The organism is Thermosyntropha sp., assembly GCF_017656155.1.
Lineage (GTDB): Bacteria > Bacillota > Syntrophomonadia > Syntrophomonadales > Syntrophomonadaceae > Thermosyntropha.
Genome location: NZ_JACDOH010000001.1, coordinates 288,357 through 346,027, shown reverse-complemented (window position 1 = coordinate 346,027; position 57,671 = coordinate 288,357). Strand labels below are relative to the sequence as shown.

The following is a 57,671-nucleotide window of genomic DNA, read 5'->3' as shown; positions in this document are numbered from 1 at the left end:
AAAGATTTTTGCCCTGATAATCCTCGCTGATCTTTTTCCCTAATTCCTTCACCTTCTCCTTTACAGTTTCCCTGTCATATAATATTTCCACATCGTTAAGATTCATTATATCCCTCCTTATATGAAGGATTATATCAACAACTTTTCTTCGGTGCAAATAAATAATATCAGAGATCTGTCCCGGCTTTTCTTTCTTTATTTTTTATGTCTCATGGTCTGCCATAGCAGGAGGGAATGGAATAGTCCATCGAAACATATCAAGGCATGGCGGGAGCTTCGGTTGGTGCTCATTCCGATCCAGGAGCTATTGGAATAGGTATTATGGAAGGATAAACAAAAAAAAGGACAAATCCCACCCTGTCACCCCAACGACCATTCAAAGCTAATACTTTAATAACTCTCTTAATGATGAGTCCCCTCTACTACCTTTATCCCCTTGCTCTCAATAGTCCTCTTAATTTGGGCCCTGTTAGGACAGCGGGGGTAATCTTCTTCCAACATCATACAGGAGGAAAGATGAACAACATCTACATCATATTTAAGTAACGTATCTACAAGTCGGGAGACCCGACGCCCCGGACAGCCTCCACAGGTGAAAAAGCCAATCATTTCCACGTTATCGCCATATGACGCAAACTGCTGCTGGCGCGCATTAAAGGCTTTAAAGCAAGCTATACCTGGACATACCTCGGAAACAATTTCACAGCGCACTACTGCAATGCGGATTTTATTTTTATCCTGTTCATTTTTCTCTGCAAACTTGATATATTTTTCCTGTCCCTGCCTGACATCCTGTGCTGTTACCTCTTTCCTTCCGCTGGCTCTAACCTGCTCTTCCACTGCCCTCTGCGCCATTTTACGAACAAAACCAGGAATTTTCTCCATCTCCTTCAAAGCTTCCTCAGACCACTTTAATCCATTTCCCACTTTATGCCCTCCCTTCTTAATCTACCCAACAGCAAACGGTTCCCCGGCCTGCTTTTTGCTTTTCCTTTTAATTTGTACAGTATATTGCAGAAACGTTCCCTTCAACATACTCTGCCCCCATTTTTACGATAAAAACTGCCTGTCAGTTCATTTTTAAGCCGCATAACCGATTTATATATTTTCTATTATAATTATATATTTTCTATTATAATGGATATTTTGCTCTATTTTATTGAAGGACATCCGAAACGGGCTGCCCCCTGTAATTGGTGATTATCTATTCCCCAACTGTATTTTAAGCAGGATACTTGAAGCAAAAGGCGGTGTTATAAAATGGATGCTTACCGCGTTATAACAGAATATTCTGTAAAACTTGAATCTTTTAGTGCATAATCTCTGGATTAGGGGAAGCTAACCGGGAAAGACAGAGGAAACGTCCCTACGTCTTCACATTTCCACGTCCTCTTTAAGTTTTCTGACATTCAATACCCATAGACCTTTTTCGGCGGTTCCGATGTAAAGCCTGTCTCCGGTTTGATTGAAACAAAGGTCTAAAATCCTGGTATCAGTCATCTTTTCTCCCACTTCCACCCAATGGACTCCGCCATTCATACTGTAGTACAGTCCTCCTCTACCTGAAGGGAAATCCCATATACCTAAAGCCCATTCACTGACATGAGCGGGATTATACTCCAGCCGGGTAATTCCTCCCGGCAGGTAAAAACGCTGGTAACCTGTAATCTTTCCTTCATGAGTTGCGGTTACTACTCCATTACTGTAAGCAATGTAGGCAATATCCGGATATAGGGGATGTATTAATACCCCATAATTAGCCGGTGTGTCAAGTTTTTTCCAGGTTTTTCCCCTGTCGGTTGACAAATAGGTTAATCTGTCAACTATATAAATGATGTCAGGATTATCAGGATTAACGGCTATACCCCTAACCGTAAGATCCGTAACTTTTTCCCATGATTTCCCCTCATCATAACTGCGCCATAATCCTCCGCCATTTTTAGATGATTGCCCAACGTAAACAGCATTTTGCCGGGGAACAAAGATAATTTTAGCAATCGGCTCTGATAAACACATAATGTCAGCCTTTCGCCATTCCGCTTCATCTCCGGACTTTATATATACGCTTCCCCTTGCAGTTCCTGCGACAATCGTTTTATGGCTATCTTTTTCTATTAAACAAAAAGCAGAAACTTCCTCATCCAGGCTTTGGACCAACCACTTATCCTCTTTCCTGTAATAAATTTTCCCGCCGGACAGCACATATTCCTCGCCATCAGAGGCTAATTCTATTTTATCTATACTCTGGTCTGTCAGGCCGATATTTCGCCACTTCCAATCTTCCTGGCCAGTCTCATCTGAGGGCACATCATGGTCAGCAGGCTGACATCCTCCTGCAACAAACAACAAAAATACTAATCCCATAATAAATAATCCTTTTTTTATCATAATGCTATTTTCCCCCCTCTGAAGTAATCATCTCTTCAATCGTTACAAACCTGTAACCCCTGCTCTGCAAAGCCTCAATTATCCCCGGAAGGGCCTCAATAGTATTTTCCCGGTTAGTATGCATAACTACAATAGCTCCCGGGCTTACCCAACGGTTTACAACCTGGCTGATATCTGCGGCAGTATTATGTATATCTGCATCTGTAGAATTAACTGACCATAACACTGTTTGCAAACCTATGTCCTGAGCAATCTTCACTATTTTATTATCATAATAGCCACCTGGAGGTCTAAAATAATGGGCAGCTTTTCCCCCACAGCGTTCAATAGCCAGCTGGGTCGAGATTAACTGGGCTCTAACCTCATCGTCAGTTAAGGAATGGCAGTTCAAGTGATCCCATGTGTGATTAGCTGCTACATGCCCCCTTGATGTTATTTCTTTGACCAAATCTGCGTTTTGGTAAATACTGCTGCCTATTATAAAAAAGGTCGCCTTTACATTATACCTGTCCAAAATCTCCAGAAGCTTATACACACTTTCTCCCAGATAATCATCAAAGGTTAAGGCTACCGTTTTCTCTTTCCCCGATCCTTTATATATAACTGGTAACATATTACCTGAACTTACAGCAAAATCCCGAAATCCAAACTCTATATTTTCAGTGTTAACCACCTTCTCAAGCTGCTTAAGATCAGAGTAGGCCTGTCCGTCAATAAACACACACTCGATCTTTTTATCATTAATATAAGCAGCACCCTTTTCGGCATCATACTTAAATCTATTTCCCAAAGATAAGGCAAAAATGCGGGCAGGAATATACTTCGTGCCCTGATATTCCACAGCCCTGTCAGTCATCTTCATGCCGTTAATATAAAAATTTAACCTTTTTAATTTGTTAAAACTGATTGATGGCACTTTATGTCCCGTTGTAAAGATTTCAATATTTCCGCCGTGTACCTGAACCTCTGCCAATCTCAGGAGATTTTCCAACCTGTTTAACTCTACATATGCTTTACCGAACAGGTTTACGATTTCGACAAATGCTTCTTCATCCCCCTTTACCAGCTGTATAAGCTGCATTTCAGGAAGCCAGTTAACAACCCAACCGAGGCTTTCACTTATATTCCTGATAGGTACATAAATAACACCATCCCATTCATAACCTATGTCCATAAATATACCATTCACAAATACATAATACCTGTTTTCCAATCGTTCTTTAGCAAATTCATTGGCAGCAGCAATCTCATTCTGACTTCGGTTTTCATACCAGTTAAAACCATTATCCAGAGTAATTTCACCAGTACGAAAATAAAATCTTTCTGCAGCTATTCCGGCGATTAAAATTAAAGCTATAACAAGTATAATTACCGGTACTTTTTTCATATATACCACTCCACCATAACTGATCTAATACTAATAAATTCAGGTTTAACCCTCCTGCCTTCACCCGGCTGTGGCACCCGTGTCTGATAAACAAACTGCCTCCAACACTCCCAACAGAAAGGAGGCACAAGCTAATGCTCCAATAAATTAATCCGGGTGAAAAGTTTATATCTGAAGAATGACTAAATTGGATGCATAAAATTATTCTAAATTAGAATTTTTCAAAAAATAGTTTGATATAATAATTATTATCATAAAAATAAAAAGGGAATACTCTATGAAGAATACCTTATTGGACATAGTAAATATAAGTAAAGTATACCGCATGGGAGAAATAACCGTAGAAGCTTTGCAAAATATCAGCCTTAAAATCTATGAAAAGGAAATTATAGTCATTTTAGGACCTAGTGGCTCAGGTAAAAGCACCTTGCTGAATATAATCGGCGGCATGGACAAACCTACTTCAGGACAGGTCTACTTCTACGACCAAGATTTAACTAAATTGAACGACCAGGGACTTACCCGTTACAGACGCAAGGAAATAGGCTTTGTTTTTCAATTTTACAATCTTATTGCTGACCTCACCGCGTTGGAAAATGTGGAATTGGCAGCCGATTTAGTTGAAAATCCTCTTTCAAGCATTGAAGCCCTTAAAAAAGTTGGTCTTGACCAGAGAAAAACACATTTTCCGTCACAGATGAGCGGAGGAGAACAGCAGCGGGTTGCCATTGCCAGAGCTATAGTTAAAAAACCTCGCCTTTTATTATGTGACGAACCTACCGGTGCACTTGACCTGGAAACAGGGAAAAAAGTCCTTTCTCTTTTAAGAAAAATAAATGAAGAGCTGCAGACTACAATAGTAATAGTTACCCACAACTCAGCTATAAGTTTTATGGCACATAGGATAGTCCGCATGGGAAGTGGAAAAATAATAGAAATAAAAGAAAACCAAAATCCTGTCCTTCCTGAAAGGATTGAATGGTAATGAAAATTCTCTTTATAAAACTTATACGCACCATCTGGAAAACCAAAGGACAATTTTTAGCTATGGTATCTATCGTAACCATAGGAATATCAATATATATAGCTATTACAACCGGATTCTACAACTTAAGACATTCCCGCGATATTTTTTATCAGGAAAACAACTTTGCTGATTATTATTTTCAGGTGATTAAAGCTCCTGAAAAAATAACCAATAAAATTGAAGCCCTTCCCGAAGTCCAAAAAGTCAGTGGAAGAATTCAACAAGATGTCCCCGTCATAAAAAATGACAAAAAAAGGGGGACAGCACGCCTGACCAGCTACAACCTGCCTATCGATAAGGCAGTAAACCGCATACAGCTCCTTAATGGGCGTTTTTTCGATGAAAATCCCTTAAGCGGCGACATTGAAGTCATGATTGACCCCCAGCATCTTTCAGCAAACAACCTCTCAATGTTCGATAAAATAACCATAATAGCTGATGAAAAACAAGTTCCTCTGACCATAGTAGGAACTGCTACCGGCCCTGAATTCACATATTTAATTAAAGATGCTGCTACTTTAGTCCCTGACCCACAAAAATTTGGGGTTATAATGATTCCTACTATACAGGCTCAAAAAATACTTAAAATGGATGGACAAATAAATCAAATAATCGTTAAATTTAAGCCTGGCATTGACCAGGAAAAAGCAGCTCAAAAAATAGAAAAAATCCTGGAACCTTACGGCAATCTGGCCAGTTTCCCACGCGAACAGCAGCTCAGCCATGCTGCTTTACAGGGCGAACTTGATGGCCTTTTAACAACTTCACGCTTTCTGCCTGTATTATTTCTCTTAGTAGCTGCTGCTGCACAATTTGTTTTAATAAGACGTATGGTGCAAAATCAGCAGACGGAAATAGGGATTCTAAAAGCTTTAGGATACAGCGGCCGCAGTTTGATCATACATTTCACAGGCTATGCCCTTTTAGTAAGCGTTGTAGGCATAATTGCAGGAATAATATTAGGGCTCATTTTTGCATCTGCAATTTCCGACCTTTACGCTCAATTTTTCAATCTTCCCGCTGCCATAGGAGGAATTAACGTAAAAACTATAATTTACAGCATAATACTGAGCCTTTCTACAGGTATAATCGCCGGTATCTCCGCCACCCTTTCCATCGTAAAAATCAACCCGGCTGAGTCTATGCGTCTTAAACCTCCTGTTGTCCGCAGCCACTCACTTTTGGAAAAATGGCCGTGGTTATGGCAAAAAATAGATACTTCCTGGAGAATGGGCCTGCGCACGGTAAACCGTAACCGCATACGTTCCACTATAACATTCGCAGGCGTTGTCATATCCGTAGCTCTTTTAGTGATTTCCATGTTTATGAATGACTCAATTGATTATATGCTCGATCAGCACTTTAATCAGGAAGTAAATTATGATTTTATGGTGCGCTTTTCCAACCCGGTAAAAAACAGTGAACTCGGTATTTTATATGATATAAAGGGTGTAAATAAGGTGGAACCACTTTTGGAAATACCGGTTAAAATCAGATATAAAGACAAACGAGAAAATGCCCTTATAATAGGCCTTATCCCCACAAGCGGGATGCAGTTCCCAGTCCAAAAAAACGGCCATAAGCTTTCTATCCCTGAAGAAGGCATTTTATTAAATGAACAAACTGCCAAAAAACTTAATGTCACTGTAGGAGATGTCATAACAGTAGAGCCTTTAATAAATAAAACCAAATCAAAAACCAGAGAATTAAAAATAATGGGAATCAATCATCAACTAATGGGCGGAAATTCTTTTGTTTCACTTAAACAGGCAAACCAGCTGCTTAATGAAGCTAACACAGCCAATGGAGCAATGCTTAAGGCCGATAGAGGAAAATTTTCTTTAATTGAAAAGGAACTTTCAAATATAACTGGAATAAGTTCTATAAGCAGTCGTCAAAGTGAACGCGATAACTTTATGAGCATGCTGGACAGTTTAATATATTTTATCGGAATAATGCTGACATTTGCCATTATCCTTGGTTTTGCTATAATCTATAATTCATCTATCCTCAGCTTTAATGAACGCAGAAGAGAATTTGCCTCCCTTCAAGCAATGGGCTTTTTCAAGCGCGATATTTCAAACCTTTTACTTAAAGAAACTGTTTTAGAGGCTGCTCCTGGCATAATTCTAGGCCTGCCTGCCGGCTATATAATGGCTCATTCGTACGTTAAATCAGTAAGTACAGATTTATACTCTATGCCGGTGGTGATTTCCCCCCTAACTTACTTCCTGGCCGCCCTTGGAGGTATAATCTTCGTTTTAATCGGACATTATTGGGGCATACGCAGACTTAAAGACTTAAATCCCCATGAAGTTCTAAAAAATATCGATTAAAGGAGTTGATTTCATATTGATAAAAAATAAACACTATTTAATTGGCGGATTAATTTTAAGCATAATCATTATTATAATGTTTGTTACCCATCAAAAAACACCGGAAGTTGAAACAACAGTCGCAAAAAAAGGCAATATAACAATTGAAATAAAAGACTCCGGGACAGTGGAGGCTTTGCTGGAAAGCAATGTCTATTCTCCGCAAAACGGAACAATTCATGATTTGCTGGTGAAAATTGGACAAAAAGTCGATAAAAATCAAATATTAATCCAAATCAAAAATCCCGAATTAGATATGAAACTCTCAGAAGCTAAAATCAACCTGGCACAAACCCAGGCAAATTTAACTTTCGCTGAAAATGCGGTTAAACAAACCGAGTTGGAACTGGACACTGCTAAAGCCAACCTTGAGCGTACTTCCATGCTTTTCCGGGAAAGTGCCGTAAGCAAAGTAAAATTAGAAGAAGCCGAATCCCAGGTAAAAAACCTGGAAATAGCACTGCAAAAAAATATTTCTTACAGAGATTCCCTGGCAAGACAAATAAATGAGATAGAAAAAATTATTGCACAGCTTGAGGAACAAAGGGAAAAATTAACTATAAGAAGCCCTATAAAAGGCACTATTGTTCAACTGCCGGTAAAAAAAAGGCAGCCGGTAACTGCCGGAACCCTCCTGACAGTAGTAGCAGATATGAATTCTCTGCAAATAAAAGCAGATATCTTAAGCGAAAATCTATCAGAAATAAAAGTTGGACAAAAAGCAGTTATTACATCTCCCGTGTTAGGAAATAAACATCTCGAAGGCAAAGTAGCCAAAATCTATCCCCGAGCCGAAGAAAAAAAATCTGCCCTGGGAATATTGCAGTACCGGGTTCCAGTTATAATCAGCATAAGTAAAAATTCTTTATTAAAACCCGGATATGAAGTAGATATTGCTATTACAATCAAAGAACATAAAAACGTACTTATCGTTCCCCGGGAAGCCGTTCGCACTACCGCAAACAGTCCCATAGTAATGAAAATAGTCAATGGTAAAATAAAATACCAACCAATCCAAACTGGACTAAGCGATGATGAAAATATCGAAATAAAAAGGGGTCTAAAAGAAGGAGACCTTATTATAAAAAACGGCAGTTTAGAGCTTAAAGAAAATACTCGTGTCAATCCCGTCAGATAAAATAATAATTAATAATTAAAGGGATAAGCAGGTTAATCCCACTTATCCCTTTAAGTTAAGACTGCTTCTTTTTAACCGTAGTATCCGGAGGAATTATTTTGATATTCCGGTCAAAGTCTTTAAACTTAACTTCTATATTAAGACGGGTATCTTTCGTCTGCTTGTTTTCAGCCTGAAGCACAGCTTTCTTGATTAAACTCTTCTTATAGTCTATCCATATTTTATAGGTGAAATTATGCCATAAGGTTTCTAAAAGCTTACTTTCTACTGTCGGGTTACACATCACCACCAGACATTCCCGCCCGTCTATAACTTCAAAACCTTCTTTAGTGATATTTTTTATATTGCTGAACCTGAAATTGGAAAGTGGATGCAGTTCACTTATCATTAAGTCTTCAAAATTAGTTGTATCACTTTCAATCACTATCCACTTTTCAGCAAATGAATCGTAGTTATAGACAGTTCGGTTTATATAATAAATATCAACCGGTGTGTTAACCATCTCCCCCCTTATATGCGTATTATTACCATTCTTCTCTCCTTCTACCCTGCTTATCACCTCCTTCCTGCCATCTACTGTAAACCCTGAATCTAAACTGTATCTATAGCTTTGAACCTCGGCCATTTTATCTAAAGCTTTAGAAAGTTCGACCTGCGGTTCAAGCTTGGATTTTACATAATAATCATGAGCATAAGGTAAAACAAAAATTAAACCTCCCGCAAAGATAAGCAGAACAACATAAGTAATCAACCTTTTTCGCCTAATATTTATTCCCCCTAAGTTTTGATAAAAATTTGAAAACAAATTAACTGGTATATAAATATTAAATTGAAAGCTGATATATTCTTATTTACACACAAAAGATCGTATCGAAATAATAATTGAATTTATGTAAGGTCATAAGTTATACTTATCCCATAGTGTAATTTTGACTGCTGAATTTTATAAAACCAAAGGGGGTTTACAGGTGTTCAAAACTTATGAAGAAGTAATTGATTTTTGCCAAAAAGAAAACATTCAGATGATTGACTTTAAAATGATTGACCTTATCGGAAGATGGAGACACTTAAGCATCCCGGTCGGCCGATTTACTCCAGATACTTTAAAATACGGCATCGGCTTTGACGGCTCCAACTACGGCTTTGCTCCCGTAGAAAAAAGCGACATGGTATTCATCCCGGATATTTTCACCGCAGTATTTGATCCTTTTACTGAAGTCCCCACCTTGAGCATGATCGGTGATGTATATGTTATTGCAGAGCCCGAAAACTACCGTTTTGACCAGGATCCCCGCACCATAGCGCTTAAAGCTGAAGAATACATGAAATCAACCGGAATTGCCGATGAAATGCGCATAGGGCCTGAATTTGAATTTTATGTATTCGACCATGTAAGCTATGAATCTTTACCCAACAAAACCGGATTCAGCATAGATGTCGAACAGGCTATATGGAACAGCGGAGAAAACGACTATCAAAACTTAGGTTATAAAATTCCATTAAAAGGCGGATATCATATAGCAGCTCCACAAGATGTGCTCTATGATTTGCGTTCACGCATGAGTATGCTTTTGGAGCAAAACGGAATCCCGGTAAAATATCATCACCACGAAGTAGGTGGCCCGGGCCAGATTGAAATCGAAGTGGAATTCGGTCCCATGAGGGAAATGGCTGATAAAACTATGCTCGCCAAATATCTAATCAAAAATATGGCCTTCAAAGAAGGAAAAACCGTTACTTTTATGCCCAAACCGCTCTATGGAGAAGCCGGAAACGGTCTGCATGTCCATATGCATCTCTTTAAAGAAGGGAAACCCGTATTCTACGATGAAAGCGGGTATGCAGGCCTTAGCAAAGAAGCTATGTATTTTATTGGTGGCCTTCTAAAACATGCACCAGCTGTGCTTGCCTTTACCAATCCCAGCACCAACTCCTACAAGCGCCTGGTCCCAGGATACGAAGCGCCAGTAAGCATATGCTTCGCTACCGCTAACCGCAGTGCAGTAATAAGAGTCCCCGCTTACGCCAAAGCACCAGAACAAAAAAGATTTGAATTCCGTTCATCTGATGCTACCTGCAATCCATATCTGGCTTTTTCCGCCATACTTATGGCAGGCCTAGACGGAATACAGAACAAAATCGACCCGGTAGCTGAAGGTTTTGGCCCATATGATGTAAATCTTTACAACCTGCCGCCGGAAGAACAGGCTAAAATCAAATCTCTGCCTAAATCTTTAGATGAAGCTTTAGATGCCTTGGAAAAAGACCATGAATTTCTGCTCAAAGGAGGAGTATTCCCGAAACGCCTCATTGAAATATGGGGACAAACCAAACGCAAAGAAGCCCGTAAAGTCAACGATATACCTCATCCTATGGAATTTGAGCTTTATTATGACCTGTAAAACCAAAAAGAAAGCCGGCATGATACCAACTCATGCCGGCTTTTATATTAAACTGTCATTTTCCTTAATCTTTCATAACGCCTTTTCACCAGTTCTTCTGAAGTTAAGCTTAAAAGCTCTTCTAAAGCTTCCCTTATACATTTTCTCATAATATCCGCTACTTCTTTTAAATCCTGATTAGCCCCTCCGGGAGGCTCAGGAATAATATCATCTATTATACCAAAAGCTTTTAAATCATCAGCGGTAAGTTTTAAAGCAGCCGCCATTTTTTCTACTTCCTTTAAATCCTTCCACAGAATAGAAGCGCTGGCTTCCGGTGAAGCTACTGAAAATACTGAATTGGAAAGCATAAAAAGCTTATCAGCAACTGCCAGGGCCAAAGCCCCTCCACTCCCGCCTTCACCAATAACTATGCTTATAATCGGAACCTTAAGGCCAGATAAAAGCCGTAAATTTTCTGCAATAGCCCAAGCCTGCCCTCTTTCCTCAGCTCCCACCCCCGGATAAGCACCAGGAGTATCAATAAATGTTATTACTGGCCTTCCAAATTTCTCCGCCTGCAGAAGCAGTCTCTTGGCTTTGCGAAAGCCTTCCGGATGAGGCATACCGAAATTTCTCTCTATATTTTCCCGGGTATTTTTGCCTTTTTGATGGCCTATAACTGTAATCGGCACCCCTTCAAAAAAGGCAATCCCCCCCAAGATAGCCTTATCATCTCCAAAAAAGCGGTCGCCATGCAGTTCAACAAAATCAGTAAAAATCTCTTCAATATACTGTCTGCATCCCGGACGATCTGTTTGCCTGCTTAAGACCACTTTTTCCCAGGGACTTAAGTTACTGTATCTTTCTTTTTTCAAATTTTCAATCTTTTCTTCTAAAAGCTTAATCTCTTTTTCCAGATTAAAACCGGTAGTAGAAGAAATCTCTTTCAGCTCATTCAGCTTGGCTAAAATGTTTTCATGCTGTTCTTCAAATTCAAATACCTTTTTACTCATTTCTTCCTCCTTGATGGAGCTTTAACAATAAGGCTAAAATCGATCTTAATTCAAATCGGGGTTTCACCATATCAATCATACCGTGTTCCAACAAAAACTCAGACTGTTGAAAATCAGGCGGTAAATCCTGCCTTATCGTCTGCTTTATTACCCGCGGGCCGGTAAAGCCTATCAAGGCTTTAGGCTCAGCAATTATAATATCAGCTAAAGCGGCAAAGCTGGCCGCAACCCCCCCCGTAGTCGGATGGGTCATGACTGATATATATAGAAGTCCGGCCTTATTAAGTTTTTCGATCGCCGCACTGGTTCTAGCCATCTGCACAAGGGAAAACATGCCTTCCTGAATACGAGCTCCCCCTGAAGCAGTGCAAATAATAAGGGGGAGTCTCTCCTCCACCGCTTTTTCTGCTGCCCTTACGATTTTTTCCCCCACCACACGGCCCATGCTTCCCATAACAAAGCGGGAATCCATTACCCCCAATACAGTTTCATATCCCGCTATTTTGGCTTTACCCGTAATTATCGCTTCCTTAAGACCTGATTTTTCGCAAGCCTCTTTTAATTTCAAATCATAATCAGGAAAACATAAAATATTCGATGAAACCAAATCAGCATCAAATTCTATAAAAGTTTCGGCATCTGTAAGCAGAGCTATCCGCTCCTTTGCCGTTAAAGGATAATGGTATCCGCATTCCGGGCAGACCTTAAAATTATCATAAAGTACTTCCGGATCAACATAGCTAGAACAAGAAGGGCAAAGGGCCTCTTTATCTTTTTCAACTTTCTTCCCACTGGCAACAGTTTGTGCTGATGGGTTTAACTCAAAATATCTTTTTTTAGACCAGCTGCTTTTAAACATATAGCGTGTCGCCTTATCTATTTAGACAAGGCAAACAAAAACTCACCTCCTGCCACCAGCTTTTCATCCACCCTTATTTCCCCTTTCGCCCTGCCAATACTACCTTTAATGGTAATAAGCTCTGTTTTTATTATCAGAATATCTCCCGGAATTACCTGTTTCTTAAAGCGAAACTTATCAACTCCAGCCAAGAAAGCCAAACTGTCCTTATACCTTTCATCACTCAAAATCGCACATGCTCCCACCTGAGCTGCAGCCTCTATCATTAAAACCCCGGGCATCACCGGTTTGCCCGGAAAATGTCCAGCAAAATAAGGTTCATTTATAGTAACATTTTTAACTCCCACCGCACTTTTTCCCGGAATCAGTTCTACAATTTTATCCACCAGCAAAAATGGGTAGCGATGGGGAAGTATCTTCATTATCTCTTCAATATTCATAAAACATCACCTATCCTAATTTGCGCACGACCAAAACTGCATTATGTCCGCCAAAACCTAAAGAATCAGACATTACTACTTTTAATTCTTTTTCTCTAGGTTTCAAAGGTACATAATCCAGATCACATTCCGGTGCCGGATTTTCCAAGTTCAAAGTAGGTGGAACAAGATTATTTTCTAAAGCTAAAACCGAAGCGATGAGTTCAATTGCTCCGGCTGCTCCCAGCATGTGACCGGTTGCTGCTTTAATGGAGCTTATCGCTAATTTATAAGCATATTCTCCAAAAACCTTTTTTATCACTTTAGTTTCCACCATATCATTAAGCCTGGTTCCGGTTCCATGCGCATTAATATAATCTACTTCTTCCGGCTTTATCCCGGCATCTTCAAGAGCCATCTTAAAAGCAAGTACTGCCCCCTCTCCTTCTTCATCAGGCTGCACCATGTGACAAGCGTCAGCACTTGCACCATATCCTACAAGCTCACCATAAATGTGGGCTCCGCGTTCTAAGGCATGATTAAGCTCTTCTAAAACTACTACTGCACCGCCTTCACCCATAACAAAACCTTCCCTTGCCTCATCAAAGGGTCGACATGCCTTGTCCGGCTCATCATTGCGGGATGACAGGGCTTTCATAACAGAAAACCCCCCTAAACCTAGAGGAGTTATAGCTGCTTCACTCCCCCCGGCTATCATTACATCCGCCTGTCCATCCCTTATTATGCGGAAAGCATCTCCAATAGAATTAGTTCCGGTGGCACAGGCAGTAACCGTGCAGCCGTTTGGTCCTTTAGCTCCCAACATTATTGATACCTGCCCCGCTGCCATATTGGGTATAAGCATGGGAATAAAAAAAGGATTAATTCCGCTTACCCCTCTAGATAGCAGATTGCTGTGATTTTTCTCTAAAGTTTCAATTCCTCCTATCCCTGAACCAATCCATACTCCAATTTTACTTTTATCTTCTTTCACAAAATCAATTCCGGCATCTTCTACTGCCATCAGAGCAGCAGCACAGGCGTACTGGACGAATTTATCCATACGGCGTGCCTCTTTTTTAGGTATATAATCTTCTACCTTAAAATCTCTCACCTGGGCAGCTATTTTTACCGGAAAATCATTAGTATCAAAATAATCTATATATCCTATTCCGCTTTTTCCTTTAATTAAATTATCCCAAAAGACCTTTTTATCATGGCCCAGGGGAGAAACCATCCCCAGGCCGGTTATAACTACTCGTCTTTTCAAGATTAAACCACCCCAACCGATTAAGCTTTCTCCCCAATCCTTGCTTCAATGTACTCCACTGCATCCTTTACCGTCTTCATTTTTTCAGCAGCCTCTTCCGGAATTTGAATATCATACTTTTCTTCCAAAAGCATAAGCATTTCTACAATGTCCAGAGAGTCTGCATCCAGGTCTTCTTCAAAAGATGCATCAAGGGTGACTATTTCTTCAGGTACATCCTTAATCTCAATGATTATTTCCTTTAAGACTTCAAATACTGACATATTTTAATCCTCCTTCATAATAATTTGCAATTTTTTATAAAACTGACATGCCCCCATCAACCTTTATTACCTGTCCGGTAATAAAAGAAGCATCGGGAGAGGCCAGAAATGCAACTGCCGCTGCCACATCTTCAGGATTTCCCATTCTTCCAACTGATATTCCCCCGATTATGCGATCTTTAACTTCATCAGGCAGCACATCAGTCATCGCGGTTTTAATATAGCCTGGAGCTACAGCATTAACTGTAATTCCGCGGTTGCCGTATTCCTTAGCCATAGAAAGAGTAAGACCTATAAGTCCTGATTTAGCTGCTGCATAATGGGTCTGACCGGCATTGCCGCTTATCCCTACGACCGAAGAAATATTGATTATGCGTCCAAACCTTTTTTTCATCATGTGTCTTACAGCAGCCCGGCTGCAGTAAAATGCGGAATTAAGATTAGTACTTATTAATTTATCCCACTCTTCATCACTGATGCGTATCATGAGCTGGTCTTTGTTGATTCCGGCATTATTTACCAGAACATCCAGCTTCCCATAAGTATCCACTGTTGTATCTATTAGATGTTGGGCTTCCTCTGAGCGGGAAACATCCGCTTTAACAATAATTCCCTCTCCCCCGCCTTTTTTAACCTCATTTAATACTTCTGTGGCTTCTTCTTCACTATTGAGATAATTTATAACTACTTTATATCCTTCCCTGGCAAGCCTTAGAACAATAGCCTTACCTATTCCCCGTGAAGCTCCAGTAACTACCGCCACCCTATTTTCCAAGCTTTTCTGCCTCCTTCATGAGTTTGTCAAAAGATTTAACATCTTCAACATTTCCCAAAAGCCTTTTCTTATCAATCCGTTTTATGAGTCCGGATAAAACTGTTCCCGGTCCAATTTCAACTAAATAATCCACCTCATTAAGCATATATCTTATACTCTCTTCCCACCTTACCGGCGAATAAAGCTGCTTGGCTAGAATATCAGGCAAATCTTCAACAGGGTTTTCTCTGGCATTAACATTGCTTACTACTTTTCCTCTTGCTGGTTTAAAATTTATTCCTGTCAGACATTCCCTGAACTCATCTGCCGCTTCCTTCATCATTGAACTGTGGGAAGGAATGCTTACTGCTAAAATTTTAGCTTTTCCCCCTATGAAATTAATTTTTTCTGCTGCTCTCTCTACTGCATTTTTCTCCCCTGAAATCACCATCTGCCCTGGACAGTTGTAATTTGCTATTTCTACTATCCCATCTATTTCACTTAAAATCTCTTCAACTTCAATGCTTTTAAGTCCTAAAACTGCAGCCATCGCTCCTCTTCCCAAAGGAACTGCATCCTGCATAATCTCAGCTCTTTTAGCCACCAGAGGCAGAACTTCTTCTAATCTTAAAACTCCGGCCGCAGACAAAGCTGTGTATTCACCTAAACTTAAGCCCGCATAGATTGAAGCATCTAAACCTTGCCTTCTTACTACTTCCAGAATGGCAAGGCTTACTGCTAGAATAGCTGGCTGGGCATAAACCGTTTTATTAAGCTCGCTTTCTTCCCCTTCAAAACAAAGTTTGCTTATCGAATAACCTAGAATTTCATCTGCATTTTTCAAAACATCCATAGCTTCCTTAAAGGTCCAAGCTATTTCTTTGCCCATTCCTACATACTGAGCGCCCTGTCCTGGGAACACAAAACCTAAACGCACCTTATAATTCCCCCCACATCGCTTTTATTCTTAAAGCATGATTTATTATATCTTCCACAATTTTCCCGGCTGGTTTTATCTCATTAATTAATCCGGCAATCTCTCCTGCTAAGATGGTACCGTATTCAACATCTCCATTAAGGGCTGCCGCAGGATATTTTCCCCGTCCTAGCTCTTCGAGTTCTTCCTTCTTCATCCCTGAAAACTCACATTGTAAATAGTGTCTGGTAAACTTGTTGTGAATAGCCCGTACCGGATGATTGGTAACAGTTCCACAAATTACGGTGGCGCGATCTCGCGCTTTAAGAACTTTTTCCTGATAGGCTGGATGAACTTCACATTCTTCAGAACATATAAACCTGGTTCCTATCTGCACTCCTTCTGCTCCTAAAGCAAAAGCCGCCATAAAACCTCTTCCGTCAGCAACGCCTCCAGCCGCAATAACCGGCACATCAACCGCATCACATATCATAGGAACCAGACACATAGTGCTCATTTCACCTATATGTCCACCTGACTCCATTCCTTCAGCGATAACTGCATCTGCCCCTAAACGGACAAGCCTTTTTGCCAAAGCTACCGACGCCACCACCGGTATGACCTTAATACCTGCCTCTTTAAATTTTTCCATGTATATTCCGGGATTGCCCGCCCCGGTAGTAACTGCCGGTACTTTTTCCCTGACTACTACATCAATCAATTCCTCGATATTAGGAAGAGCCAGCATAAGATTTACCCCAAATGGCCTGTCGGTTTTTTCTTTAACCAGTTTTATCTGTTCTTCAAGCCAGGAAGCCTCAGCACCTCCTGCCCCAATAATACCTAGTCCCCCAGCATTCGAAACCGCTGCTGCTAATCTGCCTCCAGCTATCCAGGCCATTCCTCCCTGGAAAAGAGGATATTTTATATTTAAAAGCCTGCAAAGTCTATTATTCTCAAACATCTAATTTCTCCCCCACCTGATTACTAATCCACCAAAAGTAAGCCCTGCTCCAAACGCTACCGTTAAAACAATATCACCAGGTTTAAAAAGCTCTTTTTCCTCTGCTTCTGACATAGCAACCGGGATAGAAGCAGCCGACATATTCCCGAAACGGTCAATATTTATAATTGTCCTATCTTCCGGTATTGCCATGCGCTTCATCGCAGTTTGAATTATACGGATATTAGCCTGATGAGGCACAAAATAATCTATATTTTCATAAGTCAATCCTGCCATTTTTACAAGCTTTTCGCTTACCATACCCATAGTTTTAGTAGCAAAACGGAAAACTTCATTTCCATTCATCTTTATATAATGCATTCTTTCGCAAACTGTCGCTTCAGAGGCAGGAAGCCTTGACCCTCCTGCCGGCATATACAAAAGATCTCCTCCAGACCCATCCGCCCCCAGATAAGATGCTATAATACCAGCTTCTCCTCCTCCTTTACCTACGACTGCCGCTCCGGCTCCATCACCAAATAAAATGCAGGTACTGCGATCAGTATAGTCGGTTATCTTAGAAAGCATATCAACCCCTATGACCAAGGCATAATTATAATCTGAAGCCAGCAAAAACTTCTCTGCGACCGTCAAAGCATAAATAAAACCGGTACATCCTGCTCCTATATCAAAAGCAGCAGCATTTACAGCCCCCAGCCTATCCTGAACAATACAGGCAGTTGAAGGAAAAAGCATATCCGGCGTAACTGTAGCAACAACAATTAAATCAAGTTTTTCCGGTTTTATGCCTGCTTTATCTAAAGCCTTTTTAGCTGCTTTGACACATAAATCAGAAGAAGCAGTTTTTTCATCTCCTATTCTTCTTTCTAAAATACCGGTTCGCTCTCTTATCCATTCATCACTGGTATCAACCATTTTTTCCAAATCTTTATTGGTAAGTATCTTATCAGGAAGGGAATGTCCCATTCCTAAAATCTTCACTTTCACGTTTAAATACACCACCATTAAAACTCTTTTTATTTTTTTCTTTTTTTAAAGAGTTATTACATGATTATGCATAATAATAAATCAGTTTTTTTAAAAAAAGTCAATATATTTTCAGAATTTTCTGGCAAATATCGCAAGCCTGTGACAAATGACAGCAAAAAACAGTAAAAATTTCTATTTAGACCAGAAAAAATACAAAACCGCTTTCAGATATAAAATCTGAAAGCGGTTTTCAGTATTGCAACAAATATATATATCTATCTTAAAGGGGGGAGAGCTAATTACATCATGGGCATTCCGCCGCCACCAGCAGCAGCATTCATGGCATTCATTTCGTCCTTATCCGGAATTTCAACTACTACTGCTTCAGTGGTAAGCAGCATAGCAGCAATACTTGCAGCATTCTGAACTGCAGAACGTGTTACTTTTGCCGGGTCAATTATTCCAGCTGCAATCATATCTTCATACTCACCAGTAAGAGCATTAAACCCTACCCCCGGTGCAGCTTCTTTTACTTTTTCTACTACTACGGAACCTTCTATTCCCGCATTGTTAGCAATCTGGCGTAAAGGTTCCTCTAAGGCCTTCTTGACCAGTTTTACTCCAGTCAGTTCGTCTCCTTCAGCTTCTATATTGTCGAGGACTTTTATAACATTTATAAGGGCAGTTCCACCACCAGGAACAATTCCCTCTTCAACTGCAGCCTTGGTAGCAGCCAAAGCATCTTCTATTCTGTGTTTCTTTTCTTTTAGCTCAGTTTCGGTTGCAGCCCCTACCTGAATTACAGCTACACCACCAGATAATTTAGCCATTCTTTCCTGCAGTTTTTCTCTATCATATTCAGATTCAGTTTCTTCGAGCTGCATTTTAATATTAGCTATGCGGTCTTTAACAGCCTGTTCAGAACCTGCTCCATCAACAATAATAGTTTCTTCTTTCTTCACTACTACCTGACGGGCACGACCTAACATATCAAGGTCTACATTTTCCAGTTTAGCTCCCATATCTTCAGATACAACTTTACCACCAGTAAGTATAGCTATGTCTTCAAGCATTGCCTTTCTTCTTTCACCAAATGCAGGAGCTTTTACAGCTACACAGGTAAATGTTCCCCTCAATTTGTTAACTACGATTGTAGCTAATGCTTCACCTTCAACTTCTTCAGCAATGAGAAGCATGGGTTTTCCGGTTTGTACAACCTTTTCCAGCACAGGCAGAATTTCATGTATAGAGGAAACTTTCTTGTCGGTTATCAGAATGTATGGTTCTTCTAAAACAGCTTCCATCTTTTCAGTATTGGTAATCATGTAAGGAGAAATATAACCGCGGTCAAAGCTCATTCCTTCAACTACTTCTAAATATGTTCCCACAGATTGAGATTCTTCTACAGTAATAACTCCGTCTCTTCCAACTTTATCCATAGCATCAGCAATCAGCTGACCAATTTCGGTATCGCTGGCAGAGATAGAGGCAACTTGCGCAATAGCTTCCTTAGATTCAACCGGCTTGCTTATCCTCTTAACTTCTTCTACTACTGCCTTAACTGCCTTTTCAATACCTTTCTTCATTATCATCGGATTAGCACCGGCAGCTACATTTTTAAGTCCTTCCTTAATCATGGCCTGAGCCAAAACTGTTGCAGTAGTAGTTCCATCTCCTGCTACATCATTAGTCTTGGTAGCAACTTCTTTAACCAGCTGACAACCTAAATTTTCCCATGGATCCTCCAAATCTATATCTCTTGCAATAGTAACTCCATCATTGGTAATAGTAGGAGCTCCAAATTTTCTATCCAATACTACATTTCTGCCTTTAGGACCTAAAGTAACCTTAACTGCATCTGCCAAAGCATCTACTCCTCTTTCTAATGCCCTTCTAGCCTCTTCACCAAATTTAACTTCCTTTGCTATCATCTATTTAACCTCCTTTACCCATTTAATTTATTTAATTACTGCTAAAACATCTCTTTCAGACAAGATGAGATATTCTTCTCCATCAATCTTTACTTCAGTTCCGGCATATTTAGAGAAAATGATTTTATCTCCAACATTAACATCCATCGGAATTCTTTCACCTTTTTCATCACGTGCGCCAGGCCCTACAGCCACAACTTCGCCTTCCTGCGGTTTTTCTTTAGCTGTATCGGGAACATAAAGTCCGCTCTTGGTTTTTTCTTCTTTTACTTCAGCTACTTTAATTACTAAACGATCTCCCAACGGTTGAATCTTCACAAGTATACCTCCTTTTTTATGTTAATATTTTTCTACTCGTTTGTTATTAGCACTCATTAAATGCGAGTGCTAATTACTACCTATAATATTAGGCAAGACTTAATAAGCTTTCAAATAACACCACTTATCAAATCCGCCTAATATTTCCGATTTATATTATGTTCCTTTTATTTTCTTTTTATACCTTTAAAAATCACTATTTCTTGGAACTTTACAAATATTCAATAAACCCAGCATAAACAACACTATTTTTGTCTTTCTACTTTATCCAAAAAATCTATAACCATATCAAGATAATATTCGCCAGCAACCTCGTAATTTTTAACATGTCCTGCCCCCGGAACGATCCACAAATCTGCCTGAGGATAAGCTTTTCTTAAAAGTTCACTATTCTTTAAAGGGACATCAACATCTTTGTTTCCATGTATCAACAAAAGTGGTCTCCCCGCAAATTTCGATACTTCCTTTACAGGGCGCACCTTATCAGCATTCAAACCAGTAAGAAAAGTTCCTATCACCAGAGAGGTTTGATTAAAAGGTATAGACGGGAGACCACTCCATACCGAAAGATTTTCCATAAGGTATGGTTTTAAATCGGCAAAGGGTGAATCTGCAATTACTCCATCTACCTGCTTTTCGCGAGCACCTGCAATAATAGCTGTTGCCGCTCCCATAGAAAAACCATGCAAAACAATTTTTCCGGAAATATTTTTTTCTGATCTGATAAAATCTACTGCCCCCAAAAGGTCATTTACTTCATACTGTCCCACAGAAGTTATATTCCCGTCAGATTCCCCGGAGTTCCTAAAATCGAATAATAATACATTCCAACCATGATCATGAACTTTCTTGACGATCGGTAAAACAGGGACATCAGACTGCAATCTGTTTCTTCCATAACCGTGTGCAAATATAACTGTCCTATCACTTTCAGCCGGAATAAACCAGCCCTTCAAATTTAAGCTGCTCCCGCGTGAGGTAAAACTAACATCCTCAAAATCTAGCCCATAATCATTCGGATTACTTTTTATTTCTTCCCGCTCCGGATGGGTCAATTTCCAGCTAACATAGCCAGAAATTCCTCCTACTGCAACTACTAAAACTAATACTGTAAGTAAACATATACCAAATATTCTACCTTTTTTGGCTTTCCTCTTTTCAACCAAATTCAGCTCAGCCATCTACCCCTTCTCCCCTTATAAAAATTCCTAAACCTAATTTTTAAAGTAGTTCTCCACATTCCCCGGATTTTCCTTCAAGTATATCCAGTCCATGTCCTAATGCAGGCATAATTGCCTCCAATCCTTCCCTTACCCCTTTTACACTTCCGGGAAGATTTATGATAAGGGTCTTGCCTCTTATACCTGCAATTCCCCGCGAAAGCATGGCCCGGGGAGTTTTTTTAAGTCCGTAAAAGCGTATAGCTTCTGGAATCCCCGGCACCAGTTTTTCAACTACTTCTAAAGTAGCATCAGGTGTTACATCCCGGGGAGATAAGCCGGTTCCTCCAGAAGTCAAGAGTAAATCAAGTTTAAGTACATCACAGGCATATTTAATTTTGTCTATTATTATTTTCTTTTCATCTGGGACTATTTCATAGTATTCGCATACATAATCTTTCCCCAACATTTTTTCTATAGTCTTCCCGCTTATATCCTCCCTTTCTCCCTTAAAACCCTTGTCACTCATAACCAAAATTCCGGTTCTATACATCATAACACCTCTACTTTATCTCCTTTTCTTATAGTTCCACCCTTTATAACCCGGCAAAAAAGGCCTTCATAAGGAAGGAGAGATATTCCTCCATAAGTGCGGGTTACAATGCTGGGATGATCCTCTTTCCCAATCTGCATAACCCGAAGGATTACATCATTTCCGACCTTAAGCTTTCCTCCTACCCCTATTTTTACTAAATCAATGCCTTCGATAAGCAGGTTTTCCGCAAAACCTCCCGGTCCGACATTCAAGCCGTGTTCGCAGTTTACCTTATCAACACTCGCCTTATTAAGACAGGTAACCTGTCTATCCCAATCCCCTGCATGTCCATCATTCTCTAGCCCATAATTTTCGATAACCCGGGCTTCTTCTACTTCATTTTTAAGCGTTCCCCTTTCCGGGCTTATGCTTATAGAATACAAAGTCCCTTCAGGCATATAATAGTTCCTCCTTAATCCCTTTCTCTTATTAAATGACCGCTTTTGCCTCCTTTTTTTTCAAGAAGTTTTATATCAGTAATTTTCATCCACCTGTCTACTGCCTTGCACATATCATAAACAGTTAAAGCAGCTACACTTACTGCAGTCAAGGCTTCCATCTCCACACCAGTTTTACCAGCAGTCTTAACTTCAGAAGTTATAATTATCTCATTATGTTCTTCATCTATAGTAAAATTTATATCTACACCTGTAAGCAAAAGGGGATGGCACATAGGAATAACATCCGAAGTTTTTTTGGCTCCCATTATACCTGCCACTTGAGCTACAGATAAGACATCTCCTTTTTTTATTCCACCACTTTTAATCCTCTCCAGGGTTTCTTTTTGCATACATATTTTAGCCTGGGCAACCGCTTTTCTTTTGGTATCCTCTTTGGCTGTAACATCAACCATCTTAGCTCTACCCTGCTCGTTTATATGGGTAAAATCCATCTTTAGCCTCCTATCTGGTACATTTTGCGTTCATTTTCCTTACCCCAGCCAGAACCAAAATTATGATGTCTAGGTTTATTGTTAATAGCTTCTAAAAAAATCTCAGCCAATTCATCATCATTTGCGTTTTGTTTGATAGCTTCCATTAAATCAACTTCTTCCTTACTATACAAACATCCTCTAAGCTTACCATCAGCAGTAAGCCGGATGCGGTTACATTCACCACAGAAATGATTGCTCATGGGACTTATAAAGCCAACTGACCCCTGTCCGCCTCTTAGCTTAAAATATTTAGCCGGGCCGCTACCCACAATTTTATCCGGTAAAGCCAGCTCAAATTCATGTTCTATTCTGGACTTAATTTTCTCACTCTTAATCAGCTTGTCTTCATTCCAAAACTTAATATCTCCTACCGGCATAAATTCTATAAACCTTATGTGTAAGGGATAATCATAGGCTAATTTTGCAAATTCCAGGACTTCATCATCATTAAACCCTTTTATGACCACCGTATTAATCTTTATCGGATTAAGTCCCAATTCCAATGCAGTAAAAATGCCTTCCATTACCGGCTTTATATCTCCACCCCGGGTAATATAGCTGAACCTTTCCGGTTTTAAGCTGTCAAGGCTGAAATTTACCCGTTTAAGTCCAGCCTTCTTCAATCTTGTCGCCATGACCTTGAACTTTACTCCATTGGTGGTAAGAGCAATATCATCTATTTCTGGTATTTCAGCAATATACTCCACCAGTTTTTCGATATTTTTCCTCACTAAAGGTTCTCCACCGGTAAGGCGCACCTTTTTTATACCTACAGAGGCAGCTACCCGGGTAAGTCTGGCCAATTCCTCCAAACTTAAAATATCTTTATGTGTAAGTTTATAATCAATTCCCTCCTCAGGCATACAATAAAGACATCTTAAGTTACAACGATCCGTTACTGAAATCCTCATGTAATTAATTTCCCGTCCAAATCTGTCTACCATTCTTTAATCACTCCCTTTAAGGGAAAATCTCCCGTTTAAAAACAACCTAATTCACAAGCACAAATCTTTATTTTAAGCTCATCGCACAGCTCTCCCACTACTTTAGGGGAGACTTCTAACTCTTCTGCTATTTTGCGAGCATCACTGCAGGTTATTCTGCCATTAAGAGCTTTCTTTTGAATTTCTTCGGCTATTTCCTGTTTTTTTTCCATAAAACTAACCCTCCCTTATTATAAAAATAAGCACCCGGAAAAGGGTGCAATATGACCTTTTAAAAATTACACTCCTTTCCAAATGGGAGGCATACAGGTTTCCCCGCATACCCTATCGTTCAGCCGCCATAGCCTTGAGCCTTAGGCAAAACTGAATCGGAGCTATATATAAATTTATTTACATTATACAACATTTTTCATATAATGCCTATTTAATCTGTCTGGTAAAAAACCATAATAAAATCCTCACTCAATAAAGCTTTTATCTGCCGCCCTTGATAATAATTTCCAATACCTTTTAAGGAGGTTTTTACATAAAATCCAAGTTTGTTCCTCCCAGTTTGTGATATTATACTATTAAATATAATTTCATATCTTATTTATGAATAAAATAAACTAAAGAAAGGAGGTTTTTCTTTGTCTCCTTCCTACTGGATCATAGCCGCCATCATTGCAGGGGTAATTGAAATATTTACAGTTGGCTTCTGGTTTTTATGGCTTGCTCTTTCTGCTCTTTTGGTAGCCTTAGGGGCAAGCCTTAAAATACTGCCTAATTTGGAAAGTCAGCTTCTAGTCTTTGCTCTTTTAACCTTAGTATTCATAATATTTACCAGACCCATAGTTGTAAAATTTATAAAAACCGAAGACAAATCCAGCAATGTAAGCGCATTAATCGGGCAGCACGGCATAACCTTAAGCCAGATAAAACCTTTACACCTAGGTCAGGTCAAAGTAAACGGGGAAGTCTGGACAGCAATATCTGACGAGGAAATTGAGGAAAATACCCGTATAGAAGTAGTAGGAATTGATGGAGTAAAGCTTAAGATTAAAAAAGCTTAACTTAAAAAAAGAAAGGAGAATTTTATGCTCGGATTAATTTTACAGATACTCATCGTTATATTTGTTATCATTATAGGATTATCTTCCATTAAGATAATCAAGCAATCTACCGTAGGTATAGTCGAAAGGCTGGGAAAATACCATAAAACTGCTCAGCAGGGCATAAATATTATAATACCGTTTATAGACAGTTTTCGCCATATTGTTGACCTACGTGAACAGGTAGTAGATTTTCCTCCTCAACCGGTAATAACCAAAGACAATGTTACCATGATGATTGATACTGTAGTTTATTATCAGGTTACCGACCCTTTCAAATATGCTTATGAAATAGCTAACCCCATACTGGCCATTGAAAACCTAACCGCTACCACCCTGCGTAATATAGTGGGAGAATTAGAGCTTGATGAAACTTTGACTTCCCGGGATATAGTAAACACCAAACTGCGCGCCATTTTGGATGAAGCTACTGACAAATGGGGAATAAAGGTTAACAGGGTAGAACTTAAAAACATACTGCCGCCCAAAGACATTCAGGAGGCTATGGAAAAACAAATGCGGGCTGAACGCGAAAAACGCGAGGCAATCCTTATAGCTGAAGGTCAAAAAACTGCCGCCATATTAGAAGCCGAAGGTAAAAAACAGGCAGCCATCCTCAACGCTGAAGCTATAAGAGAAGCCCAAATAAGAGAAGCTGAAGGGCAAAAACAGGCTAAAATTTTGCAAGCTCAGGGTGAAGCCGAAGCCATTCTAATGGTTCAAAAAGCATTTGCCGATAGTTTAGTTATGATAAAAGAGGCATCCGCTGACGATAAAGTCCTGGCTTTAAAATCCCTCGAAACCTTAAAAGATTTAGGCAATGGTCAGGCAACCAAAATTATCATTCCCAGTGACCTGGCAGGACTCGGCGGAGTATTCACAGCCCTTAAAGAAGTTAACAAAAACTAAAAAAACAAAGGGGTTATGTAATTTATTTTAAAAAATGGCATAACCCCTTTTGTTTTTAAAAGTAATTCCAGTTAACCGCTATTTCTGATCTGTCGGTTACAATCCAGTGCACCGGCAGGTCGGCTTCATGTGGATATACATTCTTTACCACCTGGAAATCATAGCAAACCCCGCATAAAAAGGTATCCTTTCTCACCCTGGAAAGAAAACGGTCGTAATACCCGCGGCCATAGCCCAAGCGATACCCTCTAGCATCAAAAACCAGGCCCGGCACCAGAATAACATCAATCTTCTGCGGATCAAACGGCTCCCCTACCGGTTCGATTATGCCGAAAGGCCCTTTGGTTGTCCATTCTTCTCCTTTATATTCTATAGCTTCCATTACCTCTTCGTTTATTACCCGGGGCAAAACAACCGTTTTCCCTTTTTTTCTCTGTTCTTCTAAAAAAGGCATTAAATCCACTTCATTCCTGATGCTTAAAAAACCCATTATCACCTGGGCTTTATTTATTTTTTCAATCTCATCAAGCTTTTTTATTATTTTGCCGCTTAATTCCTGTACTTCTCCTGGACTGAGAGCTTTGCGGCGTCTGCCCATCTCCTGCCTCAACTCATCGCGCGGATTTAACATAAGCTATTACCTCCATTTTAATAAATATGCCTTCTCTTAAGCCACCCATAAAGTATAACTCCAATAATCAACAAAATTAAAGTATATACCTGTCCTAAAGTTAAAAAACCGTAAGTTATAAGGCTGTCGCGGAAAAATTCCACAATAAACCGGTATATAGAATATCCTATTATATATACAGCAAAAACCTGTCCCTCAAATTTCTTACGGGGATAAAGCCGCCATAAAACAACAAACAGGATAAAATTTAAAGCAGAACTGTAAAGCTGGGTCGGATGCCGGGGAAAAGTATCTACCGTTGGAAAAACTACCCCACAAACTGAATCGGTTATATTCCCATAACAACATCCGTTAAGAAAACACCCAATCCTTACAATAGCATAACCTAGAGCTATATAAGGTGCAAACATATCAGCAATTTTAAAAAAAGGCATTTTCTTTTTCCGCACATATATAAAGTAGGCAATAAAACCGCCTATAAAAGCACCATACCATATCAGACCGGACAGTCCTGAAGTAAATAAAACAGCTAACGGACTTATAAGAAATTCTTCACGCTCATAAATCAGTATATAAGACAGACGTCCGCCGATAATCCCTGATATCACCATAATTATTATCATATTTAAAGCAGTATCTGACGAAAGACCTTCCTTTTCAAAAAGTTTACCTACCCCCCATATCCCGATTAAAGTGGCGATTGCCAGCATAAATCCCCAGGAATATATGCTGATATTTCCTATTTTAATTAAAATCGGATGCAAATTTATTCACTCCTCAAACAATTTATCCACAACAAAATTTGTCAACTATTCTTCCAACTCTTTTTATGCCTTATTTTCTACTATTGACGCTATAAAAATATACCAAGTTATCAACAGAGTTATGCACATTATCCACAATATTTTTTCACAAAATTGACATAGTAGCATAAGCATTTAAGTTAAGAGGGGCAAAATCCTGTTTCAAATAGCGGTGATATGCACTACCGGCAATCATAGCTGCATTATCAGTACACAGTTTTAATGAAGGATAATAAAGAGGTAAGCCAAGTTTATCCGCTTTTTGTTTAACTACCCTTCTAAGTTCACTGTTGGCTGCAACCCCTCCAGCCAGCATAACACTTTGCGCATTATATTTCTTTGCTGCCCTGACTGTTTTTTCTGCTAAAACCTCTACCAGAGCAGCCTGAAACTCAGCCGCCATATCATAAACATCAGCTTCCCCTTTCCTGTTAAGCTTGTTCCACAAATTCATGGCAGCAGTTTTAAGTCCGCTGAAACTGAAATCAAAATCATCTCTATCCAAGAAAACTCGGGGTAAGCTGTACTTTCCTGCTTGTCCTTTTTCAGCCGCTTTCTGTATAGCCGGTCCTCCGGGATAACCCAAGTTCATAAACCTGGCTACCTTGTCAAAAGCCTCCCCTGCTGCATCATCCAAAGTTTCCCCAATAAGCTCATATTCTTCCGTCCCTTTCATAACCAAAAGGCTGGTATGTCCCCCGGAAACTACTAAACAAACAGCCGGAAACCTTATATCTGAATGTTCCAAAAAATTAGCATAAATATGTCCATAAAGATGATTTACTGCAATAAGCGGTTTATTAAGCCCATATGCAAATCCTTTGGCAAAAGATACCCCAACTAAAAGTGCACCAATAAGTCCCGGCCGGTTTGTTACCGCTACTGCATCAATATCCTCATAGCTGAGCCCTGCTTCCTTAAATGCAGTATCGACAACCAGTGCAATATTTTCAATATGCCGGCGGGAAGCTACTTCCGGAACTACCCCACCAAACGCTTGATGGATTTTAATCTGTGAGTTTACAACATTCGACATTATATCTTTCCCATTTTTTACGATAGAGGCTGCTGTTTCATCACATGAAGTTTCAATACCTAAAATCTTTACTTCCTGCACCTTTTCACCTCATTAAAATAATAATTTATACTCAGTTTATAAACATTTATCCACAGAATTCTGTGGATAAAAAGTGGATTCTGTTGAAAAGTGTCACTTACAACTTGGATAATTAAAATAAAAGCTTTGTCATAACAATGGCATCTTCTCCATTATTTGAATAATACCCTTTACGAATTGATGTCTCTACAAACCCTACGCTCTTGTATAAATTTCTTGCAACATGATTTGATGGCCTTACTTCTAAGACTATGCGCAAAGCATTTTTTTCCCGGGCTATTCTTTCAAGTTCCTCTAAAAGACTTCTTCCCATACCTTTTCCTCTAAACCTCTTATCTACTGCAATGTTAGTTATGTGGGCTTCTTCGAATACTATCCACATTCCCCCATAACCAGCAATTTCACCTTCATAATCGCAAACCAGATAAACTGCAAAGTTATTTTTAAGTTCTCCAAGATATGCTTCTTTAGACCAGGGAACCGGAAATGATTCCTGTTCTATGCGTACGACTTCATCTATATCCCGTTCTGTCATCTTCCTTATAATAAAAGGCAAATTCTCCATTTACAATTCTCCTCTTCTAAGCCGATATTCTGCTTCCGATAAACGTAAATAAACCGGACTTAAAGTCCATATATCTGCAAAATCTTCTTTTTCTATTTTATCAAAAGCCCACACCCCCATAGCAGCAGCACGTGGAAGCATCAAATGGGGAGGCGGCACAAACATGTTTTCACCAAACATATTTCGCCAGTAATCCTCATAAGGATAAAATCCATCCCCCAGCATTATAACTCCTTTTTTACCTAAAGATTTTTTTTCTTCCTCAATTTTTAAAACCAGCTCTTCCGTTCCCCATGTCTTTTCAGGAACAATCTTTTGCATAATCCCATGAAACTCATAAATCGCACTGTATACCTCATTTTTTCGTGCATCCAAAACGGGAACGATCAGCAAATCCTCCGCATATAGAGCATTAGCTGCCAACATGTCCAAAGTAGATATAGTTACCACAGGTTTACCTGAAGCCAGGCTCAAACCTTTTACTGTCCCCATACCTATCCTGAGCCCGGTAAAAGAACCCGGACCTATTGTAACGGCTAAAGCTGTGATGTCATCTAAAGTGCATTCACAGACCTTTAAAGCCCGATCAATCATAGGAAGCAAAGTTTCAGAATGGGTTTTTTTGTAGTTGCAGAATTCTTCATATAAAACTTTATCCCTGTTTAAAACAGCTACTCCTGCTACCGGTGTAGCACTGTCAACGGCTAAAACCAGCAAGATTTTTCAACTCCTTAAGCTTTTCTTCATATTTTTTTCCACAGGCTTTAAAACTTACAAGCCGACCCTTTTCATAATCATCATCAACTAAAGTGATATTTATGAACAAAGCTTCTTCAGGCAAAAAAAGGCTTGAACCCTTAGCCCACTCTACAAGGGCTATGCCTTCTTTTCCCAGATAATCCTCTAAACCTAAATCCTTAAGCTCTGATTCTTCATCAAGGCGATAAAAGTCAAAATGAAAAATGGGAAATTTCCCCTCATAAATATTCATTAAAGTAAAGGTAGGGCTGGTAACCTTACCTTCATATCCTAACCCCCGGGCTATTCCCCGTACCAGAGTAGTTTTTCCTACCCCTAAATCGCCTGTAAGATAAACAATATCCTGCGATTTTAATAGCCCTGCCAGTTTTTCTCCCAGTTCTTCCATTTTCGCAGCATTCTCAACCACAAGCTGCATCTTTTCACCTCTTTAATATCATTTTTAAATTTAAATTATTTTTTTAAACTGATCTCTTATCATTTTAAAGTCTTCCCAGGTTGGGCGCTTATAAGACTCATTTCTCAAAAGAGCAGCCGGATGGAAAGTCGGCATTATCATAATTCCACCACGCATAAACCAATTGCCCCTTATCTGTGTAATCCTCGCCTTTGGACTTATTATAACCTGGCTTGCCATAGAACCAAGGCAAACAATAATAGCCGGTTTTATTATCCTTATCTGAGCCTCCAGATAACCCCGGCACGCATGAACCTCATCCGGATTAGGAAGCCGGTTCCCCGGCGGCCGGCATTTTACCACATTGCTTATATAAGCTTTTTCACGAGGAATCTCAGCAGCATTAAGTATCCTGTCTAAAAGCTGTCCGGCTCTTCCCACAAAAGGCCTTCCCTGTTCATCTTCATCCTTTCCCGGTCCTTCTCCAATCAGCATAATCCTGCTTTTTTCAGGTCCTTCTCCAAAAACCACCTTATTACAGGTACTGCGCAGACGGCACTTTTGACAGCTTAAAGCTTCTTTTTCCAGCTCACTTAAAGTTTTAACATGAGGATAAGCCTCTCCTATTTCAACTCCAGGGAGAAAAGGCGTATATATCTTTTCCTGGTTTTCTATCTCTATTTCAACTTCTTTTTTTTCACCAAATAAACCGCCGAAAAGATCAGGCTGTTCAGGTTCCATTTTTTTATCCCCTCCCTAAAGTATAACCTCAATAATTATGAAAATTACACGTGATCTAAAGCAAAATTTAAACCGCCTCTAAAGGCGGCTCTTTCTTTCATTAATTATATATCAAAGGAACATAAATTGACGATTTTTTTAACTATTTTCTTTCCCTTAAAAGCTCATAAAGATCTGTAAAACCATTGCCTATCCTCCAGAAGGAAATCCCTCCCAAGCCATAATCATCTGCTACTTTAATCTTTTCTTCAAGGCTCCTTTTATTTTCAAGCCAAATATAATGAAGGTTTCCATACGCGTCATAATATGTCCAATAAGGACTCATGCTATAACTGTCGAAATATTCATTAAGAACATATTTGCTTTTAAGATTCTGCAATTTTGTTGCCGTAACCGTGCTCGCCCTTCCTCCGGCTAAAGACCAATCATAACCATAAGTCGGAATACCTAGAAGTATTTTTTCCGCCGGCATAACTCTTGACATATAATCTGCCACCTCTTTCACCCACCACAGAGGGGCTATCGGTCCGGGATTCGATGTAGCATAGCTGTAATCATAAGCCATCACTACAACATAATCTGCTATTTGGCCAATTTTATCATATTCATAAGCTATAGGCCACTTGTCTTTACCAGTTCGGCCAAAAACCGCCACCGAAAGAGGAATATCCTTACCTAACGCCGTTTTAAGCTCACGCAGAAATATAGTAAAATATGGGCCATCATTAGGGTCAATAAATTCAAAATCAATATTAACCCCATCATATTTATCCCTTTTAACTATATAAACAATATTATCAATAAGGTTCCTACGATTTTGAGAACTGGTTAAAAGCTCATGCAGCGGCTCTTTTACCATCAAGGCTATACTCGCATGACTTTTTATCCCTGCATCGTGTGTAAACTGCAAAATCTGGTCATAATTATCAGCATATTCGTAATACAGGTCTCCTCTTCCATTGGTCCAAAACCATCGAAAAGCTATATCTGTAAATAAATCTACATTCTGCTTGAGCTCATCAAAAGAACGGTAATAATAATATGCAAAGACTTTTTTATGTACATCCTCTTCGGTTTTAAAATTAATCCCTACTTCCCGCTTATCTCCGTCCCAACTGACTTTAGCCCCCAAAGTTTCCGCCAAAAACCTTAAAGGAATATAACTCCTGTTTTTATATATGTAAGGTGCAGCGTCAAAATAATACTCCTTGCCATCAACTATGGCTTTAATACTTCCAATATAAAATTCAATATATCGGTTCTGACAGTTAATAGCTACCTTGCGCAAACTGCCATCCCAGAATACCTCTCCACCGAAAGATGGATTTTCTATAACAAAGCGCACCGGCACCATAACCCGATTATTTAAAATTTGGGGTTCGGTTTCAAAAAAACAAAGCTTCCCATCAATCTTTATTTTTATGTTGTCTGCTGAATCAGCCGAATAAGGAAATAAAAAAAACATTATAAAAAATGCCATAAAAAAAACAGCAGCTTTTTTAAACAATCCTGATTCACCTCACAAAAATATGGATAATTACAAAATTCGTATATAATTGATATATTCCTCCAGGAAAATAAAACCAAATAAAAAAGGCTTTCCCAATAGCGAAAGCCTTCCATTCTTTTTAGCTATACTTTTAGTTCAAATACTTCTTATGGGGGAAAATAGCTTCTAAATCTGAAGCTGGAATATGAACAAGATTATCCTGATTTACTACTGCCAAGATAACCATTTCTTCTCCACTGTATTCCTCCTGATAAAATCCCAAGACACAAACCGTAAGAACATTACCGTCAATATATACTGTAAAAAGATCCCCTTTATTCAAGATTATCCCCCCATAAAACGCCATCAACCATAACATATTTAACCCTGGATTTAAATTCTAGAGGATGGCCGTCAAAAATTACTATATCTGCCCGTTTGCCCGGAGCGATAGAACCAAGATCACCATCACATTTTAAAATTTGAGCCGGAATAGCTGTCAACGCTTCTAAAGCTCTTTCTTCTGATAACCCTTCCCGCACAGCAAGTGCCGCACAAACCCTCAGTTGCTCAATCGGAACTACAGGGTGGTCAGTTATAAAAGCAAACTTTACTCCAGCTTTGTCAAGTAAAGCCGCATTTTTGAAAGCTACTTCTTTCATCTCTACCTTCGCCCGATTAACCAGAAGCGGACCTAAAAATACAGGGACATCTCTTCTAACAAGCTCATCCGCCACCATGAAAGCCTCTGTGCCATGCTGAATAACCAGTTCAAAGCCAAACTCATCTTTTATCCGCAAAGCCGTCAAAATATCATCCGCCCTGTGGGCATGCAAAAATAAAGGCATCTCTTTTCGTAAAACTTTAAAAAGCGGCAGAAATTTAAATTCTTCTTCAGGTGATAAATCACTTTTATCAAGCTTTTTTGCTGCCTTATAAAAAGCCTCCCTCAAAAAAGCAGCGTTGGCCATTCTGGTTTTAGGCGATTTCTTTTCAGCTGTATATACCCGTTTCGGATTTTCTCCTAAAGCAGCCTTTAAAGCACATGGATTTTTACAAACCATATCCATTATGCTTGAAGCCAAATGTTTTATAAAAACCGCCTGCCCGCCAATTATATTAGCACTGCCGGGCATACTTACCGAACGGGTAACCCCCCCCTTTAAGGCATCTGTAAAAGCTAGGTCATTCCAGTTAATTCCGTCTACTGCCCGCAGATGCGGGGTTATCGGATCACTTATCTCATTTACATCATCGCCTTCTATCCGGTATATTTCTTCTTCCAACCCTATATGGGTATGAGCATCAATAAACCCGGGCATTATATAGCAAGAAGAAGCATCTATTACCTTTACATTTTCAGCAAATTCCACATTTTCGCCTGCTGCCTTGATATAATTTCCTTCAATCAGTATTAAATTATTATCTATAAAAGCTTTTTTTTCCTGACTGAATACCTTGCCCTGTTTTATGGCAATCACAAATGCTAGCCCCTTTCCTCTCCTTTAATATCTTATGAACTAAAATCCTGGTCTGTTAAATGTAAAATCCTAGTTTATTATAATACTAGCTAATAGATATATCTCAGACAAGCTCCAATTAATGCCTTAAAAAGAAGAAAAGAGTATTTATCATCCATACATTCCGGATGCCATTGTACTCCTATTACAAAATAATGATTTTCGCTTTCAACTGCCTCAACTACTCCATCGGCTGATCTGGCACTCACTTTTATACCATTCCCAGGCTTATTTACCGCCTGGTGATGAAAGCTGTTTACTTTTATTCTTCCGGTCCCTAATATTTTATACAAAATACTTTCTTCCTCTATAAATATATCATGAAAAGGATAACTACGCGGAGCTTTTTGCTCATGAGACATCAAAGAAACAATATTCTGCACAATACTTCCCCCTGCTGCCACATTAAGCAGCTGGCATCCCCGGCATATCCCTAAGGCAGGTATATTTCCTCCCAAAATCTTGCGTCCCAGCATAATTTCAAACCTATCCCTTAAAGGATTTATTTCCCTCATAGAAGGAGTAGCTGCCTCCCCCCAATAACAGGGATCAATATCTCCTCCACCGCTGAAAATAAAGCCATCGCATATATTTATATAATTGTTGATTATAAATTCATCTTCTACCGGAGCTAAAATAATTCCTATTCCTCCTGCTTTCATGACCATATCAATATAATATTTTTTAAGCCTTAAAAGATTTTCCTCCTCAAAAAAATCACCGGTTATCCCTATAACTGGGCGCAAATAAATCCCTCCCTGTTTCAATTCTTATAAAAATATACTTACCCCCGTTTCAAAATATAAAAATTTTTCCCTTGACTAAAAAAAATTAACCTGCATAATTGATAATGATAATCATTATCAATATTTTTTTGCCCCCCCTTTTCAGGTTAATATGTACCTGAATCATACCTTTCCCTCCCTTACCTAAAGTGAAATAGCCCCGGCTCAAAAGCCGGGGCTATCTTTCAATAACCCTTTCGATTATGTTATTATGTATCATATTTCGGTCAAACCTAAACTTATAAGCAAAGCCTGTTCTACTTTCTTCATGGTTTCTTCATCTAAAGCAGCTATTCGCTGTTTCAGCCTGGTTTTATCAATAGTCCTTATTTGCTCGGCTAAAATAACCGAATCCCTCTCTAAACCATAATTATCTGCTTTCAGTTCAACATGGGTGGGCAGTTTCGCTTTATTAATCTGCGAGGTTATAGCCAGTATAATCGTAGTCGGACTATACTGGTTGCCTATATCATTTTGCACAACTACTACCGGCCTTGTGCCACCCTGTTCTGACCCTATAACCGGGTTCAGCTGTGCAAAATAAATTTCACCTCGTTTAATCATCTATCATATCACTCCAACCATTTTTCTACACCGTTTTTCATAACTTCATCTTCCACTCCCACATTTTCACGCGCAATGCGCAAATTTATCTCTGCCATTTCTATATATCCCTTTTTCATCTGTTCTCTAAGCAAAATTCTTTTACGTTCCCCCAAATAAAATTTAATCGCTTCTCTTATTATTTCACTGCGGCTTTTATCATCCGCTATCATTATATCTTCAACCTCAGCCAAAAGATTTTCTGGAACCGTTATTATTATTCGCTTTGAGGCTATCAAAACGAGCACCTCCAAATTACACATGTATAACCGATAGCAACATTATATCTAAAATGAAAAGGTGCTCGCAAATCCAATAATTTCTTTTTATTTATTCACCTATAAAAATACGGGGAACGCGTGGCCCTATACAGGATAGGACCTCATAATTTATCGTTCCAATTATGGAAGCTAAATCATCAACCGTTATTCCATCTTCCTTTCTCCCAAATAGAAGGACTTCGTCACCTTCTTTTACACCCTCTACCTCACTTACATCAAACATACACTGATCCATACAAACAGTTCCAATCAGAGGCACTTTTTTCCCTTTTACCATCGCCCATGCCTTATTAGACAAAAGCCTGCTATATCCATCAGCATATCCTACAGGAACAACAGCTACCCTAGTAGGAACTAAACAGCGGTAAGTCCGTCCATAGCTTACGGTATGCCCGGCTGGAAGCTCTTTTATAAAACTGATTTTGCTTTTGAGCCGCATAACTGGAATTACTTTAACTCTATTCTGATCGACTTCCCTTGAAGGATAAAGGCCGTACAAAATTATTCCTGCCCTTACCATGTTAAAACGTGCTTCAGGTAAATCAATAAGCGCTGCACTATTGGAACAGTGTTTAATAGGAATTTTGGTTCCATCCTTTTCTAATTCACTTACGAACCAGTTAAAGCGAGTAAGCTGTTCATAGGCAAAACTCTTATCCCGAACATCAGCAGTAGCAAAATGAGTAAATATACCTTCTACCAATATGCCCGGCAGGGCAATAATATTTCTTACAATGTCCAGGCTTTCCTCATCAGGTAAAAAGCCCAATCTTCCCATACCAGTATCTATTTTTATGTGGACTGCCGCTTTTTTTCCTAGTTTAACCGCAGCCCTGGATAAAGCCTCTGCCATGTTTAAATTAAACACTGTGCAGCTTATGTCGTTCTCTATTATAATTTCAGCATATTCAGGCGAAACATATCCCAAAATAAGTATAGGTGTTCTTATATTTTCTTCCCTTATATTTAGAGCTTCATCCAAACTAGCTACTCCGAAATAATCGACCCCTTCCTTAAGGCAGACTTCACATACCTTGAGCATACCGTGTCCATATGCATTAGCCTTTACTACTGCCATTACTTTAGACCCTTCAGCCGCTTCCCTTATCTGACGCAAATTATGTCTTACCGCCTCTAAATCTATTTCTGCCCAGGTAGGTCTTTTATTATCCATCTTTTCTTACCAGGGATTTAAGAATATCGTTACGGGTAATAATACCGGTTATTTTCCCTTCTTTTACCACCGGAATGCGATTTACCTTCTCACTCTGCATGAGGCGGGCAACTTCACTTACCGGGGTATCTTCTTCCACCATAATTACCCGGGTAGTCATTACGTCTTGGACCTGGGAAGCAAAATACTTTTTAAGATTGTTATTAAATCGTATGGGATTTTCTAAAAAAATAATACTGTCAAATAAAGTAATATAAAAAGGAACTTTTAATTCAGAAGCCTTAACCATCAGGTCTTTTTCTGTAACTATACCCAAAATATTTTCATCGTCATCTACAACCGGAATACCGCTGATTTTGTTTTCTACTAAAATTTTGGCCGCTTCTTCAATAGTAGTATCAGGTTTAACCATAATAACTTCACGGGTCATAATATCTCTAGCCAACATATATTCCCCTTCTTTCCTGAATATTCATTATTTATTATCAATTATAAAACTTGGCATACCATAATATTCACCAGGATCTGATATTATATTATTTAAGATAACTCCATCTGTTTCAAAACTTCAGGAACAAACTCTATTATATCACCAGCTACAAGGCCACGCTCTCCTTTTGCTTCAGCTGCTAAATCCCCGGCCAAGCCATGAACATATACTCCAACTATCGATGCTATTTGCGGATTTAACCCCTGCGCAATAAGTCCAGCAATGACACCGCATAGGACATCTCCACTACCTGCAGTACCCATTCCTGGATTCCCCGTCATATTTATATATGCATCACCTGAAGGAAGGGCTACTATCGTTTTATTGCCTTTCAAAACCAGAGTTACCTGCCACTTTTCTGCAAATTCCCGAGCAATCTCCAGGCGGTTAACCTGAATCTCCTTTATGCTTTTTTTAATAAGCCTTGCCATTTCCCCCGGATGAGGAGTTAAAACTACTGGCACTTGGCGACTAGCAAGCATACTTACATCTTCAGATAAGGCATTAAGCCCATCAGCATCTATAACCAGAGGCACTCCTGATTTTTCTAAAACAAAGCGCAAGACAGACTTGGCCTCCATATAACGTGACATACCACAGCCTATTGCACAAACTGAAGCTGTTCCCAATAGATTTTCAATAGCAGGTATAGCCTCTAAGGCAATTGTAGACTGTGCCGTCTCAGAAAGCGGAGCCGTCATAACTTCGGAACGCATACTGGCTACAACAGGGAGTAAAGACTCGGGAACCGCAGCTGTTACCAATCCAGCACCGGTGCGCAAAGCTGCATAAGAAGCCATACTTACAGCCCCGGTCATTCCTGCTGTTCCTCCTATTACCAGTGCATGTCCATAAGTGCCTTTGTGCGATTCAGGATTGCTCTTATTTATGTACGGTTTTATCATTTCCCTGGTAATAAGATTATTCTTTAAGTCATCATTATCAACAAGTCCTCGGGGTATAGATATGTCAGCAACTGTTATGTTGCCTGCAAAACTATGCCCCGGTTCCAAAATAAGCCCTAACTTGAGAGCAGCAAAAGTTACCGTCCGATGAGCTTTTACCGCTGTATTATGTACCTTCCCTGTATCAGCCTCTATCCCTGAAGGTATATCTACCGCCACTACTAAAGACCTGCTTCTGTTTATAATATTCACAACTTCAGCTTCAAAATCACCCAAACTTCCCTTAAATCCTATTCCGTAAATGCTATCAACTATTAAATCCGCATTGAGAAGGCTGTTTTTAAATATCTGCAAATGATCTGGTGTTAACAGAGGATAAATACTTCCTTTCATTTTTTGTAAAACTTCATAGTTTATCCTGGTATCTACAGTAAGTTCTTTTTCTTCACCCAGTAAAAATGTTTCGACTCTTGCCCCGCCGTTTATAAGCTGCCTTGCTATAACCAGCCCATCTCCGCCATTATTTCCTTTTCCAGCTACAACAACTACCTTCTTCTCTCTTATATCACCTAATACTTCTTCAATAACTTCAACTGTTCTTATTCCCGCATTCTCCATCAGGACAATGCTTGGAATTCCGTATTCGCTGCTTGCTCGTTTATCAATTTCTTTCATCTCCGCTGCTTTCAAAATCTTCATTTTCCCCCACTCCTTTCGTAGCTATCACAGCAGCTACCGCCTGATACTTTGCATGTGAAAGGCTTAAAGATAAATTTTCTATCCCTGCCTGTCTTTTTTTAAGCAAAGCATTGCCATATAAAACTATGTTCGGTCTTCCACCACTGTCTCGAACTACTTCCACTTCGTGAAACTTAATACCTTTAGAAAAAAAAGGATGCAGTTTACGCAAAGCTTCTTTAGCCGCAAACCTTGCTGCCAGCGAAGGATATGGATTATTTTTTCCCATACAGTATTCTAGTTCATTCGGAGTAAAAACCCGTTTTAAAAAACGCGGATTCCTTTCAACCGCTTTTTTTACCCTTTCAATATCTACTATATCTATACCTATTAACATATAATACCACCTATATTAAGATTAAAGCTAAGTTTAGTTTATCCAATAAGAGGTAATAATCTCCAAAATTTATATGTAATTATACTGCAAAAATAATAGCCCCGAAACCTTTTAGATTCCAGGGCAGGGTGCCTCTTTGAAACTATTTTTTATTCCCCTACTTCCGCTAACTCCTTCTTTTCCTGTTCAGTCAATATCTTATCCATATCAAGCAAAATTAAAAGCCTGTCATTGATCTTGCCTACCCCTTTTAAATACTCTGCAGTAATTCCCCCCATAACAGCAGGCGGAGGTTCAATACTGCTTACCGGTAACCGTAAAACTTCACTTACTTCATCTACAATTATACCTACTGTTTGCCCTTCCACCTCTACTACTACACTACGGCTTTCACTGGTAATTTCAGATTCTCCCATGGCAAACCTTTTCTTTAAATCAATAATAGGTATAATCTTACCACGCAGATTGATAATTCCTTCTACAAAATCAGGAGTCTGAGGCAATTTTGTAGGAGTAGTCATAGGGATTATTTCCTGCACTTTAGTTATTGGAACGCCATATTCACAAGTTGTCCCACCTTGTTTTAAAGTAAACACCACCAGTTGAATTTCATCAGCCATTTTAAAACCCTCCCTCATCCAGCCTGCATTTTGACAACAATTCAGACTTTTATATTTTATAATATACATTATATTTAACATATTGGGTATAAAATCCTTTAAAATATAACAAATAAAACTTCAATTTTATATTATTCAAACCCTATCTTTAAATTTAAAACACTCGTCTAAAACATTTTTTAACTGTTCTTGAGTAAAAGGCTTGCTGAGGTAGTAGTCGCATCCTGCTTGACGACACTTTTCAACATCTCCTTCCATAGCATAAGCCGTCAAAGCAACCAGTGGTATATATATATTTCCTGTTTCCCGTATAATAGAAGCAGCTTTATAACCATCCATAACTGGCATCTGCATATCCATTAAAATAACATCCGGCACTTCTGTTTTTAAAACTTCAAGACACTTCTGCCCATTTTCCGCAGTTATCACTTCATACCCCAAATCTTTAAGCATATAGCTTATAAGCTTTCGGTTAACAGCTATGTCCTCAACCAGCAAAACCTTTTTGCCTTTAGCACAGGTTTTATTATTTTCTAAACTTTCATCATTACTTTCAAAATCATTTTTTATACTATTTTTCGCCTTTTTTAAAGGAATAGAAAATGCAAAAATAGATCCCTTTTCTCCATTTGGCTCATACCATATACTTCCACCCATAATTTCTACCAGCTCTTTAGTTATAGCCAACCCCAGCCCGGTGCCGGTGTTTTCTTCCCCATAATCATTAATCCGGACAAAAGGCTTAAATAACTGTTCGACATCTTCTGCTTTAAGTCCTCTGCCCGTATCGCAAACTAAAAAACACAAATTAAAATCCAGGCTTTCATATAATTTCTCTTTTCCCCGTTTAACCTCTAGCTTTATATACCCTTCGTCCGTATACTTAACTGCATTTATCAAGAGATTGTTAAGCACCTGTCTTATGCGTATTTCATCACCTATTACACTTTCCGGCACATCATCAGATATGACCAGTTTAAAAGCTAAACCTTTCTTCTTGAACTGAGGCAACAAAGATAAAAAAGTCTGTTTTATCATATTATGAAGATCAAATTCATGCCGCTTTATCTCAATCTGTCCTGCTTCAATTTTAGATAAATTAAGCACATCATTTACCAGACCTAAAAGCTGATTAGCACAATAATATACAGTTTCTATACCTTCCCTTTGCATAATACTCAAAGCTTCACGTCTCATCAGCTCGCAAAAACCCAGAATTCCCACCAAAGAAGTTCTGATTTCATGGCTTATATTAGCTAAAAATTCAGTTTTACTATAGCTAACCTCTTCAATTTTATTTTTTTCATACAAAATATCACTAATCTCTACCCCTGAAAACACATAATATTCCCGGCCTGTACTATCTATTAAAAAACCGGCATGGATTTTAAAGCTTCTAAGCTTGTCCCCTCCAGTCTTAAAATGAATAATTTTACATCTTTCAGAAGAATTCAACAATTCCTGTATTAAATTCAACTCCTCCTCTGACAGTAAGGTAAAAAGACTTAAGCCTTCCAAATTTTCTCTTCCAACATTCCATAAATTTCTAACCCCCCGGCTGGCCTTTATTATATTTAAATCTTCATCAGTTAATAGAAAGAAAGACTCTAGAATTTCCATAATCCCTGTCATCATATTTGAACCATTATAATTTTCATGAAAAGATTTTAAAAAACCATTAAGCCAAATATGCAAAAGTTCACCCCCTTGTATTGAAAACCGTTAAAACATTAATATAAATAATTCTAATATATAAGTTTAATTATATTATTTTAACCATCTTTTTCCTGTCGAATTATAATTTCTGAAAAGAACAAATTTATTTCATATCGCAAAAATATTTACAAAAAATTTAAAAAATAAAAAAAGGAGCAATCTTAAAATTAGATTGCTCCTTAACAGCTAAGGGGGAATTACTCTTTTTCTTCTTTTGCCAGCTCTTCGTTTACTATTGCTAATTCCTGTTCTAAATATCTCTTATAATCTTTAAGGTTAAAATCATAAACAAAACGTGGGTCTGCAAACCCTCCGAACCAGCGACCAAATCCTCCAAACCGGCGACCAAACCCTATTCCCCTGCCGCGTCCGAAACCAAAATAACCTCTTCTAAGCCCTCTGCCGCAGGGGCCAAGACCTCTGCCTGTCATAGGCCCATAGCCTAAAGGCCCAGTTCCATCAAAACCTGGCATATTTTACACCTCCCTTTTTTGGTCATATGTCTATTTTAATTGTAGAAGGTTTATGGGCATATGTCAATATTTTTTTTAATCAATTAAACCTAAGGCTCGATAAACAGCTTCATCAACTTCTCCAGTAGGTTCAATTCCATGAGTTATCTGAAAATATTTAACTGCCAGTTCAGTCATATTCCCATATCTTCCGTCAGCCCGATCAAAAACATAACCCAAATCTTTAAGCCTCGCTTGTACATAAACCACCTGCTGTCCCAAACTTCCTTTTTTTAATGGTTTCGGTGCTACTTTTTCAGGATACATCTTACCGTTGTTAACTATCCTCACTGTAGTCCCCCAGGGAATGAGAGGATAAAGTTTTTCCACATCCCGATTAAACATTCGTATACATCCATGTGAAGCATAACTGCCAATTGAACCTGGTTTATTGGTGCCATGTATCCCGTAAATTCCCCAAGGCACATTAAGTCCCATCCATCTGGTGCCAAATCCATTGCCCCAGTTTAAAGATTTATGAACTATCTTCCATTCTCCAATAGGTGATGGAGTTGAATTTTTGCCTACTGCTACTGGATAGCTTACTATCTTTTCTCCATCCTGATAGAGCATTAATCTGCGAGTTGCTGTATCAATAACTATTACAACTCTCCCTTTCATTTGCTCCTCATCTTTAGTAAAACAGTCCTCACCCTTATCTTCTTCCATCAAAACAAGCCAAATCTTCTTATTGACTACCCCACTATCTTCAAGTTGATTGGCTATTTGAAACAAACGCACTGCCTTTTCTGTTTCAGCATCATAAACTCCATCAGGCAAAATATCATATCCCAACTCCCTAAGCCTTGCCTCTAAGAGATAAACTGCTTCACCTCTTATATTAGGTTTTTTAAAATAAAGCACCGGAAAATCAGTACGATTCACCACAATTCTTTGACTATTATCAGAAGATATGTTTAAATCCGGGGCAGCCTGGACAGGAAGGGAAAAAGCCACAGAAAATAAGTTCAAAATAAAAACAAATATTAAAACTTTGTTATTCATTTATAACCCCCATAAACTCATTCTTCTTTCGCTATATTTTATCCTCAGCCCTATTGTCTTATAATAAGAAAAACCTGGCATAGCCAGGTTTTTCTTTTTTATCTTTCTCAAGCCATTGACTCCGGACAAAATCTTTCAATCCCGAGCAAAGCTGCAGCTCCAGCACCAGTGGTACCGAAAAAAACAAGCGGTTTCCCTGTATTGTAGAAATTGTCGATAGTTGCGTTGCAGATAGTGCTGCCGGTAGCAAATATAACGTCACAGGAAGCAATATGTTCGCTTAAGTTTTCTCTCCCGTTTTGAATTAATACCCCGTTTTTGTTTTTTCCTATATTGTCAGAATCCAGATCTAATACAGTAAGGGAAAATCCCGCATTATTCAGCGCCTCAGCCAGGGCAGGCTGGTAGCCTACCATAAGGATGCGGGGATTGCCGTATTTTCCCTTAAAATAATCGGCTGCTTTTTGGGCACACAGCTCAGGTCCCTCATTGCGGCAGTGCACGGTTTTTTCAGTTTTTCCTGCATAAAGGGCAATAGCATTTAATACAGCAACATATACCGCACGCTGAAAGTCGTTTTCCAAGTCAAAAGACAAAACTTCTTCCAGAGTCCCTTTAAAATCTCCTTGAGCGCTGGTGAAAGCCTGTCCCCGGCATCCCATAACCGTAGCTTCAAGGAGTTTTTCTTTGCCTTTCAAAAGTACATAGTCCTGACGCTTAACTGCACCAATGGCATCTTCCGGCTTTAAGGGAGAAGCCTTAACTTCCACTTTCGCCTCTTTCAAGCCAAGAGCGTCTGCCAGGTGGATAAATTCTCTCTTCAACTCCTCAAAAAAGTTCTTTCGGCGGTTTTCCAGCATTTTTTAACCTCCTTAACTGGGATTGACTGTCAAGTTATTTAAAATCTCCTCTGGAGAACCTAACCTCTTTAGCTCCCCATTCATAATAACAGCAATTCTGTCGGCTAATTCCCCCGCTTCTGCATAATTATGGGTTACATAAAGTATAGTAAGCTTAAGTTCTCTTTTGAGCTGCTTCAGTTCTCTGCGAATACTGCAAGCAGTCGCCGGATCAAGGCTAGATAAAGGTTCATCGAGGAGAAGTATCTCCGGTTTCCTAACCAGGGCACGAGCCAGCCCCACCCTCTGTTTTTCTCCACCGCTAAGCTCTTTGGGGTAGCGATCTTTGAGATGAGATATATGCATAAGCTGCATAATCTCTTCAACCCTTCTTTTTACCTCATCTTTTGGACATTTTGCTGCCCGCAGGCTGAAGGCGATGTTGTCATAGGCGCAAAGATGAGGAAAAAGAGCAATATCCTGAAACAGATACCCAATTCCGCGTTTTTCCGGGGGAATTAAATTCATATTCCGTCCGTTGAAATACACTTCCCCTTCATACGGAGTTAATCCAGCAATAACATTTAAAAGGGTGCTTTTACCTGCACCGGTAGACCCCAAAAGCACCATAAGTTCTCCATCTTGTATAGTTAAATTTATGTTTTTTAAGCAGTAGGAATTGGCAATATTTTTAAGACAGATTAAAGCCATTTTTACCTCCAGGCTCCGGTAGTCTTCTTTTCCAGCCATATAAAGATATATTCAAAAAATACAGACATAATTGATAAAACAATTAAGCATGTCATGATTATGTCTACTCTTATCAAATTTTCCCCGTTCATGAGCAAAGCACCAATCCCAACTGGAATGGCAAACATTTCAGCTGCAATTACCGACCGCCATGCCATGCCAGCCTCAAGACGCAATCCGGTAAATATGTTAGGCAAAGCCAGTGGAAATATTACATGCCAGAAGATAAACCAGTCAGAAGCACCTAATGTCCTGGCAGCTTTTATATATTCAGCTTTAACTTCCCTTATTCCGGTAAAGGTATTATAGGCCACCGGAAAAAAAGTACATATAAATATAAGGGTTATAGGTAGAGCCTCATTTATCCCTATCCAGAGCATTAAGAGTGGAAGCCAGCCCAAAATAGGAATAGGAAAAAGCATGCTTATCAAAGGCCTTAAAGCATACTCGGCAATCCTGCTTATGCCCATAAGAATACCTATAAACAGACCGAAAAGGCTCCCCAAAATATAACCTGCAAGAACCCTCAGCAGACTTGCCTCCAAACTTTTAAGAAGTATTCCGTTTTCTAAAAGGCGAAACATTTCAGCCAGCACCCGGCTCAAAGGGGGAAATAAAGGGGTATGGGCAAGATTCCCCGCTATTTCCCATAAAGAAAGAAATATTATAACAGGTATCAAAAAAAGCACATCTTTTTTTCCAATCTTTAGCTTCATCCGTTTTAAGTCACCTTCTACTCATAAGCAACAATTTCTTTAGCATCAAATGATTTTGTTATATATCCCATGGCATACATTTTATCTATAACTGCCTGAATTTCTTCTATTTTGATATCTTCTGTACATCTCATATTAGCCAACGAAGAACGAACAAGCCCAGGTGTTACTTTAAGTTCGGCCTCCGGCGTTTTCATCTCTTCTTTTACCATTTCTTCCCCTGTATTCAAATCAGCCGCGATAATCTCTGCTGCTTTGTCAGGGTTTTTATTTATAAACTCGAGGCTCTTCCGGTTAATTTCTCTTAGTTTTTTTACTATTTCTGGATGATTACGGTACAAATCCTCGGTAACTACCAGGACGCTCCCCTGCATATCAGGCCAAATATCCTGGCTTTTAAAAAGCATTTTCATACCCGGAAAGGAAGCAGCCATAGTCGCAAAATGCTCCGGAACAAAAACAGCATCCACCCGACCGCTCTTCAGAGCCATAAGCTGTTTGGCAGCATTCATGCGCACAGTGTGTTGCATAATTTTTTCCCGGTTAAGATTTTCTTTTTCTATTAAAACTCTCTGCAAAAAATCAGTCACAGTTCCTTCACGGCCGTTGGCAAGCAATACATCATCTCTTTCTAAATCTTTCATTTCCTTTATTTTAGCCTCATTTACAACTAATCCATATCCGTCTTTATGGGTTCCGGCAATTATTTTTATGGGAACTTCGCCATTAACATAAGTATAAATAGCAGGAACTAAACACATATAGCCAGCATCAAATTCTCCCCGTGCAAAAGCTGCAGCTACACCTACTCCGCTGGCGTACATCTTCACTTCATCAATATCAAGTCCGGCATTGCTAAAAAGGTTCATTCCCCGTGCCAGGTAAAAAGCAGCCGCATGGTCAGTATATTCAACTGCTACATTAAACCGTTTTTTTGAGGATTCTACTTCGTTCTGACAGCCGGTTAGAGAAAAAACAAAAAAAATAACGAGTAAGACGCCGAGCAATCGTTTCAAAAATATCTCCTCCCATTTATCCATTATATTTTACCCTAAACAAAGGAAAAAGCGGTTTTAACACCGCTTACAAAGTTTCAATTACATTATACCATATTGAATTTATGTCAGTTTTTATTTTTTCTGAATATTCCGCAGGAATTGCAAGATTTTTTATAGAGTTTCTAAAATCAGGGTCAAAGGGTAGCTCTCCCCATAAAGGTATCCCTTTTCCCCGGCAGTATTTTTTTATTTCTTCGCTTTTTTCCGGGTTTAAATCTTTTTTATTTATTACCACCCCGAATTTAACTCGAAAATGCTGACAAAGCTCAATAACCCGCATCATATCGTGAACAGCGGACAGAGTAGGTTCAGTTACGATTACTGCCAGGTCAACATTGCTCAAAGTTGCAATAACCGGACACCCTGTGCCGGGAGGCCCATCGATTATTATATATTCCATTTCTTCTTTCGCGGCCGCCTCTTTCGCTTTTTTTCTAAGCAAGGATACCAGTTTGCCAGAATTTTTCTCTCCAATCCCTAACTTTGCATGTACCATCGTCCCGTAACGGGTAGCAGACTTAAAATAAGTTCCGGCCGGATGCTGTTTCATCTCTACTGCTCCAACCGGGCAGACATAAGAACAAACCCCGCAGCCTTCGCATTTATGAGCTAAAACCTCATAAGATGTCTCAATTGCTGAAAACCGGCAGGATTCCAGGCATAAACCGCATTCTATGCATTTTTCCTTATTTATATATGCCTTATTGAGCCCATAAAACGCTTCCTCATTTATTTTTTTCGGCTGCAAAAGGATATGAAGATTGGGAGACTCCACATCACAATCGCATATAATGCAAGGAGAAGCTAAACTTATAAAAGAGGAGCTTAAAGAAGTTTTGCCACTGCCGCCTTTGCCGCTTATTACTGCTATCTGTTTCATTTTTTTATCAGCTCCTTAATTCCTGGGACTACAGGTTCAAATATATTCTGATAATCTTCGATTGTTTCGCTGAAAAGCTCCCCTTTTGAATAAGCATGGGCTATCCTGCGGTCAAACGGTATCCTGAGTAAAACTGGCAGGTTTTTTTCCTCTGCAAACCGGTCGATAATGAGATTCTCCTCTTGCCACTGGTTTATTATTATCCCCGAAGGTATCGACATTTCCTTCATCAGCTCTACCATAAGCTTAAGGTCGCTTAATCCAAACGGAGTAGGTTCAGCTACTAAAAGGCAAAAATCCACTTCTTCCAGCGTTTCCATTACTGAACAGGAAGCTCCCGGAGGAGCGTCTAACACAGTAAGGTGCCCGGGAACTATATTTTTTTTGACTGCAGATATAACCTCAGGAGTTGAAGTTTCCCCTATATTAAGCTTGCCTTCATAGAATAAGATTTGTCCGCTGCTGTTTCCTCTGAAAACCTTTCCTATTTCATAATCAATCTCCCTTATAGCGTCAAACGGGCATACCTTGCTGCAAAGTCCACAGGAATGGCACATCTCCGGAAATACCAAGATTTTGTCCAAAGCTGCTGCCAGAGCATTAAATGCACAGGCTCTGGCACATTTACCGCAGTTCTTACATTTTTCTTCATCTATCTGGGGAACTTTTTTGACAGCTGGATACTCTTCTTCTATTTCTGGCTTCAGAAAAACAGCTGCATTAGGCTCTTCCACATCTAAATCCATAAAAAAAACCTTCTCATCACGCGCGCGATAATAGGCAAGATTAGTGGCAACAGTAGTTTTTCCTGTCCCCCCCTTACCACTGGCTACGGCTATAATCATCTCTGTTCACTTCCTCTGGCAGGATTATTATTTTATTAATGGCTGCAGCCATGTCCTTCTCCGTGATGCTGGCAGGTTTCATCAGTGGAAACCAGATTTCCAGCCAGGTATTTTTGGACTACCTCTTCAGCCTCGCCACTTACTCCAGTCACAGTCTTTATATTTTTTTCGGCAAAAAGCTCTTTGGCTCTACTACCCATACCTCCGGTTATCACCACATCTACTCCCTGCTTTTTGAGAAAGCCCGGTAAAAATCCCGGCTGATGTTCAGGATTAGGAATAACCTCTTTAGCCACAATCTGGCCATTTTCCACTTTAAAAACAGCAAAGTCCTCACAGTGTCCAAAATGCTCAGAAACTTTATTTCCCATGCAAGCAACTGCAATTTTCACTTTTTCCCTCCTCCGCGAATATTAATTATTAGGTGCATTAATCTCTTTCAACTCACCGCGGGTTAAAAGCTCAATATTTTGTTTAATATTTCCTTTTACCCCTTCATAAATCTTAGTTCCAGAGGTTTTTATCACCCGGAAAGCCTTAGGCCCAATAGTCAAAGTTATAACTGCATCAGGAGAAAACTTTAAAACATTACTGGCCGCATTAACTCCACTTCCCGACTCCTGCACATCATTGGCAACAAAAGTAGTTTTCCCACTTTCGGTATCGTGAATAGCAAAATAGGGACATCTCCCAAAACGGTCGTCAATAAGAGCATCAGGGCTATTGTTACTTACCGGCATAACTATCTTCATATCTGCTAAGCTGCCTCCTTTATAAAATAATTAACATATGTCTATTTTTAATATTACTCCTGTATCGGGCATATGTCAACAAATCTTTTTCATTTTGGAACAACCTGGAAATCCATAAATTATTTCGACCCGAAACAGTTTTTAATTTCGGGATGGTTCTAAAGTTTAAATGTATTTTATGTTCGAAATATATAAAAACAAATTATTTCTCCGACTTTTCCTGGCGTTTATAAATAGATATCTAATATCTTTTTATCAGCTTACCTGCAAGTATAATGGTTTCACTAATCCCCTACGTGATTATAAAGTCTGTCTTCATGTTATATTTTCTATCTTCCGTTACTCCGTTATACATTTACAGTTTCACAAGAAAAGTCCTCTAACTAAAAAACTGCCAACAATCACCTTGTTGACAGCCTAAAATCCGGTATATCCATATTAACTTTGCAAACCTTATAAGTCGTCTGATTGTTCAATTATATGGCGGGTAAATGCCAAAGCAGTTGGAGTTATTGCACATCCTCCACGGGCAGTTTCTCTTAAATCAGGAGACATTTGCCTGCCAACCCTGGACATAGCCTCAACCACTTCATCAAAAGGAATAAAACTAGATATACCGGCTAAAGTCATATCGGCAGATATAAGGGCAACTGCTGCCGCAACAGCATTGCGCTTGGAACATGGCACTTCTACTAATCCTGCCACCGGATCACATACCAGACCTAATAAACCTTTTAAAGCAATAGAAGCAGCGTCAAAACACATTTGTTCTTTTCCTCCACTCATAAAAACAGCTGCTGCCGCTGCCATAGCTGCAGCCGAACCTATCTCAGCCTGACAGCCACCTTCTGCCCCGGAAAGAGTAGCATTAACCGCTATAATCTTACCTACTGCGGCAGCTACTAACAGACCTTCTATAGCATCTTTAAGCTTGAGATTTTTTTCTTCTTTTATGGATATAATTACCCCGGGAACCACTCCACTGGAGCCTGCCGTAGGTGCTGCTACTATCTTGCCCATAGCAGCATTAACTTCGCTTACTGCCAGTGCATAGCTAGCTGCCTTAACTATTTTCCTTCCGCTTAAAGTATCAGCCTGTCCATAAATACTAAGTTTATAAGCATTTCCTCCTATAAGCCCCCCAACCGACCTTATATCGGGATTTAATCCCTTTCGTATGGATTCCTCCATAACCCTAAAGTTTTCTTCCGTTAAGCGCCAAATTTCTTCTACATTCCTTCCGCTTTCCTCTGCCTCTGCCCTTAAGGTAATTTCAGGTATACTGAGCTTATACTCTCTGCACAAGTTTAAAAGCTCAACTGCATGGTTAAACTGATACATATTTGTCCCTCCATTTTACCTGCCATCAGCATCTATGAACATAATCTGTTTTATAGTAGGAATGGCCTGTATTTCTTCTAAAATTTCCGGGGTTACTTTGTTATCTGTTTCTATAACCATAGAAGCTAAACTTCCCCGGGATTGACGAAAAACTTTTAAAAAAGCAATATTTATATCATATCTGGCCAATATAGAAGAAACTTTAGCTACTGTCCCCGGCTTATCTAAATGCTTATTAATAATAGTAGGATACTCCGCGGTAAACTCCATTTCCATCCCGTCTATATTAGTTATAAGTATCTTGCCCCCACCGATAGAAGACCCAATAAGTTCATGTTTTCTATCTTCATCATCCTTCATTACTATTTTAACAGTATTAGGATGAACATCACCCAAATCCACCTGATGAAAAGCAAATTTCATTCCTTCTTTTTCAGCTATTTTATATGAATATTTTATTCTTTCATCACAAGGGCTCATCCCTAAAATTCCGCCTAAAAGGGCTTTAGCCGTTCCATGACCTTTATAAGTTTGAGCAAAAGAACCATGCAGGTAAAAATCAACTTCAACTATTTTGTCTTTACATACACGACGCGCAACACTTCCGATTTTAGCTGCCCCGGCTGTGTGGGAGCTGGAAGGACCCACCATAACTGGCCCTATTACATCAAATATGCTGACTGCCATAATAATCACTCCCTGCCTTTTAGTCCCTTCCCCCCCCACTTTTAAAAAAGCAGAGCACAAGGCTCTGCTTCGATTACGCCTTTATTTTATTTCCATATTTTTCAAAATACACAAAATCTTCTATAGCTTTACGGGGTGGAGCTTTCCCCTCTTTAGCCGGATAGCCAAGCGGTATTACCTCTACACTTTTAACATCTTCAGGCAATCCTAAAAGCTCATCTAAAGCCTTATGATCCAAACTTCCTACATGAACCGTTCCCAACCCCAGGTCATGAGCTGCCAAACATAAATTCTGGCAGGCAATTCCTACATCAAACATATACCAATCGCCTTTATCAGTTTTAGCTACTCCATCCTTAAACCCTGCTAATCCAGTTCTACCGCAGACAATAAGCACCACCGGAGCTTCTTTTACCCCTTTAGCAGCAGGATTATTCGGTGAAAGAATAGACGCTATCTTATCTTTAGTGCTGCTGTCTTTTACCACGATTATCTCCCAGCACTGGGTATTAGCCCAGGAAGGTGCCCATCTTACAGCTTCTAAAACTTCATATAAAAGATCATCTGATACCGGTTCATCAGTAAACCGTCGTATACTGCGCCTGGTTTTTATACATTCGCGTGTCTCCACTATCATTCCCTCCCATACTTATAGATTAAATCTGTGAATTAATATTCGTCTATACGCTAAATTATAACATATAGCTTTATATTACCCTATTATATCAATCTAACCTTTTTCATAAAAACTATTTTTACCCGACATTAAGTTCAGCATATGGTTCTTTAATTTTTGCAGACTTAAGGAAATAAAAAAGCTGGCAGCCGATAAAAGAATAATAGTAGCCCCGGAAGGCAGATTAAAACAAAAAGAAAAATAAAGTCCTCCGGTAGTAAAAATAATTCCTAATATAACTGCCAGAAACATCATATGGCCAAGCCTCTGGGTATACTGCCTGGCAATAGTAGGTGGAATAGTCAACAAAGCTATTACGAGGATTATTCCTACTGCTCTTATCATGACTACGACTGTTAAAGCTACCAATAAAAGAAGCAAAATATAAAATCTCTCAGTTTTAATCCCTGCTGATCTGGCAAACTCCTCATCAAAAGAAACCGCTTTAAATTCTTCAAAATAATAGTATACAATAGCTATTATTATTATATCCAGAATACCCGTAAATATCAGGTCATTTACCGGCACCATAAGTATATTGCCAAAAAGATAACTCATAAGGTCTGCTGTATAACTATCACACTGCTGAACCAAAATAATTCCTATCGCCATACCTACTGCCCACATAATACCTATTATGGTATCTTCCTTTTGTTTTGCCTTGTAGCTTATCATTCCCATTCCTAAAGCAGAGACTGTTGTGAAAGCAAAAGCTCCCCAGAGTGGATTTATTCCCAGAAAATACCCAAGTCCTATACCCCCATAAGCAATATGGGCAATACTTCCGCTTATAAAAACTATCCTTTTTATCACTACATAAGTTCCTACTATACCACAGGCTATACTTACCAGAATACCAGCCAGCAAAGCATGACGAATAAAATCGTACTGTAACAAATACATAATCAATCACCTACTACACCATCATGAGGAGGAAGTACTCTATGCGGAACTCCATGAGCAATCAATTCAACAGGGCAATGATAAACCTTTTCGATAACTTCAGGGGAAATGGTTTTTCCTTCATTAAAATACAAGGTTTGATTTAAACAGGCTATATTATTAACATATTTGGATACCGCGCTTATATCATGCGAAACCAGTATAATAGTCATTTCTTTGTTCAAATCCCGCAAAATCTCATAAAATCCTGCCGCAAATCTTTGATCAGCACTAGCCGTAGGTTCATCCAAAAGCAGGATATGCGGCTCTAAAGCCAACGCTCTGGCCACCAAAACCCGCTGCCTTTCTCCTCCGGAAAGTTCCCCTATTTGTCTGTGCCGATAATCATACATTTCTACTTTTTGGAGCATTTCATAGGCTTTTTCCCTGTCATATACAGAAAAACTGCGCCCTTTTTTATGAGCAATACGCCCTAACAGTACAACTTCTTCTACCGTGATGGGAAAATCATAATCAAAAAAAGAATACTGAGGAACATATCCTATATATTTAGAGTTATAATTAAGTTTCTTCCCTCCGATCTTTACTTCTCCATAGGTAGGCTTTATAAGGCCGGCTAACACCTTAAGAAGAGTAGTCTTTCCTCCGCCATTAGGTCCTATAATCCCCAGAAAATCCCCTTCCTCTACCTCCAAATTTACATCCCTCAAAATACTGCGCCCATTAATAATTACCCACAAGTTTCTTATCTCAATTACATTAAACTCATCTGCCATTTTCTTTTTGCGCCTCCATTGCCTGCGCCAAAACTTCAGCTACTTTTAACATATAATTATAATTGGAAGGCAGAGGATCTATAAGCTCGACTTTTCCATTAATTTCCCTAGCTATAGCCTCAGCACTCCGGGTGCTGTGCTGCGGGGTAGCAAAAATTGTTTTGACATTATTCTCTCTAGCAATTTTTATTATTCGGGCAATATCTTGAGGGGTAGGTTCTTTTCCATGTTCCTCAATCGCAATTTCTTTCAGCCCATAATCCTGCGCGAAATAAGTCCAGGCAGGATGGTAAGTAATAAATATTTTATTTTTCAAGCCTGCAAATTTACCAGCAATTTTTTCATCTATACTCTTCAGTTCAGATTTCAATGCTTTATTATTCTCTTCATAATAACTTTTATTTTCCGGATCTATTCGGACTAGGGCTTTACATACATTATCTGCCTGCAAACAGGCTAATTTGAGGGAAAGCCATATGTGGGGATTGTCGTCTATAATATTTATATCCCGTGAAGTATCAACTATAAGCAAATCGGGATTTACCGATTTTATCTTTTCGTACCATGCTTTTTCAAAAGGAAGATGGCCTACCATAAAATAAACATCTGCTTCGCTCAAGGCCTTAAGCTGCCCAGACGACAATTCGTAATCCTCCGGCGTTGTTCCCGGAGGTATCAACACACTCACTTCGACCTGTTCTCCTCCTATTTTTCTAACCAATTCTGCTTGAGGTAAAATGCTTACAAAAGCCTTAATATTTTTAATTTCAGGCACTTCTTCCTTATCTGCTTCTCTAAAACAGCCGCTTATTTGAAATATAAAAATTAAAAGCAACAAAAACGCATTCAAAATTTTTGTTTTCTTCTTCACATCCTATCCCCCCATACTATTTTTTGAGCTGCACTCTCTGCAATAACCTCCTATTTCAAAATAATGACTCTTAATGGTAAAACCGTATTCTTCAGCTATACTAATCACTTCCCCGTTAAGGGGACAGATATTCAAGCTATAAACCCGTCCACAGGAAATACACCGCATATGATGGCCATGTTTTTCAGCGAGTTCATAAAAAGCAGGTTCACTTTCCAGGTAAAACTTATTGATAATACCTATTGATGTCATCAAACTTAAATTGCGGTAAACAGTGGCAGTAGACATATCTGACCTGACTTTTTTTACTTCCACAGCAATTTCTTCTGCAGTCAGAGGGTTCCCTTTCTCCATTAACACCTGTAAAATAAGTTTTCGCTGCGGAGTTATTTTATAACCATTACCTGATATTTTTTCTAGAAGCTTCTGCAAAATGCGCCACCACCTAAATGATAATAATTACTATTTAGGATTATAGGACATCTTACCACATATTACAAATATTTTCTTAAAATTAATTTGTCAAAAAAAAAGAGGAACCTTTCTCCTCCTATCTTGCCCAGTCTATTAACATAATCGATGAATGGGTAAGCATCAATATTATAAGGCTGGCCAAAATATTGCCTAATAAAACTGCAAAAAAAGTAGACTTAAATCGTATATCCAGCAAAATAGCAAGCAAAGTCCCAGTCCATGCTCCCGTTCCCGGCAGTGGAATACCAACAAATAAAAAGAGGCCCCAAAAACCATATTTTTTCACCTTACTGCTCTTGCGCAAAGTCCGTTCTATAAAATTATTTATACGATGTTCAAAAAGGTTTCTGCTCAGAAAAAAATTAAAAATAGGGCGCACCGCAAAAAAAACTACCGGCACAATTAAGGTACTCCCTATGATACATAACCCCGCTGCTTCTAAATAGCTCATTCCCAAAGCTATACCCAGAGGAATTCCCCCTCTAAGCTCAACAATCGGCAGCATAGAGGAAAAAAATACGGTTGCTATGACTTTATAATCCATTGCTTTTTACCTTCCTCCGCCATTTATAACTCTATTCCTATTAATAATAGCTTCAAATATCTTTCCTGCCAACTATCTTTTCTATCTACTATAACTATAACATTCTCAGGTCTTTGCATATTACCCAACTCCAAATCCAGGCTTTTAAAACTAAAAAGTAATTCATCCTTAATTCCTTTAAACAAACTTTCAAACAGAGCAGTCAAAAATTTTTCCTTTTGCCCCCTGATCTTCTCATTGCAGTAACTTAAGCCATATTATAAAACTGAACAAAGACAAAACAGTATTAACCACTATTGTGCCGCTGGCCAAATCTTCATCCCCGTTCATGCCTGCAGCCGTAATATAAGCAGCAACTGCGGTAGGACAGGACATAAGGATAATCAAAACCTTATCTGCCAAGCTGAAATATCCCTGAGTCCAAGACAAATACAAAAATATAAACAAAGGCATTATCCCAAGCTTTATCATACTGCTTAAACCTATTACCAGTTTACTACTCGAAATACCGCTGAAACTTATAGTAGCTCCAATAGCAATGAGTGATAAAGGCATAGTTACTCCATTTACAATTTCAAAGCTTCGTTTTATAAAAACCGGAAAATTTATGGGGAAAACAGAAAAAATTATTCCCAAAACAGCAGCTATAATAAGAGGATTAAGAATTATCTCTTTTATAAAAAGCCTAAAATCAGTATTATTCCGGTTTAAAACTAAAACAGTCAAAATGTTAACTAATGGAGCATTAAAAGCCATAAGAACAGCGGCCACCGGCAAACTTTCCCTTCCTAATGCATAATAACATACAGGAAGCCCTACATAAGCCACATTGCTGCGAAAATTATCCACAACAAAAGTGCCCGTTTGTTCTAAATCAAGCTTCAAAAATCCAGCTAATATGTAGCTTAGAAAAACAGTCAATAAAATTGCAACATACATCAAGACAATGCTTTTTAGATTAAAAACATCATAAAAATTTGACAACGCTATTTGATAAAAAAGCAAAAGTGGAAGAAAAATATTAAATATAAGTCGGTTAGAAACTGCGATAAAATTTTCATCTAAAAATCTCATCCTTTTTAAAAAATATCCCAAAAGTAAAACAATAAAAATCGGTAAAACAATAGATAAAATTTTCAGCATAATTCCTCATCCTCTGCCATGTTTATCTCCCCATTTATAATACCAGAAGATTCTTCAATCCTGTTCTAATTCTTTATTCATATCTGCCCAACATTCAAATAATTTTAGCACCAAATGAATCTTATAGGCATATAACATATAAAAAGCATGAAAGGTGGACCAGGCTTGTACAGAATTTATTCAACTGGCCCCGTAGAAAACGCGGCTGGTAACGCTTCTACCAATGTATGGGTAAAAGTGCTTAATGTAAGCTCTAAAACAAAAGTAGAAGTAGAAATAAAAGCATACAAGCTTAACGGAACAAAAACCGAAATTGACAAGGCCAGCTTTACCGTGCGTCCCAACTCCTCCGATTTCGCCATATTTGATATTACCAACATAACAGAATACGAACTGCAAATACAGGTGAAAAACTCCAAAAGCGCCTTAGTAAGCGTATGGGGTAAAGACAGCAATGCCGACCTGGTGGCGAGCCAGCGATTTACCCAGAAAGAACTTAATATTATATTTGAAGGTCCAAAATTAAAATCGCTATCACCTACCGCTCAAAATAGCCGAAAAATAAATTCAGCTGTCCGCAGAAACAGATAAGCAAAGCTTCACCGCCCTTCAACAGCAAAAGGATGGGAAAATCAAATCCCATCCTTTTTTAAAAAAATTAATAAAACCTATTTATAGTCAGAGATAATTATTTATAATAATATATACAATCTAATTTCTTTATTCTCACCATCATATTAAAACTCTTTGCAATATGTAACAAGGAGGCTTATTAAAATGGGAAATCAACTTTTAGAAAAAAACATGATCGAAAATCACTATCGGGCGCTTAAAATACTGATCATGGTAGGTATTTTAACGACCGCAGGAACCCTTTTCTTTTACTTTAAAGGACATACCAGCTCTACCTTAACACCGGTATCGATGAGTATTTATATGGGTAATTATGTTTTATGGACTCTGATAACCTTCTGGGTCGTAAAAAAATACTCGGTCGCTCCTTGGACTAAATATTTCGTAATATTAATACAATTCTTTCTTTTATTCACCTGTCGTATTATATCACCGGTTCATGAAACCGTCAATCTTATGTACATAGTTTTAATCTTTTCCCTGCTCTACTTTGATGTAAAGCTGGCAATAACTGCAGGGGCATTTATCATAATAGGAGACATCATAATTTTACAGGCTATGCCTCATCTCAAACCACCCTTTAATGT

69 protein-coding genes and 1 riboswitch (2 of these 70 cut by a window edge) are annotated in these 57,671 nt (G+C 39.0%); of the genes, 8 read left to right on the top strand and 61 right to left on the bottom strand.

The window, feature by feature from the left end:
• From hpt to H0Z36_RS01800, 4 genes are all read right to left on the bottom strand, one after another.
• A protein-coding gene (gene hpt / locus H0Z36_RS01815) for a hypoxanthine phosphoribosyltransferase (RefSeq protein ID WP_296863331.1) crosses the window boundary here: on the bottom strand, positions 1-106 show its 5' portion. Its footprint begins 434 nt before the window's first position; only the first 106 of its 540 coding nucleotides appear in the window; the start codon lies at positions 104-106; its stop codon lies beyond the left edge, outside the window.
• Between the two features lie 296 nt (positions 107-402).
• Positions 403-927 carry a CGGC domain-containing protein gene (locus tag H0Z36_RS01810; RefSeq protein ID WP_296863330.1) on the bottom strand — a complete coding sequence of 175 codons (525 nt, stop codon included), beginning with the start codon at positions 925-927 and terminating at the stop codon, positions 403-405.
• 447 nt (positions 928-1,374) lie between these two features.
• On the bottom strand, positions 1,375-2,388 hold the full coding sequence (locus H0Z36_RS01805; RefSeq protein ID WP_296863328.1) for a hypothetical protein: 1,014 nt from the start codon (positions 2,386-2,388) through the stop codon (positions 1,375-1,377).
• Positions 2,389-2,392: 4 nt separating this feature from the next.
• Entirely contained in the window at positions 2,393-3,775 is a 1,383-nt protein-coding gene (locus tag H0Z36_RS01800; RefSeq protein ID WP_296863326.1) for a polysaccharide deacetylase family protein, read from the bottom strand.
• A gap of 277 nt (positions 3,776-4,052) precedes the next feature.
• Here H0Z36_RS01800 and H0Z36_RS01795 point away from each other — a divergent pair, with 277 nt between their 5' ends.
• The 3 genes from H0Z36_RS01795 to H0Z36_RS01785 are packed head-to-tail and all read left to right on the top strand — an operon-like array spanning position 4,053 to position 8,315.
• Entirely contained in the window at positions 4,053-4,760 is a 708-nt protein-coding gene (locus H0Z36_RS01795) for an ABC transporter ATP-binding protein (RefSeq protein ID WP_296863324.1), read from the top strand.
• Positions 4,754-7,138 carry an FtsX-like permease family protein gene (locus tag H0Z36_RS01790; RefSeq protein ID WP_296863322.1) on the top strand — a complete coding sequence of 795 codons (2,385 nt, stop codon included), beginning with the start codon at positions 4,754-4,756 and terminating at the stop codon, positions 7,136-7,138. Before H0Z36_RS01795 ends, H0Z36_RS01790 begins: the two co-directional genes overlap by 7 nt.
• Before the next feature lie 16 nt (positions 7,139-7,154).
• The gene (locus H0Z36_RS01785; protein WP_296863320.1) at positions 7,155-8,315 is read left to right on the top strand and encodes an efflux RND transporter periplasmic adaptor subunit; all 1,161 of its coding nucleotides are present in this window, start codon (positions 7,155-7,157) and stop codon (positions 8,313-8,315) included.
• 55 nt (positions 8,316-8,370) lie between these two features.
• Here H0Z36_RS01785 and H0Z36_RS01780 read toward each other — a convergent pair whose 3' ends face one another.
• Positions 8,371-9,066, bottom strand: a complete 696-nt coding sequence (locus H0Z36_RS01780) for a hypothetical protein (protein WP_296863318.1) — start codon at positions 9,064-9,066, stop codon at positions 8,371-8,373.
• Positions 9,067-9,283: 217 nt separating this feature from the next.
• Here H0Z36_RS01780 and glnA point away from each other — a divergent pair, with 217 nt between their 5' ends.
• Positions 9,284-10,717 carry a type I glutamate--ammonia ligase gene (gene glnA / locus H0Z36_RS01775; protein ID WP_296863316.1) on the top strand — a complete coding sequence of 478 codons (1,434 nt, stop codon included), beginning with the start codon at positions 9,284-9,286 and terminating at the stop codon, positions 10,715-10,717.
• A 47-nt stretch (positions 10,718-10,764) separates the two neighbouring features.
• On the opposite strand, the gene H0Z36_RS01770 is transcribed toward glnA, so the two are convergent.
• The 17 genes from H0Z36_RS01770 to H0Z36_RS01690 all read right to left on the bottom strand — a co-directional run bounded on the left by H0Z36_RS01770 (position 10,765) and on the right by H0Z36_RS01690 (position 24,220).
• A complete protein-coding gene (locus H0Z36_RS01770; RefSeq protein WP_296863314.1) occupies positions 10,765-11,712 on the bottom strand; it encodes an acetyl-CoA carboxylase carboxyltransferase subunit alpha in 948 nt (315 codons plus the stop codon).
• Positions 11,705-12,571 (bottom strand): acetyl-CoA carboxylase, carboxyltransferase subunit beta, encoded by an 867-nt coding sequence (gene accD / locus H0Z36_RS01765; RefSeq protein WP_296863312.1) that lies wholly within the window; start codon positions 12,569-12,571, stop codon positions 11,705-11,707. The genes H0Z36_RS01770 and accD overlap by 8 nt, the downstream gene beginning before the upstream one ends.
• A 17-nt stretch (positions 12,572-12,588) precedes the next feature.
• Positions 12,589-13,011 (bottom strand): 3-hydroxyacyl-ACP dehydratase FabZ, encoded by a 423-nt coding sequence (gene fabZ, locus H0Z36_RS01760; RefSeq protein WP_296863311.1) that lies wholly within the window; start codon positions 13,009-13,011, stop codon positions 12,589-12,591.
• Between the two features lie 10 nt (positions 13,012-13,021).
• Positions 13,022-14,260: a beta-ketoacyl-ACP synthase II gene (gene fabF / locus H0Z36_RS01755; RefSeq protein ID WP_296863309.1), complete on the bottom strand. Its 1,239-nt coding sequence runs from the start codon at positions 14,258-14,260 to the stop codon at positions 13,022-13,024.
• 20 nt (positions 14,261-14,280) lie between these two features.
• A complete protein-coding gene (acpP, locus tag H0Z36_RS01750) occupies positions 14,281-14,523 on the bottom strand; it encodes an acyl carrier protein (RefSeq protein WP_296863307.1) in 243 nt (80 codons plus the stop codon).
• Positions 14,524-14,557: 34 nt separating this feature from the next.
• On the bottom strand, positions 14,558-15,298 hold the full coding sequence (gene fabG / locus H0Z36_RS01745; RefSeq protein WP_296863305.1) for a 3-oxoacyl-[acyl-carrier-protein] reductase: 741 nt from the start codon (positions 15,296-15,298) through the stop codon (positions 14,558-14,560).
• A complete protein-coding gene (fabD, locus tag H0Z36_RS01740; protein ID WP_296863304.1) occupies positions 15,288-16,214 on the bottom strand; it encodes an ACP S-malonyltransferase in 927 nt (308 codons plus the stop codon). The genes fabG and fabD overlap by 11 nt, the downstream gene beginning before the upstream one ends.
• 1 nt (position 16,215) lies before the next feature.
• Positions 16,216-17,157: an enoyl-[acyl-carrier-protein] reductase FabK gene (gene fabK, locus H0Z36_RS01735; protein WP_296863302.1), complete on the bottom strand. Its 942-nt coding sequence runs from the start codon at positions 17,155-17,157 to the stop codon at positions 16,216-16,218.
• Positions 17,158-18,144, bottom strand: a complete 987-nt coding sequence (locus H0Z36_RS01730; protein ID WP_296863300.1) for a beta-ketoacyl-ACP synthase III — start codon at positions 18,142-18,144, stop codon at positions 17,158-17,160. It abuts the gene before it with no gap.
• A 281-nt stretch (positions 18,145-18,425) separates the two neighbouring features.
• Positions 18,426-20,054, bottom strand: a complete 1,629-nt coding sequence (groL, locus tag H0Z36_RS01725; protein ID WP_296863365.1) for a chaperonin GroEL — start codon at positions 20,052-20,054, stop codon at positions 18,426-18,428.
• A 30-nt stretch (positions 20,055-20,084) separates the two neighbouring features.
• Positions 20,085-20,375, bottom strand: coding sequence for a co-chaperone GroES (gene groES, locus H0Z36_RS01720; protein WP_296863298.1), 291 nt, complete (start codon positions 20,373-20,375; stop codon positions 20,085-20,087).
• A gap of 245 nt (positions 20,376-20,620) precedes the next feature.
• Entirely contained in the window at positions 20,621-21,556 is a 936-nt protein-coding gene (locus H0Z36_RS01715; protein WP_296863296.1) for an alpha/beta hydrolase, read from the bottom strand.
• A gap of 40 nt (positions 21,557-21,596) precedes the next feature.
• A complete protein-coding gene (locus tag H0Z36_RS01710; RefSeq protein WP_296863363.1) occupies positions 21,597-22,088 on the bottom strand; it encodes a MogA/MoaB family molybdenum cofactor biosynthesis protein in 492 nt (163 codons plus the stop codon).
• Positions 22,088-22,528 (bottom strand): MOSC domain-containing protein, encoded by a 441-nt coding sequence (locus H0Z36_RS01705; RefSeq protein ID WP_296863294.1) that lies wholly within the window; start codon positions 22,526-22,528, stop codon positions 22,088-22,090. The genes H0Z36_RS01710 and H0Z36_RS01705 overlap by 1 nt, the downstream gene beginning before the upstream one ends.
• Positions 22,529-22,542: 14 nt before the next feature.
• On the bottom strand, positions 22,543-23,022 hold the full coding sequence (moaC, locus tag H0Z36_RS01700; RefSeq protein WP_296863292.1) for a cyclic pyranopterin monophosphate synthase MoaC: 480 nt from the start codon (positions 23,020-23,022) through the stop codon (positions 22,543-22,545).
• A 2-nt stretch (positions 23,023-23,024) separates the two neighbouring features.
• The gene (moaA, locus tag H0Z36_RS01695; protein ID WP_296863290.1) at positions 23,025-24,008 is read right to left on the bottom strand and encodes a GTP 3',8-cyclase MoaA; all 984 of its coding nucleotides are present in this window, start codon (positions 24,006-24,008) and stop codon (positions 23,025-23,027) included.
• A gap of 35 nt (positions 24,009-24,043) precedes the next feature.
• Entirely contained in the window at positions 24,044-24,220 is a 177-nt protein-coding gene (locus H0Z36_RS01690; RefSeq protein ID WP_296863288.1) for a hypothetical protein, read from the bottom strand.
• 55 nt (positions 24,221-24,275) lie between these two features.
• A riboswitch (molybdenum cofactor riboswitch) is annotated at positions 24,276-24,394 on the bottom strand.
• A gap of 243 nt (positions 24,395-24,637) precedes the next feature.
• Here H0Z36_RS01690 and H0Z36_RS01685 point away from each other — a divergent pair.
• Both H0Z36_RS01685 and H0Z36_RS01680 read left to right on the top strand, forming a co-directional pair.
• On the top strand, positions 24,638-25,060 hold the full coding sequence (locus H0Z36_RS01685; RefSeq protein WP_296863286.1) for an NfeD family protein: 423 nt from the start codon (positions 24,638-24,640) through the stop codon (positions 25,058-25,060).
• Positions 25,061-25,084: 24 nt separating this feature from the next.
• The gene (locus tag H0Z36_RS01680; protein ID WP_296863285.1) at positions 25,085-26,008 is read left to right on the top strand and encodes an SPFH domain-containing protein; all 924 of its coding nucleotides are present in this window, start codon (positions 25,085-25,087) and stop codon (positions 26,006-26,008) included.
• A gap of 55 nt (positions 26,009-26,063) precedes the next feature.
• On the opposite strand, the gene H0Z36_RS01675 is transcribed toward H0Z36_RS01680, so the two are convergent.
• From H0Z36_RS01675 to H0Z36_RS01485, 39 genes are all read right to left on the bottom strand, one after another.
• On the bottom strand, positions 26,064-26,639 hold the full coding sequence (locus H0Z36_RS01675; RefSeq protein ID WP_296863283.1) for a 5-formyltetrahydrofolate cyclo-ligase: 576 nt from the start codon (positions 26,637-26,639) through the stop codon (positions 26,064-26,066).
• A gap of 17 nt (positions 26,640-26,656) precedes the next feature.
• The gene (gene lgt / locus H0Z36_RS01670) at positions 26,657-27,403 is read right to left on the bottom strand and encodes a prolipoprotein diacylglyceryl transferase (protein WP_296863281.1); all 747 of its coding nucleotides are present in this window, start codon (positions 27,401-27,403) and stop codon (positions 26,657-26,659) included.
• A 145-nt stretch (positions 27,404-27,548) separates the two neighbouring features.
• Positions 27,549-28,559 (bottom strand): tRNA (adenosine(37)-N6)-threonylcarbamoyltransferase complex transferase subunit TsaD, encoded by a 1,011-nt coding sequence (gene tsaD / locus H0Z36_RS01665; protein ID WP_296863279.1) that lies wholly within the window; start codon positions 28,557-28,559, stop codon positions 27,549-27,551.
• 112 nt (positions 28,560-28,671) lie between these two features.
• The gene (gene rimI / locus H0Z36_RS01660) at positions 28,672-29,124 is read right to left on the bottom strand and encodes a ribosomal protein S18-alanine N-acetyltransferase (protein WP_296863277.1); all 453 of its coding nucleotides are present in this window, start codon (positions 29,122-29,124) and stop codon (positions 28,672-28,674) included.
• The gene (tsaB, locus tag H0Z36_RS01655; protein ID WP_296863275.1) at positions 29,125-29,841 is read right to left on the bottom strand and encodes a tRNA (adenosine(37)-N6)-threonylcarbamoyltransferase complex dimerization subunit type 1 TsaB; all 717 of its coding nucleotides are present in this window, start codon (positions 29,839-29,841) and stop codon (positions 29,125-29,127) included.
• On the bottom strand, positions 29,822-30,301 hold the full coding sequence (gene tsaE, locus H0Z36_RS01650) for a tRNA (adenosine(37)-N6)-threonylcarbamoyltransferase complex ATPase subunit type 1 TsaE (RefSeq protein ID WP_296863273.1): 480 nt from the start codon (positions 30,299-30,301) through the stop codon (positions 29,822-29,824). Before tsaE ends, tsaB begins: the two co-directional genes overlap by 20 nt.
• 30 nt (positions 30,302-30,331) lie before the next feature.
• A complete protein-coding gene (locus H0Z36_RS01645; protein ID WP_296863271.1) occupies positions 30,332-31,021 on the bottom strand; it encodes a uracil-DNA glycosylase in 690 nt (229 codons plus the stop codon).
• 142 nt (positions 31,022-31,163) lie between these two features.
• The gene (locus tag H0Z36_RS01640; protein ID WP_296863269.1) at positions 31,164-32,486 is read right to left on the bottom strand and encodes a glycosyl hydrolase family 18 protein; all 1,323 of its coding nucleotides are present in this window, start codon (positions 32,484-32,486) and stop codon (positions 31,164-31,166) included.
• 175 nt (positions 32,487-32,661) lie between these two features.
• Positions 32,662-32,853, bottom strand: coding sequence for a hypothetical protein (locus H0Z36_RS01635; protein WP_296863267.1), 192 nt, complete (start codon positions 32,851-32,853; stop codon positions 32,662-32,664).
• Entirely contained in the window at positions 32,846-33,991 is a 1,146-nt protein-coding gene (locus H0Z36_RS01630; protein ID WP_296863265.1) for an amidohydrolase, read from the bottom strand. Before H0Z36_RS01630 ends, H0Z36_RS01635 begins: the two co-directional genes overlap by 8 nt.
• Positions 33,992-34,080: 89 nt before the next feature.
• Entirely contained in the window at positions 34,081-34,776 is a 696-nt protein-coding gene (locus H0Z36_RS01625) for a gamma-glutamyl-gamma-aminobutyrate hydrolase family protein (RefSeq protein WP_296863263.1), read from the bottom strand.
• A 255-nt stretch (positions 34,777-35,031) separates the two neighbouring features.
• Entirely contained in the window at positions 35,032-35,379 is a 348-nt protein-coding gene (locus tag H0Z36_RS01620; RefSeq protein ID WP_296863261.1) for a type II toxin-antitoxin system PemK/MazF family toxin, read from the bottom strand.
• Between the two features lie 8 nt (positions 35,380-35,387).
• On the bottom strand, positions 35,388-35,657 hold the full coding sequence (locus H0Z36_RS01615) for a ribbon-helix-helix protein, CopG family (protein ID WP_296863258.1): 270 nt from the start codon (positions 35,655-35,657) through the stop codon (positions 35,388-35,390).
• 91 nt (positions 35,658-35,748) lie between these two features.
• The gene (gene alr, locus H0Z36_RS01610; protein ID WP_296863257.1) at positions 35,749-36,873 is read right to left on the bottom strand and encodes an alanine racemase; all 1,125 of its coding nucleotides are present in this window, start codon (positions 36,871-36,873) and stop codon (positions 35,749-35,751) included.
• Entirely contained in the window at positions 36,866-37,321 is a 456-nt protein-coding gene (locus H0Z36_RS01605; protein ID WP_296863255.1) for a CBS domain-containing protein, read from the bottom strand. The genes alr and H0Z36_RS01605 overlap by 8 nt, the downstream gene beginning before the upstream one ends.
• Before the next feature lie 92 nt (positions 37,322-37,413).
• The gene (locus tag H0Z36_RS01600) at positions 37,414-38,967 is read right to left on the bottom strand and encodes an NAD(P)H-hydrate dehydratase (protein ID WP_296863252.1); all 1,554 of its coding nucleotides are present in this window, start codon (positions 38,965-38,967) and stop codon (positions 37,414-37,416) included.
• Entirely contained in the window at positions 38,930-39,343 is a 414-nt protein-coding gene (gene acpS / locus H0Z36_RS01595; RefSeq protein ID WP_296863250.1) for a holo-ACP synthase, read from the bottom strand. The genes H0Z36_RS01600 and acpS overlap by 38 nt, the downstream gene beginning before the upstream one ends.
• A 149-nt stretch (positions 39,344-39,492) precedes the next feature.
• Positions 39,493-39,963, bottom strand: coding sequence for a chemotaxis protein CheW (locus H0Z36_RS01590; RefSeq protein ID WP_296863248.1), 471 nt, complete (start codon positions 39,961-39,963; stop codon positions 39,493-39,495).
• Between the two features lie 135 nt (positions 39,964-40,098).
• The gene (locus H0Z36_RS01585; RefSeq protein ID WP_296863246.1) at positions 40,099-41,658 is read right to left on the bottom strand and encodes a response regulator; all 1,560 of its coding nucleotides are present in this window, start codon (positions 41,656-41,658) and stop codon (positions 40,099-40,101) included.
• 218 nt (positions 41,659-41,876) lie between these two features.
• The gene (locus tag H0Z36_RS01580) at positions 41,877-42,152 is read right to left on the bottom strand and encodes a DUF5320 domain-containing protein (RefSeq protein ID WP_296863244.1); all 276 of its coding nucleotides are present in this window, start codon (positions 42,150-42,152) and stop codon (positions 41,877-41,879) included.
• Between the two features lie 75 nt (positions 42,153-42,227).
• The gene (locus H0Z36_RS01575) at positions 42,228-43,196 is read right to left on the bottom strand and encodes a peptidoglycan-binding protein (RefSeq protein WP_296863242.1); all 969 of its coding nucleotides are present in this window, start codon (positions 43,194-43,196) and stop codon (positions 42,228-42,230) included.
• 107 nt (positions 43,197-43,303) lie between these two features.
• On the bottom strand, positions 43,304-44,056 hold the full coding sequence (locus H0Z36_RS01570; RefSeq protein WP_296863240.1) for a DUF364 domain-containing protein: 753 nt from the start codon (positions 44,054-44,056) through the stop codon (positions 43,304-43,306).
• A gap of 12 nt (positions 44,057-44,068) precedes the next feature.
• Positions 44,069-44,746: an ABC transporter ATP-binding protein gene (locus H0Z36_RS01565; RefSeq protein ID WP_296863238.1), complete on the bottom strand. Its 678-nt coding sequence runs from the start codon at positions 44,744-44,746 to the stop codon at positions 44,069-44,071.
• A 2-nt stretch (positions 44,747-44,748) separates the two neighbouring features.
• Complete coding sequence (locus H0Z36_RS01560) at positions 44,749-45,501, bottom strand: ABC transporter permease (RefSeq protein ID WP_296863236.1); 753 nt, start codon at positions 45,499-45,501, stop codon at positions 44,749-44,751.
• Positions 45,502-45,518: 17 nt separating this feature from the next.
• Positions 45,519-46,517, bottom strand: a complete 999-nt coding sequence (locus H0Z36_RS01555; protein ID WP_296863233.1) for an ABC transporter substrate-binding protein — start codon at positions 46,515-46,517, stop codon at positions 45,519-45,521.
• 67 nt (positions 46,518-46,584) lie between these two features.
• Entirely contained in the window at positions 46,585-47,439 is an 855-nt protein-coding gene (locus H0Z36_RS01550) for an ATP-binding protein (protein ID WP_296863231.1), read from the bottom strand.
• The gene (locus H0Z36_RS01545; RefSeq protein ID WP_296863229.1) at positions 47,436-48,284 is read right to left on the bottom strand and encodes an ATP-binding protein; all 849 of its coding nucleotides are present in this window, start codon (positions 48,282-48,284) and stop codon (positions 47,436-47,438) included. Before H0Z36_RS01545 ends, H0Z36_RS01550 begins: the two co-directional genes overlap by 4 nt.
• 35 nt (positions 48,285-48,319) lie before the next feature.
• Positions 48,320-48,676, bottom strand: a complete 357-nt coding sequence (locus H0Z36_RS01540; protein WP_296863227.1) for a NifB/NifX family molybdenum-iron cluster-binding protein — start codon at positions 48,674-48,676, stop codon at positions 48,320-48,322.
• A gap of 21 nt (positions 48,677-48,697) precedes the next feature.
• Positions 48,698-49,036 carry a NifB/NifX family molybdenum-iron cluster-binding protein gene (locus H0Z36_RS01535; protein WP_296863225.1) on the bottom strand — a complete coding sequence of 113 codons (339 nt, stop codon included), beginning with the start codon at positions 49,034-49,036 and terminating at the stop codon, positions 48,698-48,700.
• A 453-nt stretch (positions 49,037-49,489) separates the two neighbouring features.
• The gene (gene sdaAA / locus H0Z36_RS01530; RefSeq protein WP_296863223.1) at positions 49,490-50,377 is read right to left on the bottom strand and encodes an L-serine ammonia-lyase, iron-sulfur-dependent, subunit alpha; all 888 of its coding nucleotides are present in this window, start codon (positions 50,375-50,377) and stop codon (positions 49,490-49,492) included.
• 15 nt (positions 50,378-50,392) lie between these two features.
• Positions 50,393-51,067, bottom strand: coding sequence for an L-serine ammonia-lyase, iron-sulfur-dependent subunit beta (gene sdaAB / locus H0Z36_RS01525; protein WP_296863361.1), 675 nt, complete (start codon positions 51,065-51,067; stop codon positions 50,393-50,395).
• Positions 51,068-51,137: 70 nt separating this feature from the next.
• A complete protein-coding gene (locus H0Z36_RS01520; protein WP_296863220.1) occupies positions 51,138-51,695 on the bottom strand; it encodes a nitroreductase family protein in 558 nt (185 codons plus the stop codon).
• 99 nt (positions 51,696-51,794) lie between these two features.
• Positions 51,795-52,643 (bottom strand): metal ABC transporter permease, encoded by an 849-nt coding sequence (locus H0Z36_RS01515; protein ID WP_296863218.1) that lies wholly within the window; start codon positions 52,641-52,643, stop codon positions 51,795-51,797.
• Positions 52,644-52,645: 2 nt separating this feature from the next.
• Entirely contained in the window at positions 52,646-53,419 is a 774-nt protein-coding gene (locus H0Z36_RS01510; protein ID WP_296863216.1) for an ABC transporter ATP-binding protein, read from the bottom strand.
• Positions 53,409-54,290 (bottom strand): zinc ABC transporter substrate-binding protein, encoded by an 882-nt coding sequence (locus H0Z36_RS01505; protein ID WP_296863214.1) that lies wholly within the window; start codon positions 54,288-54,290, stop codon positions 53,409-53,411. The genes H0Z36_RS01510 and H0Z36_RS01505 overlap by 11 nt, the downstream gene beginning before the upstream one ends.
• 3 nt (positions 54,291-54,293) lie before the next feature.
• Complete coding sequence (locus tag H0Z36_RS01500; protein WP_296863211.1) at positions 54,294-54,722, bottom strand: transcriptional repressor; 429 nt, start codon at positions 54,720-54,722, stop codon at positions 54,294-54,296.
• Between the two features lie 118 nt (positions 54,723-54,840).
• Positions 54,841-55,308 (bottom strand): small multi-drug export protein, encoded by a 468-nt coding sequence (locus tag H0Z36_RS01495; RefSeq protein ID WP_296863209.1) that lies wholly within the window; start codon positions 55,306-55,308, stop codon positions 54,841-54,843.
• A gap of 23 nt (positions 55,309-55,331) precedes the next feature.
• Positions 55,332-55,514, bottom strand: a complete 183-nt coding sequence (locus tag H0Z36_RS01490; protein WP_296863207.1) for a hypothetical protein — start codon at positions 55,512-55,514, stop codon at positions 55,332-55,334.
• A gap of 28 nt (positions 55,515-55,542) precedes the next feature.
• A complete protein-coding gene (locus tag H0Z36_RS01485; RefSeq protein WP_296863205.1) occupies positions 55,543-56,451 on the bottom strand; it encodes an AEC family transporter in 909 nt (302 codons plus the stop codon).
• Between the two features lie 165 nt (positions 56,452-56,616).
• On the opposite strand from H0Z36_RS01485, the gene H0Z36_RS01480 reads away from it, so the two are divergent.
• Together H0Z36_RS01480 and H0Z36_RS01475 are read left to right on the top strand one after the other, a co-directional pair.
• A complete protein-coding gene (locus H0Z36_RS01480; protein WP_296863203.1) occupies positions 56,617-57,042 on the top strand; it encodes a hypothetical protein in 426 nt (141 codons plus the stop codon).
• 186 nt (positions 57,043-57,228) lie between these two features.
• A protein-coding gene (locus tag H0Z36_RS01475) for a methyl-accepting chemotaxis protein (RefSeq protein WP_296863200.1) crosses the window boundary here: on the top strand, positions 57,229-57,671 show its start. Its footprint extends 1,066 nt past the window's final position; the window shows 443 of its 1,509 coding nt (coding positions 1-443); its start codon is at positions 57,229-57,231; its stop codon lies beyond the right edge, outside the window.

Bases quoted from the DNA above. Each gene is read 5' to 3' on its own strand.
- tsaE (WP_296863273.1), bottom strand. From the start codon at position 30,301: ATGCAGCTTGTGGTTGAGAATGCTGCGAAAATGGAAGAACTGGGAGAA.
- H0Z36_RS01800 (WP_296863326.1), bottom strand. From the start codon at position 3,775: ATGAAAAAAGTACCGGTAATTATACTTGTTATAGCTTTAATTTTAATC.
- H0Z36_RS01495 (WP_296863209.1), bottom strand. From the start codon at position 55,308: ATGGATTATAAAGTCATAGCAACCGTATTTTTTTCCTCTATGCTGCCG.
- H0Z36_RS01710 (WP_296863363.1), bottom strand. From the start codon at position 22,088: ATGTATAGAACCGGAATTTTGGTTATGAGTGACAAGGGTTTTAAGGGA.
- H0Z36_RS01620 (WP_296863261.1), bottom strand. From the start codon at position 35,379: ATGATTAAACGAGGTGAAATTTATTTTGCACAGCTGAACCCGGTTATA.
- H0Z36_RS01515 (WP_296863218.1), bottom strand. From the start codon at position 52,643: ATGTATTTGTTACAGTACGATTTTATTCGTCATGCTTTGCTGGCTGGT.
- sdaAA (WP_296863223.1), bottom strand. From the start codon at position 50,377: ATGTATCAGTTTAACCATGCAGTTGAGCTTTTAAACTTGTGCAGAGAG.
- H0Z36_RS01680 (WP_296863285.1), top strand. From the start codon at position 25,085: ATGCTCGGATTAATTTTACAGATACTCATCGTTATATTTGTTATCATT.
- H0Z36_RS01795 (WP_296863324.1), top strand. From the start codon at position 4,053: ATGAAGAATACCTTATTGGACATAGTAAATATAAGTAAAGTATACCGC.
- H0Z36_RS01705 (WP_296863294.1), bottom strand. From the start codon at position 22,528: ATGCCTGAAGGGACTTTGTATTCTATAAGCATAAGCCCGGAAAGGGGA.
- H0Z36_RS01545 (WP_296863229.1), bottom strand. From the start codon at position 48,284: ATGATTATAGCCGTAGCCAGTGGTAAGGGGGGGACAGGAAAAACTACT.
- H0Z36_RS01715 (WP_296863296.1), bottom strand. From the start codon at position 21,556: ATGGCTGAGCTGAATTTGGTTGAAAAGAGGAAAGCCAAAAAAGGTAGA.
- H0Z36_RS01510 (WP_296863216.1), bottom strand. From the start codon at position 53,419: ATGGCAGATGAGTTTAATGTAATTGAGATAAGAAACTTGTGGGTAATT.
- H0Z36_RS01565 (WP_296863238.1), bottom strand. From the start codon at position 44,746: ATGGCTTTAATCTGTCTTAAAAATATTGCCAATTCCTACTGCTTAAAA.
- acpS (WP_296863250.1), bottom strand. From the start codon at position 39,343: ATGTTAATAGGTATAGATATAGTAGATATTGAAAGGGTAAAAAAAGCG.
- H0Z36_RS01575 (WP_296863242.1), bottom strand. From the start codon at position 43,196: ATGAATAACAAAGTTTTAATATTTGTTTTTATTTTGAACTTATTTTCT.
- moaA (WP_296863290.1), bottom strand. From the start codon at position 24,008: ATGGTAGACAGATTTGGACGGGAAATTAATTACATGAGGATTTCAGTA.
- H0Z36_RS01590 (WP_296863248.1), bottom strand. From the start codon at position 39,963: ATGGCTGATGAAATTCAACTGGTGGTGTTTACTTTAAAACAAGGTGGG.
- H0Z36_RS01570 (WP_296863240.1), bottom strand. From the start codon at position 44,056: ATGCTGGAAAACCGCCGAAAGAACTTTTTTGAGGAGTTGAAGAGAGAA.
- H0Z36_RS01600 (WP_296863252.1), bottom strand. From the start codon at position 38,967: ATGAAGATTTTGAAAGCAGCGGAGATGAAAGAAATTGATAAACGAGCA.
- fabK (WP_296863302.1), bottom strand. From the start codon at position 17,157: ATGTTTGAGAATAATAGACTTTGCAGGCTTTTAAATATAAAATATCCT.
- H0Z36_RS01790 (WP_296863322.1), top strand. From the start codon at position 4,754: ATGGTAATGAAAATTCTCTTTATAAAACTTATACGCACCATCTGGAAA.
- H0Z36_RS01485 (WP_296863205.1), bottom strand. From the start codon at position 56,451: ATGCTGAAAATTTTATCTATTGTTTTACCGATTTTTATTGTTTTACTT.
- H0Z36_RS01605 (WP_296863255.1), bottom strand. From the start codon at position 37,321: ATGTTGGCTAGAGATATTATGACCCGTGAAGTTATTATGGTTAAACCT.
- H0Z36_RS01640 (WP_296863269.1), bottom strand. From the start codon at position 32,486: ATGTTTTTTTTATTTCCTTATTCGGCTGATTCAGCAGACAACATAAAA.
- H0Z36_RS01550 (WP_296863231.1), bottom strand. From the start codon at position 47,439: ATGAAACAGATAGCAGTAATAAGCGGCAAAGGCGGCAGTGGCAAAACT.
- moaC (WP_296863292.1), bottom strand. From the start codon at position 23,022: ATGGATTTTACCCATATAAACGAGCAGGGTAGAGCTAAGATGGTTGAT.
- fabZ (WP_296863311.1), bottom strand. From the start codon at position 13,011: ATGAATATTGAAGAGATAATGAAGATACTTCCCCATCGCTACCCATTT.
- H0Z36_RS01560 (WP_296863236.1), bottom strand. From the start codon at position 45,501: ATGAAGCTAAAGATTGGAAAAAAAGATGTGCTTTTTTTGATACCTGTT.
- H0Z36_RS01770 (WP_296863314.1), bottom strand. From the start codon at position 11,712: ATGAGTAAAAAGGTATTTGAATTTGAAGAACAGCATGAAAACATTTTA.
- H0Z36_RS01580 (WP_296863244.1), bottom strand. From the start codon at position 42,152: ATGCCAGGTTTTGATGGAACTGGGCCTTTAGGCTATGGGCCTATGACA.
- H0Z36_RS01690 (WP_296863288.1), bottom strand. From the start codon at position 24,220: ATGGAAAAAAAACAGGAAATAGCCGAAGAAATTCAAAAGAAAGCTCTT.
- H0Z36_RS01805 (WP_296863328.1), bottom strand. From the start codon at position 2,388: ATGATAAAAAAAGGATTATTTATTATGGGATTAGTATTTTTGTTGTTT.
- acpP (WP_296863307.1), bottom strand. From the start codon at position 14,523: ATGTCAGTATTTGAAGTCTTAAAGGAAATAATCATTGAGATTAAGGAT.
- accD (WP_296863312.1), bottom strand. From the start codon at position 12,571: ATGTTTAAAAGCAGCTGGTCTAAAAAAAGATATTTTGAGTTAAACCCA.
- H0Z36_RS01535 (WP_296863225.1), bottom strand. From the start codon at position 49,036: ATGAAGATAGTTATGCCGGTAAGTAACAATAGCCCTGATGCTCTTATT.
- H0Z36_RS01675 (WP_296863283.1), bottom strand. From the start codon at position 26,639: ATGTTAAATCCGCGCGATGAGTTGAGGCAGGAGATGGGCAGACGCCGC.
- alr (WP_296863257.1), bottom strand. From the start codon at position 36,873: ATGGATAATAAAAGACCTACCTGGGCAGAAATAGATTTAGAGGCGGTA.
- rimI (WP_296863277.1), bottom strand. From the start codon at position 29,124: ATGGAGAATTTGCCTTTTATTATAAGGAAGATGACAGAACGGGATATA.
- H0Z36_RS01645 (WP_296863271.1), bottom strand. From the start codon at position 31,021: ATGGAACCTGAACAGCCTGATCTTTTCGGCGGTTTATTTGGTGAAAAA.